This window comes from Actinoallomurus oryzae, assembly GCF_039541955.1.
Classification (GTDB): Bacteria; Actinomycetota; Actinomycetes; order Streptosporangiales; family Streptosporangiaceae; genus Actinoallomurus; species Actinoallomurus oryzae.
Map to the genome: position 1 here is coordinate 56,767 of NZ_BAABHF010000021.1, position 46,326 is coordinate 103,092.

Sequence of the window (46,326 nt, forward strand, 5' to 3'; positions counted from 1 at the left end):
TCGGAGCTGGTCAAGTCACCCGACCCGGCCGCGGCAGTACGTGAGCTGCTGAAGGAGCTGTCGTGAACGAGCGGAGCGAGCGAACCAAAAAGCACGCACGCCTGGTCACTCTTCCGACGAAGGAGGACTCGTGAAGGGGAACCCGGATGTGGTCGTCATCGGAGAGCCGTTGGTGGAGTTCTCCGCGGCCACGCCGTTGACCAGCGCGGATACGTTTCGCCTGTCGTTCTCCGGTGACGCGCTCAACGCCGCGGTCGCGGCCGCCGCGGCCGGGGCGCACGTCGCTCTGGTCACGCGGACCGGAGAGGACGAGTTCGGCGAACGCCTGATCGCCTTCGCCGCGGCGCACGGGATCGACACGCGCTGGATGTGGCGCGGGCCCGGCCATTCGGGCGCGTACGCCGTCGGTGCGGACCCGGTCGGCGAACGGGCCTTCGCGTACATGCGGTCGGGCAGCGCGGCGTCACGGCTGTCCCCGGCGGACGTGGCCGCCGCACCGGTGGCGACGGCCGGGGCGGTGCTGCTCTCCGGCATCACCGCGGCGCTGTCGGAGTCCTGCGCCGCCACCGTCGTGGCCGCGGCGGAGGAGGCCCGTGGCGCGGTGGTCTACGACCCGAACTTCCGCGGCCGGCTGACCACGCCGGAGGCGGCGCGGGAGATCCTGGCGAAGGTGGCTCCGCACGCCGCACTGATCACCCCGTCCTGCCCGGCGGACAGCGTGGCGCTGCTGGGTACCGCCGATCCGGGGGAGGCCGCCGAGGCCTGCCTGGGGCTGGGCGCGGAGGCGGCCGCGGTGACCCGTGGCGCGGACGGCGTGCACGTGGCGTCGGCGGCCGGCCGTACGACGGTGCCGGCCGTACCGGCCGAGGTGATCGTGGACGCGACGGGCGCGGGCGACGCGTTCGCCGGCGTGGTGACGGCCCTCCTGGCCACCAAGGCATCGCTGGTGGACGCGGTGAGAGCGGGCACCGCGGCGGCGTCGGTGTCGCTGGCGGGCCAGGGCGGCACCGGCCGGGTGGCGACGGCAGCGGAGATCGACGCCCTCCTGCGCGACTCGTAGGTCGTCGCCTGGAGAACCGAGTCAGCGCGTCCGTGGCGATGAGTGATCCGTCACGGACGCTTCGGTGACGGCCATCCCATCGACGGTGCGGGCGAGGTCCGTCGGGGCGTGGTCCAGAGGGGCGCCCAGCGCCAGGGAGACGTCGCGGGCGGCGGTGACGACCTCGTCGGCGAGGTGCTTGTCGTCCGGGTCGACCTCGAACGTCAGGCCCGAGATCGAGATGCCGCCCATCACCGTGCCCGTGTGGTCGAACACCGGGGCGCCGACGCAGCGGATGCCGGCCTCGTTCTCCTCGTCGTCGACCGCGTAGCCCCGGCGGCGTATCTCCGCCAGGTGGTCCAGCAGCGCTTGCGATTGGGTGATCGTGTGGTCGGTGCGGCGTCCGAGCCCGGTGCGGGAGGTGATCGAGGCGACCTCCCCGTCGCGCAGCTGGGCCAGGATCGCCTTGCCGATCGAGGTGGAGTGCAGCGGCATGCTCATGCCGACCCGTGAGGCCATCTGGTACGGGCGCAGGCCTTCGACCTTGCGTACGTAGACGGCCTCGTCGCCGCTGCGGACCGCGAAGTGCACGGTGAAGCCCGTACGGTCGCGCAGGCGCTGCAGGGCCGTGTCGGCGTGCTGCGCCGGGTCGAAGCGGCTCATCACCTTGCCGGCCAGTGTCAGGATGCGTGGGCCCGGTACGTACCCGCCGCTCCCGTCGGCGCGGGCGAAACCCCACCCGACGAGTGACTGCAGGATGCGGTGCACCGTCGACTTGGGCAGCCCCGTGCCGGTCGCGATGTCGGTCACCCGCCGGTGCTCGGCGAGTGCTTCGAGCACCATGAGCGCCTTGTCGATGGAACCGCCGCCGGTCGAGCTCACCACACGCTGAGCCTATCCCCGTGGCCGACCGCGAAACCGGGCAGCTCACCGGCGCGTACGGATCGCCGGGGCCGCCCCGGTCCCGCAGGCCGTGCGGTCTGCTCCGGCGAGCCGCCGGAGGTCAGCACCAGAAGGCCGTCATGCGCCAGCGGCCGTGGTCGCACTCGAGTTCGTACGTGCGCTCCGGGGTGTCGGAGGATCGGGCCCGCACCTGCCAGAGCTGGGTGTCGACGCCGTCCTGCGGGCGGCGGAAGGCGAGCATCTTGAGGAAGGTGATGACCTCGTAGTCACAGTCGTCCTGACGGAAGCAGGCCGGACTGTCGCCGCGAATCTTGACCTGGACCGGTTGATCGCACGTTCGCCGCTTCATGTCTCGATTGTATCGAACACAGGTTCGAACGGCACGCATCTCCAGCCTCAGTGCGAACAGGTTTCCCTGCCCGCCAGGGACGGCCGTAACCCGCCTTTGCCGAGACTTTGCTGGAACATGACTATGGAATGTTTCGTTACGGTGAAATCCGCCGTGACCAGCGGATTCATCCATTGCGTGACGGTGCGGATGGGCCTAGTCTCCCCCCAGCGCTCGCGGTCCACGCCTGTCTGCGGCGAGCGGTCGCGGCTGCCCGGAGGAGGCCGTGAGCGCCTCGTGGACGACACTCGAAGAGACCATTGCTTACGGAGGCGGCATGGCGACCACCACGACCGGTGCAGTCGGTTCGGGGAGACATCTGCGCCGAGATGTCGGATTTTGGGGACTCATGTTCGTGTCCCTGGGTTCGATCATCGGGTCGGGTTGGCTGCTCGGCGCGCTGACGGCGGCGAAGCTCGCCGGACCCGCGTCCCTGCTGTCCTGGGTGCTCGCCGCGATCATGCTGTCGCTGCTCGCCCTGGTGCACGCCGAGCTCGGCGCGGCCTACCCCGTCGCGGGCGGCACCGCGCGGTTCCCGGCCTTCGCCTTCGGGTCGCTGGCCGGTTTCGCGGCGGGGTGGATGGCCTGGCTTCAGGCGGTGTCACTCGCCCCGATCGAGGTCGAGGCGACGCTGTCGTACTCCGATCACATCAGCTGGGTCCACCGGAACTTCCCGCTGCTGCGCACCGACGGCACCCTCACCGGCACCGGGCTGATCGTCGCCAGCGTCTTCATGCTGATCTTCATCGTGATCAACGTCGTCGGCGTCAAGCTCCTGTCGGAGTCCAACTCGATCACGGTGATCTGGAAGACGGCGATCCCGCTGCTCACGATCGTCGTCCTGTTGCTGCTGACGTTCCACGCCGGCAACTTCTCGGCCGGCGGCGGGTTCGCGCCGTTCGGCGCGCACGGCGTCTTCGCCGCTCTACCCGCCGGTGTGGTCTTCGCCCTCCAGGGCTTCGAACAGGCGATCCAGCTCGCCGGTGAGGCCAAGAACCCGCAGCGGGACGTCTCCCGCGCGGTCATCACCGCCACCGCGATCGGCACGATCGTCTACATCCTGCTGGAGATCACCTTCATCGGCGCCCTCGACCCGGCCAACCTCGCGCACGGCTGGGCCAACCCGATCGGCAAGGGCGACTTCGGCCCGTACGCCACGCTCGCGACCGGAGCCGGCGTCGCCTGGCTGGCGTGGATGCTCTACGCCGACGCCGTGATCTCGCCGGCGGGCACCGGCCTGGTCTACATCGCGACCTCCTCCCGCCTGTCCTACGCCCTGGGCCGGGAGAAGGCGCTGCCCAGGCAGGTCGCCCAGGTCAGCAAGAAGGGCGTGCCGCTCGTCTCGATCATCATCGCGTTCGTCGTCGGCGAGCTCTGCTTCCTGCCGTTCCCGAGCTGGAGCAAGCTCGTCGCCCTGGTCACCGAGGCCACCGCGATCATGTACGCGTTCGCGCCGATCGCCATCACCGCGCTGCGCCTGCGCGACCCGGACCGGCCCCGGCCGTACCGCCTGCCCGCCTTCAAGGTGCTCGCGCCGGTCTCGTTCGTCGCGGCCAACCTCATCATCTACTGGTCGACCTTCCAGGCCGAGTGGAAGCTCGGAGTGGCGTCTCTCCTGGGCCTGGTCATCTTCGCGCTCAACCGGCTGAGGCTGCCCGCCGGCGAGCGCGTGCCGCTCAACGTGAAGTCCTCGTCCTGGATCTGGCCGTGGTTCGGCGTGATGGTCATCATCGGCGCCCTCGGCCGGTACGGCGGCAGCAACACGATCCCCAACTGGTGGGACGTCGTGATCGTCGGGGTCTGGGCGCTGGTCGTCTACTACGTCGCGGTGCGGCTCGCGGTCTCCGGCGCCGAGGTCAACGCCGCCGTGGAGGCGGAGGAGGCCGAACTCAGGTCGGCCCCCACCCTCAACCTCGCCGACTGACGGTGATGGCTGACCCGGCCGGGCGCAGCCGGGTCAGCAGGACCTCAGGACAGCAGCCGCAGCCGGACCGTGGTGGGCAGGTCGCGGAGCTGGCCGATGACGTCGGAGGTGTACTGGCTGCCGATGTCGGTGATCACGTACCCGAGGTCGCCGCGGGTGCCGAGCAGTTGGCCCTCGATGTTGACCTCGTGGTCGGCGAGCACGCTGTTGATCGTCGCCAGCACGCCGGGCGTGTTGCGGTGCAGGTGGGTCAGGCGGTGCCCGCCGTCCTGCGAGGTCAGCGAGACCGGCGGCAGGTTCACGCTGAGCGAGGTGTTGCCGGTGGAGACGAAGTCGTGCAGCTTGCCGGCCACGAACTGGCCGATGTCCTGCTGCGCCTCTTCGGTCGACCCGCCGATGTGCGGGGTCATGATCACGTTGGGCAGCCCGCGCAGCTCGGAGACGAACTCGTCGCCGCGCGCCCTGGGCTCGTTGGGGAACACGTCGATGGCCGCGCCCGCCAGGTGCCCGGACTCGATGTGGCTCCGCAGCGCCTGGTGGTCGACGACGAAGCCGCGCGAGAGGTTGAGGAACAGGCTGCCGGGGCGCATCCGCGCGAACTCGGCCTCGCCGAACAGGCCGCTGTTGCCCGGCCGGCCGTCGACGTGGAGCGTCACGACGTCGACCGTGGCGAGCAGCTCCTCCATGCTGGAGCAGCGGCGCGCGTTGCCCAGGGCGAGCTTGTCGGCGGTGTCGTAGAAGAACACGGACATGCCGAGGTTCTCGGCGAGCACCGAGAGCTGGCTGCCGATGTTGCCGTACCCGATGATGCCCAGGCGCCGCCCGCGTACCTCGTGGCTGCCCTCGGCGGACTTGTCCCACACGCCGGCGTGCATCCCGGTGTTCTTGTCGACGAGGCGGCGGGTCAGCGCGATGATCTCGGCGATGACCAGCTCGACCACGCTGCGGGTGTTGGAGAACGGGGCGTTGAAGACGGCGACGCCGCGCTCGGAGGCGGACGCCAGATCGATCTGGTTCGTGCCGATGCAGAACGCGCCGACCGCGAGCAGGTCGGGCGCGGCGGCCAGCACGGCGTCGGTGACGGTCGTCTTGGAGCGGATGCCGAGCAGCTCGACACCGGCGATGCGGGCGATCAGCTCGTCCTCGTCGAGCGCGCGAGCGACGGTCTCGACGGCGTAGCCGTTCTTCTCCAGCCCGGCGACCGCGTCGGGATGAATGTTCTCCAACAGCAGTGCGCGGCGGGGTGCACTAGCGGGGCTCACCTGGAAGATCCTCCTACCGGATTCGGTCGGTTTTCATGGTATGTGAGGCCGCCGCTCCGGTACGCCACCGCTGCGGTCAGCGCTTACGAGCGTACTGGGCGGGGGAGATGCCCAGCGTGCGGGTGAAGTCGCGGGTGAAATGGGACTGGTCGGCGTAGCCCAGTTCGGCGGCCAGCGCGGCCCAGTCGACGCCGGGTCCGGCCGCCGCCCGCTCGGCCGCCTCCTGCATCCGGTGCCGCCGGATCACCCATTTCGGGCCGACACCGACGTACTCGGCGAAGATCCGCTGGAGCCGCCGGGCCCCGATTCCCAGGGCCGCCGCCAGGTCGTCCACACGCAGCAGGGCGGGATCGGCGGCGATGCGGTCCACGATGGCGGCGACCTCGGCGATCATCGGGTCCGGCCGTTCCGGCAGGCGGGCCCGCAGCAGATCCTCGGCCATCGCGACGGCCCGGTCCCGGCCGGGCTCGGCGATGATCGCGTCCGCGGCGGCGCGCGCGGAGGGGCCGAAGATCTCCTCGACCGGTGTGAACCGGTCGGTGAGGCCGGACACCGGCCCGTCGAGGAAGGGCCGGAACCCGCCCGGCCGGAAGCAGACCCCGACGACACGCCCCTGGCCCGCGATCGTCTCGCTGAACACGTCGCGGACGACCCCGACGACCCGCGCCCTCCCTCCGGTCGTGAAGGTGAGGTTGACCGCCGGGCGGGTGAGGACCCGTTGCCGGTGGGGCTCGCGTTCCCGCAGGTCCCAGGTGAGGATCCAGAGGTAGTCGGCGACCGCCACCAGGTCCGGCGAGGGCGTCCGCCGCTCGATCGCGAAGCGTTCGAGCGCCGTGCGGCGCCGCAGGATGCCGCGCCCGCCGCCGTACGCCCCTTCGGCCATGGGAGCAGTGTCGCATTTGTTCAAGACCGGCCCGCCGGAGCGCCACTACGGTGGCGTACCTGGTCATCGCCGACCGTGAGATCGGAGGAGAGAGGTCATGGAGCTGCGGCCGCTGATGGTCCGTGCCGTCGAGACGGCGAACGCGGTGCTCCGGGGGATCGGGCCGGAGATGATGGACCGGCCCACACCGTGCCCGGAGTTCGACGTGCGCACCCTGCTCGGCCACCTGTCGGGCTGGATGACGGAACCCGCGCGCGGGGCGGCGCTCAAGCGGCCGAGCACCGGCGCCCCCGACGAGGACTTCCGGCCGGAGTCCGGCTGGGCGGAGCGCCTCACCGAACGGACCCGCGCGACCGCCGAGGCCTGGTCCGAGCCGGCCGCCTGGGAGGGCACCGCCACGCTGTCCGGAGAGATGCAGATGCCCGCCGAGACGATCGGCGGGCTGGTGTTCGCCGAGTTCCTGCTGCACGGCTGGGACCTGGCCAAGGCGACCGGCCAGGAGTACGCCCCCGACGACGACCTGGCCGAGGCGCTGTTCGGCCAGGTGTCGTCGATGGCGGACATGGGCCGCCGGTACGGGGCGTTCGGACCGGAGGTACCGGTTTCCGCGTCGGCCTCGCCCACCGACCGTGCGCTGGGTCTCGCCGGGCGTGACCCCGGCTGGCGGCCCTGAACGCGGACGGACGGGGTTCCCGGGCGGTCGCTCAGCCGCTCAGGCGCGCGAGCGGGCCTTGCGGGCGCGGCGCTTCGTGGCCTTGATCCGGCCGCCGGACTTGGCGTTCGTGGACTGGCGCTTGCCCGCGGCGTACGCGAGGGCGGCCGTCATGGCCAGGACGACGAGCGGCAGAATCGGACGGCGCGAACGCGAGAATCCCATCGTGGCACTCCTAGGTACGGTCACCGCTCCGAGCGGGCGGTGGTGGGTGTGATGAACCCGGTATGCCCGGACATCGGTCACGATCAGATCGTGCTCGCGTCAAGTTCTGGACCGTCGATGATCGAGCTGGTTTGACGTCCGTGCCGGCGTCGGGCGCCGGCACGGGCGCTCGCGCCGGGTCAGTGCTCGTCCCAGTGACCGCTGTGCGCGGCGTGCCGGTGCCCGTCGTGGATGTAGTCGACGTGGTCGCCGTGCGGGACGGCGACGTGCCCGCAGCCCTCCCGGTGCTGGTGCTCGTGGTGGTCGTGCTCGCTGTGGCCGCTGGGCTCGCACTCCTCGCAGTGCCCCTCGCGCATGGCGTCCAGGTGACCCTCGTGGGCGTAGTCGACGTGGTCGCCGTGCGGGACCGCCACGTGGCCGCAGTCCGGCCCGTGCGCGTGGCCGTCGTGGTGCGACATGGTTCCCCCTTGTTGTCCCCTATGACTGATATTCCCGAATTCACGCGAACGGACCCGCCGCACTAGGTTGATCATCGGTTCCGCGAGGGAAGGAGACCAGGGTGCGGGTGGGTCTGGCACTGAGCCAGTACGGGGCGTTCGCGCGGCGCGAGGCGGTCATCGAGGTGGCCCGGGCCGCCGAGGATCTCGGCTTCGACGGCCTGTGGACCGGCGACCGGATCCTCGACCCGGTGAACCCGCGCGACCGCTACCCCGGCACCGCCGACGGGCGGATGCCGGCCGAGTACACCACCTTCCTCGACCCGCTGACCGTGCTCACCGCCGCCGCCGCGGTCACCGAGCGCGTCCGGCTCGGCACCAGCACGCTGAACGCTCCCTGGTACTCCCCGGTGCTGCTCGCGCGGACCCTCACGAGCCTCGACGTGCTCAGCGAGGGCCGCCTCGACGTGGGCCTCGGCCTGGGCTGGTCCTCGGACGAGTACGCGGCGGCGGGCGTGCCGTGGGCCGGGCGCGGAGCGCGGCTGGAGGAGATCATCGACGTCCTGGAGCGGATCTGGGCGGACGACCCCGTCACGTACGAGAGCGGGTCCTTCTCCGTGCCGGCGTCGCGCATCGAGCCGAAGCCGGTCCAGCGCCCCCGCCCGCCGATCTACCTGGGCGGGTACTCTTCGGCGGCGCTCGACCGCATCGGCCGCCGCGCCGACGGCTGGCTGGCCGTGGGCGTGCCGCTCCCGGTGCTGACCCCGATGTGGGACGCCGTACGCCGCGTGGCCGAGGACGCCGGCCGCGACCCGGACTCGCTGCGGATGATGCTCCGCATGAACCCGCGGATCACCGACGAGCCGGCCGCCGCCGACCTCGTGCCGCGGGCCGGCACCATCGAGCAGATCGCCGAGTACGCCCGGTCGACCGGCGCGCACGAGGTCTTCGCCGACTTCCAGCAGACGACCGCGGACCTGCCACGGATGCTCGACCTCGCCGCGCGCTTCCGAGAGGCCATGGCCTGATCAGAGTTCCGCCGGGACGGGGTCGGGCGTGCGGCTCACCGGGAGCCCGGCCCGGCCCGCGAGCCGCCCGAACCGGATGGCGTCGCGTACGGCCGCACCGCCGGGGTCGTTGTTGAAGTAGACGTAGGCGTCGTCCGGCCACGCGTCGGCGATGCGCCCGGCCCAGGCGCGCAGCGCCTGGTCGCCGTAGCTCGGCCACGGCCTCGCCGCCCCCTCGTGGAACCGCACGTACCCCCAGCCGGCCGTCCGCCACAGCGGCGTGAGCGGCCGGCCGAGCCGGTCGGCCCAACAGAGGGCGGCGCCGCGCTTCGTCAGCAGGTCCCGTACCTCGTCGGTCCACCAGGAGTCGTGACGCGGCTCGACCGCGACCCGTACGCCCGCCGGGAACGCCCGCAGGCAGCGGTCGAGCCGCTCGGGCTCGGCCCGCAGCGTGGGCGGGAGCTGGACCAGGATCGGCCCGAGCCGGTCGCCGAGGCCGCGCACGGAGTTCATCAGGCGCGCGACGGGTTCCTCCGGGTCGACGAGCCGCTTGATGTGGGTGAGGTAGCGCGAGGCCTTGACCGCCATCACGAACCCCTCGGGAGTCCGGCCGCGCCACCGTTCGAACAGCTCAGGGGCGGGCAGCCGGTAGAAGGCGTTGTTGTTCTCCACCGTGCCGAACCCGGCGGCGTAGGTCTCCAGCCAGCGGTTCTGCGCCAGACCGGGCGGATACAGCAGCCCCCGCCAGTCCTTGTACTGCCAGCCGGACGTGCCAACGAGGATCGGCATGTCGCCTACATACCCGTGGCGGGCGAAGTACGCCCGCGGGTCTCTCAGAGACCGCCCGGGATCCCTGCCCCGGCCCTCCTGGCGGGCGGTCCGGGCTTCACGACCGGTCGCGGCCGATCCGCGCGACCAGACGCCGCAGGGCGTTCTCGGTGATGGCGAAGTGTTCGCCGGCGATCCCGGCGGCGCGTTCCGCGTCGCCGGCGAGCACCGCCTCGGCCAGGCCGCGGTGGTGCGGTCTGGCCTCTTCGTAGATCTCCCAGGTGTACGGCTCCTCCGACACTCCCAGGCTCACCTCCGACAGCAGGAGCTGGTGCAGACGTACGAGGCGTGCGTTGTGCGTCGCGCGGGCGATCACCAGGTGCAGCTCGGTGTCGTGGCGCCGGGCCTCGGCCGGGTTCGCCGACGCATCAAAGGCGGTCAGCGCCGCGCGGATGGCCGCGCGGTCGGCGTCGTCGGCGCGCTGGGCGGCGGTGCGGGCGATCAGGCTCTCGATCAACCGCCGGTAGTCGAACAGGGCCTCGAAGTCCTCCCACTGCGCGAGCAGCGCCTCCCGTACCGAGTTCTCGCTCGTCTCGGCCCATTCGGCGCGGACGAACGCGCCGCCGCCCCGGCCCCTTCGCACCTCGATCAGCCCGGCCTCGGCCAGCCGCCGCAGGGCGGCGCGTACGCTCTCGCGGCTCACCTCGAACAGGGCCGCCAGCTCGCGCTCGCTGGGGAGCCGGTCGCCCAGGCTGAACTCGCCGAGCGCGATGGCCGTCGACAGGCGGTGGGCGACCTGCTCCCCGGTCGTCGCGGCCCGTAGCGGGCCCAGCGATGGCGGTTCCTCGGCCAATGCGCACCCCGAAAGTTACCCACGTAAAGGTCTGGAATCTAGACCTTTACCCTCTTATGCTGCGTTGAACGTGATCCCCAACTCTAGGAGGGTCTGCCGGTGGACGAGGGATACGCCGACTTCCGCGGCTACCGGACGTGGTACCGCGTGACCGGGGACCCGCACGCGGACAAGGCGCCCCTCGTGGTCCTGCACGGCGGGCCCGGCTGCACGCACGACTATCTCGACTCCCTGACCGAGCTGGCCGGCACCGGACGGGCGGTCGTCCACTACGACCAACTCGGCAACGGCCGGTCCACGCACCTGCGCGACAAGGGCGCCGACTTCTGGACCGTCGAGCTGTTCGTGAAGGAGCTGGACAACCTCATCGCTCATCTGGGCATCGGTGACCGCTACCACGTGCTGGGCCAGTCGTGGGGCGGCATGCTCGGCGCCGAGCACGCCGTGACCAGGCCCGCTGGACTGCGGTCGCTGGTCATCGCGGACTCGCCGGCGTCGATGGAGCTGTGGCTCGCCGCGGCCGGCGAGCTGCGCGGACGGCTCCCGGCCGACGTGCAGGCGACGCTGCTCCGCCACGAGGAGGCCGGCACCACCGACTCGGAGGAGTACACCCGGGCCACCCGCGTCTTCTACGACCGCCACGTCTGCCGCATTCCCTGGCCCGAGGAGGTCGCGCGGACATTCGCGGCGATGGACGAGGACCCGACCGTCTACCACACGATGAACGGGCCGAGTGAGTTCCACGTGGTCGGGACGCTGAAGGACTGGACCATCATCGACCGGCTGGACCGCATCGCCGTGCCCACCCTGCTGATCTCCGGAGGGTATGACGAAGCCACTCCCGAGGTCGTCCGGCCGTACGCCGACGGCATCGCCGACGTCCGATGGCAGATCTTCGAAGATTCCAGCCACATGCCGCACGTGGAGGAGAAGGACGCCTGTCTCAAGGCCGTCGCCGCCTTCCTCGACCAGCACGACTGAGCCCGACGAGCCGCGCGAGCGGCACGACCGAGAGGCCCCCGCCCCATGTCCTCAGAGACCCTCCGCTCTTTCGGGTACGAGCAGGAGCTGAAACGCTCCCTCAGCCTGGCCGACCTGATGATCTACGGCCTGGTGTTCATGGTTCCGATCGCGCCGTTCGCCATCTTCGGCGTGGTCTTCAACGGCGCCAAGGGCATGGTGCCGCTCACGTACATCATCGGGCTCGTCGCGATGCTGTTCACCGCACTGAGCTACCGCGAGATGTCGCGGGCCTTCCCGATCGCGGGCTCGGTGTACTCCTACGCGGGCCGCGGCATCAACGACAAGGTCGGCTTCCTGGCCGGCTGGGCGATCCTGCTCGACTACCTGCTGGTCCCCACCCTGCTGTACGTCGTCAGCGCCGCGGCGCTGACCTCGCTGCTGCCGGGCGTGCCGCAATGGATCTGGATCGTGGCGTTCGTCCTGGTCAACACGGTCGTCAACTACCTCGGCATCGAGTCGACGGCGCGGCTCAACCGGCTGTTCCTGCTGCTGGAGATGATCGTGCTGGCGCTCTTCGTGGCATTCGGCATCGCGGCGGTCGCGGCGAACAAGAACGGCGCGCACTTCTCGTTCGATCCGCTGCTCAAGCCGCACCTCGTCACGCCCGGCCTGATCTTCGGGGCGCTGTCCATCGCGGTGCTGAGCTTCCTCGGCTTCGACGGCATCTCGACGCTGTCGGAGGAGGTCAAGGACGGCGACCGGCGGCTCGTCGGCCGGGCCACGGTGCTGTCGCTGTGCGCGGTGGCCTTGCTGTTCATCGTCCAGACGTACGTGGCGTGCCTGCTGGTGCCGCACCAGACCTCGTTCGCCGACGGCGACCCGACCAACACCGCGTTCTACGACATCGCCAAGACGGCGAGTGGCGCCTGGCTCAAGACGACCGTCGCGGTCGCCTCGGCGCTGGCCGCGGGCGTCGCCAACTCCCTCGTCGCGCAGGCCGCCACCTCGCGCCTGCTCTACAGCATGGCGCGCGACCGCAAGCTGCCCGCCTTCCTCGCGCACGTCCACCCCACGAGGAAGATCCCCGAGCGCGCCATCCTGTTCGTTTCGGGGCTGTCGCTGATTCTCGGGCTGACGTTCGTGGGTCAGGTGGACCTGCTGTCGTCGCTGGTCAACTTCGGCGCGCTGTTCTCCTTCCTGCTGCTGCACGTCTCCGTGTTCGTGCACTTCGTGCTCAGGAACAAGAGCCGCCGCTGGCACCTGCACCTGGTCGCCCCCGCCGTCGGCTTCTTGATCATCGGCTACGTCCTGGTCAACGCCGACACGCGCGCCAAGATCGGCGGGATCATCTGGCTGGCCGTCGGCGCGGTCCTGCTCGTCTTCTACCGGCTGACCGGCCGGGGCACCGAGCTCTCCCTGGAGGACTGACCATGCACATCAAGCGGACCGAGACGCACACCGCCTGGGACCGCACGCTGGCCCCGATCGCGACCGTTGCGCCCGGCGACGAGATCATCGTCGAGACCGCCGACGCGAGCGGCGGCCAGCTCACCGCCGGCTCGACCGCCGCCGACGTGCCCGGCCTGGACTTCACCCGCGTCAACCCGGTCACCGGCCCGTTCGCGGTCGAAGGCGCGCGGCCGGGCGACGCGCTCGTGGTCGACATCCTCGACGTGGAGGTCGGCTCCTGGGGCTGGACCGCCTGCATCCCGGGCTTCGGCCTGCTCGCCGAGGACTTTCCCGATCCCCACCTGCGTGTCTCCACCATCGCGGACGGCCGCGCCGAACTGCTGCCCGGCGTCTCGGTGCCGGTCGTGCCGATGATCGGCACCATCGGTGTGGCGCCGCCCGAGCCTGGACCGCATCCGATGGTGCCGCCGAGCCGTTGGGGCGGCAACCTCGACGTGCGCCACATCGGTCCCGGGGCGCAGCTCAGGCTACCGGTCGGCGTCGAGGGCGCGCTGCTCTCCCTCGGCGACGCGCACGCCGCGATGGGCGACGGCGAGGTGAGCGGCACGGGCGTGGAGACCGACGCGACCGTACGGCTGCGGATCGGCCTGCGCCGCGACGCGGCGCCGGGGACACCGGTCATCGAGACGCATCCGCGCACGCACCGCACCGGCGCGGCGCTCGCGACGACCGGCGTCGGGCCCGACCTCATGGCCGCGGCCGTGGAGGCCACCCGCGCGCTCGTGGCGGAGATCGCCGGCCGCACCGGGCTGGACCCGGCCGACGCGTACCTGCTGGCCAGCGTCGCCGCCGACTTGAAGATCTCTGAGGTCGTGGACGCGCCGAACTGGGTGGTGTCGGCGCATCTGGAGCTCGCCCACCTGGGCTGAGGGTTCAGCCGAGGTGGAGCGTCACCGACGCCTCCGTCTCCTCCTGGACCACGCTGTAGCCCTCGTCGCGCAGCTGGGAGGTGAACCGGTCGCGTGGCCCGCCGTCCGGCACCTCGACGCGTGCCCGCGCCGCCGGGGAGTAGCGCCGGCGGATGGTCGTCCCGTCGTACTGGTACAGCCCCCACTGCGCCCACGGCACGTCCGGCGCCGGGTCCTCGTGCTGCATCCAGGCCATCCAGACGTCGCCGTGGACGTACCAGCAGTGGATCGCGCCCTTCCGCCAGGCGCCCCGGTGACGGATCCAGACCCAGGGGTTCCGAGCCTCGACCCGATGAGAGCCGGACGGATAGTGATCAAGCTGACGGGCATCGTGCATGATCAGGCATTCTCGAACACAAGTTCGAATGATCGCAAGTTTACCCTGGTCAAGAATTGATCCGTGTCGTTCGACGGATCGAAGTGACGATCGGCGCGCGTCCTCCACGGTTCCACCGGTCTTTCGGAACGGCCGCGTCGAACCGGCGCGGCGACCGCGACAGGTGGGCCGAACGGGCGGCCGGCGTCGCGCCTACGGGCCCGTCACCCTGCCGTTCACCGCGAGGACGGCCGCCGCGCACGCGGCGCCGACCTCCTCGATCGTGGGCGCCGGAACGTCCTCACGCGCCGGTTCCGGACGCAGGTCGGCCGGCTCGCCGATCAGCGTGACGCCGCTGTCCAGCAGGTCGGCGACGTCCTCGGCGCTCCAGTCCGCGACGCACGACCGCCAGTGCGCCGGGATCGCGATGCGCGGCCCGCGCTCGGCGCGCGGCTGGAAACCGTCGGTCAGCACGGCCTCCCGCAGCCGCCGTGCCCGGTCCGGGGACCAGCCGGCCGACGCCAGCGCGGCGTTGAGCGAGGTCAGGACCACGGCCTCGGGCGCGGTCAGCCCGGTGTGCACGGGCCGACCGGCGTCGTCCGTACGGAACGTGAAACCGGGCACGCCGATCGCCTCGGCGAAGCGCGTCCACAGCAGTTCCGGCGGACGGCCGGGGCTGGTCACCACGCGCACGCGGGACTCGCCCACCTCGCGCGCCCAGCGCCGTACGAGACGGCCGATCGCGAACGCCCGCCACAGGTGCAGGCCGGCGTCTTCCTCGATCCGCGCCGCCGGCATGCGGCGCTGCTCTCCCAGCATGTCGAGGTACCGCTCGAACCCCAGGCGCCGGCCGTTGCGCACGTGCTGCTGCCACAGCGACGGCAGCGTCCGGCTCAGGCTCCGCGCGGTCACCACGATCTCGACATCGCCCACGGCCAGCCGGTCGAGCAGCGTGCGGATCGCCGGTGCGCGGATCACCGAGAGCGCCTCCGCGGACAGCAGCACCGTCCCCTTCGTGCGGGCGACCTGGCGTTCGAGGGTCTTCCACGCGCCCTTCTCCGCCGCGGCCCGCTGCTCGGACACCCAGGGGTACTCCGGCCCGAGCAGGCCGTAGGAGGCCCATTCGTGGTTCTCCGTACGGCGCCGTCGCCGGCCCGCGGGCGCCACCGGGTAGACGACGCCCGCCTCGGCCAGCTCCCTGGCGCCGCTCGCGATGAGCTCCTGGAGGTAGGTCGTGCCGGACTTCTGCAGGCCTATGTGCAAGATCAAGCGGGATGCCATCGGCCACCGTTCGCCGCAAAGGAATGGTCAAGGGATGGCAAACGACCCTAGACGTCGCGCGATCGGTCGCCGTTGCCGTGCCGGAATCACCGGGTGAACAGCTCGTGACCAGAACCGGACGCCGGGATGAGAGTTCGCTCGACGTCGTCCGCGTGTCTCCTGGTGAGAGAGAGGAGGCCGCCGATGATCCGTGAGAACCCGCCGGTACTGTTCCGCGCGGCCCACGTGCTCACGCTCGACGGACCGGAGGCGGAGGCGTTCGCCGTGGACGGCGACCGGATCCGCGCGGTCGGCGACCTGGCCGCGCTGCGCTCGCGCTTCCCCGGCGCCCGCGAGGTCGACCTCGGCGCGTCCACGGTCGTCCCCGGCCTGCACGACGCCCACGTCCACCTCGTGAACACCGCCGACGACCTGCTGCACCTGGACCTGTCGGCGGCGGCGGTGAGCGGGGTGGAGGACCTGCTGGACCGCGTCGGCGCGCGGGCGCGGACGACCGAGGCCGGGGCCTGGATCCGCGGCGGCCGGTACGACGACGCCAAGACCGGGCCGCTCACGCGCTGGGACCTGGACCGGGTCGCGCCGGCCAACCCGGTGATCGTCGTGCAGGTCGCCGGGCACTGGGGCGTCGTGAACTCCCGCGCGCTGGACGCGCTGGGCATCGGCGAGACCTCGCCGCCTCCGGCCGGCGGCCAGTACGGCCGCTCTCCGGACGGACGCCTGGACGGGCGGCTGATCGAACGCGCGCTGATGAACGTCGTCTATCCGGGGACGGCGCGAGGTGGTGCGGCGCTGCCCGCCGCCTCGCCGGAGGACCGCCTGCGCGGCCTGGAGCGCGCCGTCGGGCGATGGCACGCCGCGGGCCTCACCTCGATCTGCGACGCGCTGGTCGCGCCGTCGGACGTGGACCTGCTGCGGCGGGCGCGGGAACGTGGCCTGCTGACGCTGCGGGTCGGCATGCTGCTGTCCATCGACCACTACGACCGGGCGCGCGCCCTGGGCGTCGGGAGTGGCTTCGGCGACGACTTCCTGCGCTTCGTGGGGGTGAAGGCGTTCGCGGACGGCGCGGTCGGCGGCCGTACGTGCCTGCTGTCCGAGCCGTACGCCGACGGCGGCGGCCACGGCATGCAGACGACCTCCACGGAGGAGCTGTTCGAGGCGGTGGCGACGGTGCAGCGGGGCGGCGACCGGATCGGCGTGCACGCGAACGGCGACGCGGCGATCCGCCTGGTCCTGGACGCCTTCGCCGCCGCGCGGCGGGACTTCCCCCGGCCGGGCCTGCGGCACCGCGTCGAGCACTGCTCGGTCGTGGACGAGGAGATCCTCCTGCGGATGAAGGAGCTGGAGGCCATCGCCGTCCCCTTCGCGGGCTACGTCGCGTACCACGGGGACGCGCTGAACCGCTGGTACGGGCCGTCACGCACCGAGCGGATGTTCGCGCACCGGTCCTTCCTGGACGCGGGCGTGACCGTGGCGGGCTCCTCGGACCACCCGTGCGGCCCGTACGAGCCGCTGGTGGGCATCCAGTCGATGGTGACGCGGGAGGGCCTGGACGACGGGGCCCCGGTCGGCGTCTCGCAGCGGGTGAGCGTGGAGGAGGCGCTGCGCGTCTACACGATCGGCTCCGCCGAAGCGGACGGCGTGGCCTCCACCCGCGGACGCCTGGCGCCCGGGTACGCGGCCGACTTCGTGGTCCTGGGCGAGAACCCGCTGACCGCCGACCCACACGGCATCGCGTCCATCCCGGTACACGCCACGTACGTCGCAGGCCGATGCGTCCACGGCGGCGTTTGATGGCCGCGCTCGCGGTCAGCCGACGAGTTCCAGAGCGAGGGTCAGGCCGGCGGCGTGGCGTTCCTCGGGGGTGGTGTCGGTCTCCGGGAGGGCGAACATCGCGGCGTTGATCGAGGCCAGGGCCATCACGCACTTGAGCTGGGCGAGGGCCGGGGCGTCCCGGTCGGTCAGCAGGCGGACCATCGTGCGCATCCGCTCCGAGAGCTCGCCGCCCACGGTCAGCTCGCGCATCGAGCGTACGTCCTGGAGCAGCCGCCGCATGCCCGGCGGGCTGTCGTGCGCCAGGCGGGCGTAGCGCTGCACCAGTTCCCTGCGGGTCTCCGGGGTGCGGGGCCGTTCACGGAACCAGGCGATGATCGCGTCGATGTCGGCGATGAGGCCGTCGAAGAGGCTGACGACGATGTCCTCTTTGCTGTTGAAGTGGTAGTAGAGCGCCGCCTTCGTCACGTGGAGACGCTCGGCGATCTGCCGCAGCGAGGTCTTCTCGTAGCCGTGCTCGGCGAACAACTCCAGAGCGGTTGCCTGGATCCGCTCGCGAGTGTCGCTCCGGCGCTCGCCCATCGCCCGCCTCACCTGCCTTACTTGACGCCCGGTTAGTTGGTAGCTTACCGTACGGCAAGTAAGATTGCTATTTGGTGGAACGGGGTACCTCATGTCGTTTCGGGGAGGGGTGGACCAATGACGGCCACGGACACAGCGGAGATGGCTCCGCCGGGTACGGCGGCACCCCCGAGGAGCACGCGATCGATCTACATCGCGATGGTCGGCCTCATGCTCGGCATGTTCCTGGCCATGCTCGACAACCTCATCGTCGGCACGGCCCTGCCGACCATCGTCGGGGACCTCGGCGGCCTCGCCCATCTCTCCTGGGTCGTCACGGCCTACGCGCTCGCCACGGCGGCGGCGACGCCCATCTGGGGCAAGCTCGGTGACCTGTACGGCCGCAAGGGCATGTTCATGTCCGCGATCGTGGTGTTCCTGGCGGGCTCGGCGCTCTCAGGCCTGTCGCAGAACATGGACGAGCTCATCGGGTTCCGCGCGCTGCAGGGCCTGGGCGCCGGCGGTCTGATGGTCGGCGCGATGGCGATCATCGGTGACCTGGTCCCGCCGCGCGAACGTGGCCGCTTCCAGGCGCTGATCGGCGGCATGATGCCGGTGGCGTTCGTCGGCGGCCCGCTGCTCGGCGGATTCCTGACCGACCACCTCAGCTGGCGCTGGGCGTTCTACGTGAACCTGCCGCTGGGCGCCGCCGCGCTGCTGGTGACCGGCCTGGGCATGCGTCTGCACACCCAGCACATCAAGGCCAAGATCGACTTCATCGGGGCGTTCCTGCTGACCGTCGGCGTCGTGGCGCTCACCCTCGTCGCGAGCTGGGGCGGCACGGAGTACCCCTGGGCCTCCTGGCAGATCATCGGGCTCGCGGTCATCGCCGTCGTCGGGCTGGTGCTCTTCGTGTACGCCGAGAGCAGGGTGTCGGAGCCGATCCTGCCGCCGCGCCTGTTCCGCAGCCGCAACTTCACCGTCGCGCAGATCCTCAGCTTCCTGGTCGGCGCCGCGATGTTCGGCGCGGTCAACTTCCTCCCGCAGTACATGCAGTACGTCCGGGGCGCCTCGGCCACGGCGAGCGGCCTGCTGCTCCTGCCGCTGATGTTCGGCATGCTCGTCGTGATGCTGACCACCGGCCAGCTCATCACCCGCAACGGCCGCTACCGGATCTACCCGATCATCGGTGGCGCGATCCTGACCGTCGGCATGCTCATCCTCCTCCTGCTGAAGGTGGACACCACCACGGCGGCGAGCTCCGCGCTGACCGTCGGGGTCGGCCTGGGCATGGGCTTCATCATGCAGAACACGATGCTCGTCACCCAGAACAGCGTCGAACTGCGTGACATGGGCGCGGCCAGCGGCTCGGTCACCCTCTTCCGTACGATCGGCGGCTCGCTCGGCGTCGCGCTGCTCGGTTCGATCTACACGAACCGCCTTGAGCACACCCTGACCGATCAGCTCGGCTCCAAGTCCGGCGGCTCGCTGACCGCCGGCGGTGTCAACCTGTCTCCCGCGGCCCTGCACAAGCTGCCGCAGATGGTGCAGGACGCGTTCAACCTGGGCGTTACGAACGGCGTGCACGGAGTGGTCGTCGGCGGGGCCGTGCTGGCGTTCGCCGGGTTCCTGGTCGCCTGGCTGATCCGCGAGGTGCCGCTGCGCGGAAGCGGCCCGGCGGCCGCCCCCGCCGCCCCGGCGGCTCCGGCCGCCGCCTCGGCCGCGCCCGCGGCTCCGGTCGCGCCGGGTGCTCCGGTCGCCTCGGCGGCCGGGCCCGTGCCGGGCGCACACGCTCGGGGCGGGGGCCGTCACGCGGCCCCGGCGACCGGCAGCGTGATCCACGGTTTCGTCGGCAGCCCCGACGGCGTCCCGTCGACCCGGGCGGTGCTCACGCTGATCGACATCCAGGGCCGCCAGCTCGGCCGCACCTCCGCGGGAGCGGACGGCCGGTACGAGCTGGCCACGCCGGGGGCGGGGACGTACGTCCTGGTCGCGTCGGCCGAAGGCCACGAGCCGCAGGCGAGCACGCTGGTGGTCGGCAACCGGCCGGTGGAGTTCGACCCGGTCCTGGAGGGTTCGGCCGGGCTGACCGGCCTGGTCCGCGACGCGAACGGCGAGCCGGTCGCGGACGCCCGGGTGGTCGTGGCCGACCTGCACGGCGAGGTCATGGCGACCGGCACCACGGGCGCCGACGGCGGATACTCCTTCTCCGGGCTGCCCTCCGGCACCTACACGCTGGCGGTCAGCGCGGCGGCGCACCGCCCGGCCGCGGTCCCGGTCGAGCTGGACGGCGCGCGCACCCACAAGGAGATCGAACTGCCGGCGGGCGCCCGCATCGGCGGCACGGTCCAGGCGGAGGGCCGCGGCCCGCTGTCCGACGCCCGGGTCACGCTGGTGGACGCGCAGGGCAACGTCGTGGCCGTCACGACCACCGGCCCGGACGGCACGTACACCTTCGGCGACCTGTCCAGCGGTCAGTACACGGTCACGGCCTCCGGCTACCCACCGGTCGCCTCCGCCGTGGTGCTGAACGGCAAGGACGAGGAGGCGCACGACGTCTACCTGAGCCACGAGCCGACCGTCTGACCCGGACGCATCCGGCCTGACTCACGGGCGACCGCCGTCGACGGCGGTCGCCCGTCGCGTTTCAGGAAAGGTCGAACCGGTCGCGCGCCCGGACCGGCTGTTCCTCGTCGGTCGAGAGGAGCAGACGGAGTCCACTGCGTCCCGGACGGGAGGTGGGTGCTCGGTCAGGGGGCGACGGCCTGGGCGACGCACTCGCGCAGGAGGGCCCGGCGGCGGTCGTGGTCGGTGGCGGGCTCGTCCGCGGTGGCGGTGTAGAAGGCGCTGGCCGGGGACCAGGCGCAGGCCATGGCGATGACCAGGGCGACCAGGTCGAGGGGGTCGCCCTGACGGAGCCGTCCGGCGGCCTGGGCGGCGGCGATGGCGGTGAGTTTCGGTTCGTCGTCGGGGGTGTCGGTGAGGCGTCCTGCCGGACGTCGTTCCAGCCGCAGCCAGGCCATGAGGCGGACGAGTTCGGGATGGCGCAGGTTCTCGTCGTACATCCCCACGGCCCAGCCGGGCAGGTCGTCGGCGTCGAACGCGACGGCACTCATGAGCCGGTCGGCGTGGTCGGCGATCACCGCGTCGAACAAGCCGTCCTTACTGCCGAAGTAGCCGTACACCTGGGCTTTGTTGGTGCGGGCGGTGGCGGTGATGCGGTCGATCCTGGCGCCGGCGATCCCCCGCTGTGCGAACTCCTCGGTGGCCGCGTCCAGAATCCGGCGCCTGGTCGCGGCGCCCTTCGGCGTGGTCGGCAGTTCGGGCATGACCGCAGCTTAACAGACAGACTAGTTGGTTTGCTTCACGTCCGAGCGCGCTCTACGCTGAAAAACAGACCGAATAGTCTGTTTGGAGGCTTCCATGCGTACCACCACCGGCTGGATGACCGCTGAGGGCACCACCGCGCTGCGGCGCGTCCGGCTCGAGCGCCGCGACCTGCGCGACGACGACCTCGCGGTCCGCGTCGACTACTGCGGCGTGTGCCACAGCGACCTGCACCGGATCGGCGGCCTTCTCGGCGAGGGCGCTCTGGTCCCCGGCCACGAGTTCACCGGTACGGTCACCGCCGTCGGCGCCGCGGTGACCGCGTTCTCGGTGGGCGACCGGGTCGCGGTCGGGACCGTCGTCGACTCGTGCGGGGTCTGCGAGATGTGCCGGATCGGACAGGAGAACTACTGCTACGAGGGCCCCGTCACCACCTACGGCGGGACCGACCGCGTCGACGGCACCAGGACCCAGGGCGGCTACAGCCGCGAGTACGTGGTGCGCGACCGGTTCGCCTACCACCTGCCGGACGGGCTCGGCCAGGCCGCCGCCGCCCCGCTGATGTGTGCCGGGATCACCGTCTGGGAGCCCCTGCGCGCGGCCGGGATCGGGCCCGGGAGCAGCGTCGCGGTGGCCGGCCTCGGCGGGCTGGGGCACCTGGGGGTGAAGCTGGCCGCCGAGCTGGGCGCCGAGGTCACCGTCCTCAGCCGCACGCCCGCCAAAGTCGGCGACGCCCACAAGCTCGGAGCGGCCGAAACCCTCGTGACCACCGACGACCGGCAGACTCGGCGGGCGCGCGGCCGGTTCGACCTCATCCTGGACGCCATCCCCGTCGCGCACGACCTGTCCCCGCTGCTGCGCATGGCGGCCCTGGACGGCACCCTCGCCCTGCTCGGCTATCCCCTGGAGCAGGCGGTCCGGATCCTCGACCTGGTCCAGGGCCGCAAGAGGCTGACCTCCTCGGGCACCGGCGGCCGCCGCCGCACCGCCGAGCTGCTGGACTTCTGCGCCGACCACGCCATCGCGGCCGACGTCGAGGTACTGCCCTCGGCGCGCGTCCAGGAGGCGCTCGACCGCCTCGGCCGCGGCGATGTCCGCTACCGCTTCGTGCTCGACCTGTCCGACCTCGACCGGCCCGCCGACTCATGAATCCCGGCCGCATGACAGGCCCGGCCGAGACGGGAGGCCTTGCGGGCGGCGCTGCGCGGCGCGAACGAGGTGCTCCAGATCGGCCTGGGGCGGCGGCCCCGGCTGCTCGACCCCGTCTCAGGGCTGGATGTTCTCCAGGTCCTCGAGCAGGCCGGGGTGCGTCGGCTGCCACCCGAGGACGTCACGGGTGTGGGCACTGGACGCCGGCTGGTCCATCGCGAAGATCGGGCCGAACGGGCCGAAGGTCTCCTCCGGCACCGCCTCGACCGGCAGGCCCAGTCGCCGTCCGACGACCGTCGCGATGTCTCGCACCGCGTCGCCCTCGTCGGCGACGGCGTGCCAGCACGTGCCGGGCGGTGCCGACTCGAGGGCCAGCCGGAACAGGACCGCTGCGTCGAGGGCGTGCACGGCCGGCCAGCGCTGGGTGCCGTCGCCCGGGTAGCCGGCCACTCCGGAGCGGCGCGCCGCCTCGGTCAGCAGGCCGGCGAATCCGCCCCTGCCCTCGTTGTGAACCGTGCGCGGCATGCGGACCGCCGTGGCGCGGACACCGCGCGAGGCCAGCTCCAGCAGGGCGTTGACCGAGCGGCCTCGACCACCCACCGGTCCGTCGGTCGGCAGCGGATCGGCTTCGGTGGAGGGGCGGCCCGGTACCCAGGGCGTGCCCGAGACGGTGACGATCGGGCGGTCGCTTCCGGTGAGTTCCTCGCCCAGCGCGGCGAGGGCGGCGCCCTCCTGGGCGACGCCCTGCGCGAGCGCGTCCGGATCGCCGTAGTCGCGGCTGAAGGCGAGGCTGATCACGCCGTCGGTCTGCGCGGCGCCGGCGCGCAGGACGTCGAGGTCCGCGATCTCTCCTCGCAGCGCCTCCGCGCCGGCGTCCTTGAGGGCCAGCGCGGAGGCGTCCGAGCGGGCCAGTGCGAGAACGGTGTGGCCGTTGCGGAGTAGTTCGGCGACGACGGCGGAGCCGATGGTGCCGGTACCGCCGGTGACGAAGACGTGCATGAGGCTCTCCCGAAGTGATGGGACTCTTGTCCCATCACCGTAACAGGCTGACGGGACTCTTGTCCCATCACCTATGATGGCGACATGGCTCGATGGCAACCGGGGGCGAAGCAGCGACTCGTCGTCGCGGCCGTCGACCTGTTCGCCGAGCAGGGGTACGACGCCACCACGGTGGCGCAGATCGCCGAGCGCGCCGGAGTCACCAAGAGCACCTTCTTCCGGCACTTCTCCGACAAGCGTGAACTCCTGGTCGCCGGCCAGGAGACCCTGAGCAGGCTGCTCGCGGAAGGGATCACCGAGGCGCCGGCGAGCGCCAGCCCGCTCGAAGCGGTCGCAGCCGGCCTCGATCGCGCGTCGAGCTCAATGGGGCCGGCGAACCGCGAGCTCGGCCCCCGCCTCAAGGCGGCCGTGGCGGCCAGCACCGAACTCCAAGAGCGGGACGCCCTCAAAAGCGTCGGTCTCGCCGCCGCCATGACAGCCGCGCTCCTCGCCCGCGGCGTCCCTGACCCGACCGCGCATCTCGCGGCCGAGCTGGGGGTCCTCGCGTTCAAGCGAGGCTTCGCCCAGTGGTCCGACGGTGATCGTGATGACGGCAAAGGGCTCGCCCAGCACGCGCTGGCCGCCCTGGACGACCTGCGTGCGGCGACCGCGTCACTGGGCTGATCGGGGAGCCGATCTGTTCCGGCCGCTGGCGCACATTTCGCCCTCGTGATCTTCTGGTTTGCCGGGAGTCACGGTGAAGGTCATACGAAGCGGCGATTGTGAACGCGCCGGTTCCCTCGGATAGTCAGGCGAGTTGACTTCCTCCCTCTCGTGAGCGAGGGGGATTCCTACGGCTCGCGCCGTGGGGTTTCCTGCTTCTGTACCGACGGCTTCGACCGGGAGGAGTCCCGCCCGAGGTCTTACCGCGGCTCCACAGGCCGACACCGCCGGCCCGGCGGCCAGAATGTTCTTCGCCGCGTTCACGTCCCGATCGTGGGTCGTGCCGCAGCCGCACGTCCAGGTGCGGACGTTGAGGGGCATCGCCTCGGCCACGGTTCCGCAGGCCGAGCACAGTTTGGAGGAGGGGAACCAGCGATCGACCACGATCACCTCGCGGCCATACCATCGCGCTTTGTACTCGAGCATGCTGCGGAACTCGCTCCATGCGGCATCGGAGATGGCGCGGGCCAGATGGCCGTTTTTCAGCATGTTCTTGACGGTCAGGTCCTCGATCACGATCGTTTGGTTCTCACGAACGAGTCGAGTGGTGAGCTTGTGCAGGGCATCACGACGTCGGTCGGCGATCCGCGTGTGGATCCGGGCGACCTTACGCCGGGCCTTGGCCCGGTTGGAACCATCCCCTTTGGCCTTGCGGGACAGTTCCCGCTGCGCCTTGGCCAGACGCTTGCGGTCCCGGCGTTCATGCCGGGGATTGGTGACCTTCTCCCCGGTGGACAACGTCAGCAGATGCTCCAGCCCGGCATCCACCCCGACCGCGTCACCGCCCGCCGGGAGCGGCCGCACGTCGGGGTCTTCGCACAGCAGGGACACGAACCAGCGCCCCGCCGAATCCTGAGACACCGTCACCGTCGAAGGCTTCACGCCCTGCGGAAGAGGCCTCGACCAGACGATGTTCAACGGCTCTGCCATCTTGGCGAGGGTGAGTGTCCCCTCCCGGAACCGGAAGGCGCTAGCGCTGTACTCGGCGGACTTGCGGGACTTCTTCTTCGCCTTGAACCGTGGGTACCTGGCCCGTCCGGCGAAGAAGTTCGTGAACGCGGTCTGCAGATGCCGCAGCACCTGCTGCAGCGGAACGCTGGACACCTCGCTCAGGAACGCCAGTTCCTCGGTCTTCTTCCAGGCCGTCAGCATCGCGGAGGTGGCGTTGTAGCCGAGGCGTTCCCGCCGCGACTTCCAGGCCTCGGTGCGGGCCTCCAGCGCCAGGTTGTAGACCTTCCGCACGCACCCGAACGTGCGCAACAGCTCCGCCGCCTGCGCATCGGTGGGATAGAAGCGGTACTTGAAAGCACGCTTCACACGGGGGGCGGTCACAGAACGCAAACTATCGCGTCAGAGTGTGACCGTCTGTGGGTTTTCCGGCGCTGGACGCCGGATCGCCGTGACGGCGACCCGGCTATCCACGCCCTCCCTGCTCCGCAGGGGTCCGATTCCCTCCCCGCCCTGAAGCTGAAGGGCGGGGTTTCCTCGGAGGATTCAGATGACCGCCACGTACGTCGTGTCCGCCCTCGCCGAGCCCGTGGAAATTCTGGTCGACCGCTGGGGTGTGCCCCACATCTACGCGCGCTCGCCCGATGACGTGTTCGTCGCGCAGGGCTTCAACGCCGCGCGGGACCGGCTGTTCCAGATCGACCTGTGGCGGCGGCGCGGCCTCGGGCTGCTCTCGGAGGTCTTCGGCGCCGAGTACGTCGAGCAGGACCGCGCCGCCCGCCTCTTCCTCTACCGCGGTGACATGGCCGCCGAGTGGCCCGCGTACGGGCCGGGCACCGAGCGGGTGACCCGCGCGTTCGTCGCGGGGATCAACGCCTTCGTCGCCCTGTGCCGGGACCGCCGCGAGCACCTGCCGCCCGAGTTCACCGACCATCTCCCCGCGTACTGGGCGCCCGAGGACGTGGCGCGGATCCGCAGCCACGGCCTGTTCGCCAACCTCGGGGACGAGGTCGCGCGGGCGCTCACCCTGCGCGATCACGGCCCCGACGTGGAGGACCTGCGCCGCGTACGGGAGCCGGCGGGCCCGCTGCGCGTGCCCGAGGGGCTCGACCTTTCCGTCATCCCGGACGACGTGCTGCGCGTGTACCGGCTGGCGACGGGCGCGTCCCGCGCCGGGCTCGACGGCAGCAACAACTGGGTGATCGGCCCGTCCCGTACGGCCTCGGGGCGCCCGCTGCTCGCCAACGACCCGCACCGCGCCGTCACGCTGCCGTCGCTGCGCTACATCGCCCACCTGTTCGCCCCCGGCATCGACGTCATCGGCGCGGGCGAGCCCGCGCTGCCCGGCATCTCCATCGGGCACAACGGGCGGATCGCCTTCGGGCTGACGATCTTCCCCATCGACCAGGAGGACCTGTACGTCTACGAGACCAACGACCGCCACGAGTACCGCTACCAGGGCCGCTGGGAGCCGATGGAGCGGGTGCGCGAGACGGTCCCGGTGCGCGACGGCGACCCCGTACCGGTCGAGCTGTGGTTCACCCGGCACGGGCCGGTCATCCACGAGGGCGACGGGACCGCGTTCGCCGTACGCGCGGCCTGGCTGGAGCCGGGCATGGCGCCCTACCTCGGCAGCATGGACTACATGCGGGCGAGCGACCCGGAGGAGTTCGTCGCCGCGATGCGCCGCTGGGGCGCGCCGGGGGAGAACCAGGTGTACGCCGCGCCGGACGGCACGATCGGCTGGCGCCCCGCCGGCCGCGTGCCCCGGCGGTCGGGCTGGGACGGCACGCTGCCCGTCCCCGGCGACGGCCGGTACGAGTGGGACGGCTTCGCCGACGTGGACGAGCTGCCGTCCGTACGGGATCCCGAGCAGGGCTGGTGGGCCACCGCCAACCAGCGCAACGTGCCCGACGGCCACCCGGTCCTGGTGACCCGCGACTGGTACGCGCCGTTCCGGTACGAGCGCATCCGCGAGGTGCTCGCCGCGCGCACCGGCTGGACGGTCGAGGACTGCCTGCGACTCCAGACCGACTACGTCAGCCTGCCGGCGCGGCTGATCCAGCCGCTGCTGGACGGCCTGCGCGACGACGACCCGAAGGTCACGGCCGCCCTGGAGACGCTGCGGGGATGGGACGCGACGCTGTCGGCCGGTTCGGGCGCGGCGGCGCTGTTCGAGGTCTGGTACCGCCGCCACCTGCGGCCGGCCCTGCTCGAAGCGGCGCTGTCCCGGCTGGTCCCGGCGGACCGCCGCGCCGACGCGCTCGCCCGCGTCCTGCCCGCCGAGGACGAGGCAGCCGACCCACGCGTGGACCTGGACCTGCTGCTGTCACCCGGCGACCGCCTCGGCCCGCCCGGCACCCGCGAGCGGCTCATCCTGGCCACGCTCGCGGACGCGGTGGCCGACGTCGAGCGGCTCCTGGGCACGGACCAGGCCGGCTGGGCGTGGGGACGGCTGCACCGGGCCGAGCCTGCGCATCTCATCGAGGACCGCGGCGTCGGTTCGCAGCCGCGCGGCGGCAGCGGGGACACGGTCGGCGCCACCCCGTACACCCCCGACTTCCGCCAGTCGGGCGGCGCGACGTTCCGCCTGGTCGTGGACGTCGGCGCCTGGGACGCGTCGGTGGCGATGAACTCCCCGGGCCAGTCCGGCGTTCCGGACAGCCCGCACCACCACGACCTGTTCGGGAGCTGGGCCGCCGACGAGGCGTTCCCGCTGCTCTACAGCCGCGAAGCGGTCGAGCGCAACCTCGGCGACCGCATCATCCTGCGACCATCACCGGAGGACCGGTGACCGCCGCCCGCCCGCTGCTCTTCCTCGACGTCGACGGACCCCTGATCCCGTTCGGGGGCGGACCGGGGCGGAGCCGGGAACTCCCGGATGCCTCCGGAAACCCGCTCCTGGCCAGGCTCGACCCCGAGCACGGACGGCGGCTGCTGGCCCTGCCGTGCGACCTGGTGTGGGCCACGACCTGGATGGAGGACGCGAACACCGAGGTCGCTCCGCGGATCGGCCTGCCCGAACTCCCGGTGCTGGACTGGCCCGAGTCGGCCGAGGACGACGGCCGGCTGCACTGGAAGACGCGGGCTCTGGTCGAGCGGGCCGCCGGACGCTCTTTCGTCTGGGTCGATGACGAGATCGGTGCGATGGACCGCGCCTGGGTGGCGGCACACCACCGGGCCCCGGCTCTTCTTCATCGCGTCGACCACCGTCTCGGCCTCACCGGCGAGGACTTCGATGCCATCGCCCGATGGCTGACGCTCGAAGGGGAGGGCGCGTGCCCGGACTGGCGGAGCTGACCTACACGACGCTCGGCGGTGTGGTCGGTGCCGCCGCGTCCGGCTACCTGACCCGGCATCACGAGCGGCGCCAGCTCCGTGCGGCGGTGATGCAGCGGCTGCACGCGGTCGTCGAGGTCACCGCCGGGGTCCGTGACGTCGAGCTCGGCCGGCCGCCGGTGTCCCGTACCGCCGACGGGCGGCGGCGCCTGACCGACGTGCTCGGCGTCCGGGCGGTGCTCGGGGACGGCACCGACGCCGAACACGCGCAGCGGGAGGCGTTCGCCGGACTCACCGTCGCGGCACTCGCCGCAGGCGTCCCGCGGCGCGTCACCGACTTCGCGGCCGGATCCTGCGAGCGGACGCTCGAGTGCACCGTGATCGCGCTGGCCGACCGCCGTGTCGGCGGCGTGCTCGGCGACGACGCCGAGGAGCTCGTTCGGCGCGCCGACGAGTACCAGCGGTCGGCGGTCGGCCTGCTTCTGCACCGGCTGTGGCACCCGTGGCGGGCGCGGCCGGTCACCCGGCGCCGGATCCGTGACCTGCGGGTCGACGTGGGCGTTCTCGACCGGCACCAGCAGGCCGCACGGGAGGTGCTCACGCGGACCGAGCACGTCGAGCGGTTGTCCGCCGGTCTCGAACGCGGCCCGGTCGCGCCGTCCCGCACCGCGGAGGGCGGTGCGGCGTAGGCGGGGCTCAGCGGCTCCAGGCGGTGGCACCGGCGATCAGCGAGTCCGCCACGGTGTCGCGTACCTCGGCGTCCGACGGCATCGGGAGGCCGCGTGCGTCGGACACGCGGCGCAGGGACGTCATGGTCACGTCGTGCAGGCCGCAGACCGTGAAACGGTCGAAGGCGCTCATGTCCGGGTCGACGTTGAGCGCGAAGCCGTGGCTGGTGACGCCCTGGCGGATCCGCATGCCGATCGAAGCGATCTTGTGATGGTCGGGGGTCCAGACGCCGGCCAGGCTGCCGGCGCCCGGCGGAGTGTCGCGGCGGAGCGCGGGGAAGCCCAGCCGGCCCAGCGCGTCGACGAGGCCGTTCTCCATCCAGCGGACGATGTCGACCGGCCCGTGCCGGCCGATGTGCGCCACGAGGTAGCCGACGAGCTGCCCGGGGCCGTGGTAGGTCGCGAACCCGCCCCGGTCCACCTCGACCGTGCGGATCCCCAGGTCGGCGGGGAGGTCAGCGGTGGCCGTGCGCGGGCCGTACGTCACGATCGGCGGATGGCTCAGCAGGAACAGCCGGTCTCCGGCGAGACCCTCACGGCGCTCCTTCACCCATCCCGCCATCCGCACCCGCGCGTCCTCGTAATCGACCTCACCGAGGTCGACGCGTTCGAGCATGATCATCCTCCGGCGAGCTTGATGAACACCCGTCAGTATCGTCCGTGCTCAGGCATGGCGGGACGGGGGATCGATCCGGCGCAGGCCGCGCTCGGTGGCGGCGAGCACGCCGACGCCGTGACGGGAGGCCAGGGCGTTCACCATGCCGGTGGTGTGGTCCCGGCCCGCGGGCCGGCCGGTCTCGGCGTCCAGCCACACGACACCCGAGTCCAGGCCGACGGCCAGCCGGGAGCCGTCGGGAGTGAAGCACAGCGAGGCCGAGGCGGCTTCTCCCGGGGCACCGGCGATGTCGTCGTCGATCTGCCGATGCCAGGTGAGTTCGCCGGAGTGCGTCGAGACGGTGGCGACGAAGCCGCGATGGGCGCCCGGCGCGTGGCGGCCGTAGTCGGGGCGGACCCACGTCGCGAACCTGCGCCCGTCCGGGGTGAACGCGACGTCGGTGACGATCTCGGAGCGTCTCCCGGTGGGAAGCTCCTCCTCACGCTTGTAGCGGCGCCGGAGGTTCCCGTCGTCATCGACGTCGAGCACGGTCAGCCACCAGGTGCCCTGCATGGAGTTGCCCACCGCGAGCGGGGTCCCGCCGGGCGCGAACCGCGGCACCACGCTCCAGTCGCCGAAGCCCGCCACCTCGCAGACCGCCTCACCGCGGCCGACGTCGATCAGGCGCACACACTCACACGAGGGGACCACCAGATGGCGCCCGTCGGGGGACGGCACCGGCGTGCCGTACAGGTCGTCCGGGAGCGCCTCCGGGGGGATCTGGTGAACTCGCCGTAGGTCGGCCCAGTCCCGCAACCACACCGAGTCGCCGTCGGAGAAGGCCGGCGCGGGGCCCGCGCCGTACGGCCCCCGGACGGGCTTGCGCCCGCCCGTCCGGATGACCTCGACCGGCTCGATCGCCGGTGCCAGCCGCCACCGTACGAGCACCGTGCCGGAGAACATGGTGGTCAGCGCCTCCGGTCGATCCGGATGGACCGCGACCCGTCCCTGCGGGCCCACCGCGGCCTCGGCCGGAGTGAGTTCCACCGGGCGCCCGGACGCCTCGACCATGGCGATCAATCGTTGCCGCAGCCCGCGCGGGCCGTCCTCGCCGAGCAGGTCCGACGGCAGGGCGCCGAAGCGGTCGCGCAGCCCCGGGTCGGCGCCGCGTTCGAGCAGCAGCTCGGCCACCGGCACCCAGTCCTCATCGGCGGCGGCCCGCCGGGCGGCGTTGTGCAACGGCGTGCTCGGCCCACCGGTCCGCTGCGGAGCACCGGCCTCGACCAGCAGCCGTGCGATGCTCGGGTCGCCGGCCAGGTCCAGCGGCGTACCGCCGTTCGAATCGAGTGCGGCGGTGTCGGCGCCCGCGGCCAGGAAGGCCCGCACCACGTCCACGCGGTCTTTCTCGACCGCGACGTGCAACGGCGTCTGGCCGAAGAGGTACCGCGCCACCAGCCCACGCGGCCCGGCGGCGGCGAGGAGCTCCGCCACCTCGCCACTGGCCGCCCAGTGCAGCGCCCCGTCCCCGTCCTTCCGTACGGCGAGCGGATCCGCGCCGCGTTCGAGCAGCAGCCGGACCATCGGCGCGGAGTCGGCTCGCCACGTGGCCGCGATCAGCGGGGTGATGCCCATCCAGCCCCGGACGTTCACCGACTCCGGCTCGGCGTTCAGCAACTCCGCCAGCCGGTCCAGATCCCCGGCCTCCGCCGCTTCGATGATCGGGTGATCGTTCCGCAAGACACTCCTCACCGAAGCCGACGACCACCCGCAATCTATCGATGGATCAGCGGGCGTACGCGGCGGCGAGGGCGTGGAAGACCTCCTTCGGCTCCCACCGGATCTCGTCCAGGAACTTCACCACCCCGTACGAGGCGAGGTCGAGGTCCTCGCGCGGGTCCGGGCGGTGCGGCAGGCCGTACCCGGCGAAGGTGAACCAGAAGGCGGCGTCGACGCCCTCCTGCTCGAAGATCTCCCGTAGTTCCCGCAGGTAGGTGACCTGCTCGGACTCGTCTCGCACGTAGTCGCCGTCGATGCGGGAGGACGTGCGGTCGGCGATCATCCAGCCGGTGCCGCCGCGGGCGGCCGCGCCGCGGTACGCGCAGCAGCCGAACTCCGTGACCACGACCGGCTTGCCGCAGGCGAACCGCCGGCGCAGGTCGGCGCGGAACCCGGCGGCGTTCGACTCGTCCCGGTAGGCGTCGACGGAGACGATGTCGAACGGCGCCCAGTCGACGTCCTCCCACAGGCCCGACGCGTAGGTGACCTTCCCGCCGAACCGCCGCCGTACGGCGCCGGCCGCCTCGGCGAGGAAGTCGTTGACCTTCCGCGCGATGCCGGGGAAGGCGGCCACGACCTCCGGGGCGCCCGACATGACGCCGTGGATCCGCTGGTAGACGTCCTCGCCGGGCAGGAAGCCCGCCGCGAACAGGCTCAGCTCGCAACCGGTGACGAAGACGACCTCCGCGCCCCCGTGCCGCAGGTCCTCCGCGTGCCCGGCGCACTTCTCGAAGAGACGCAGCATCGGCTCGGGCGCCTGGTCGCAGGGGAACGGCGAGAACCAGACCTCCAGCCCGGCCTCGGCCGCGTACCGCCCGGCGACGGCCAGCCGCTCCGGATCGTCGCCGGTGACGCGTACGGCCTCGCAGTGGAGACGGTCGGCGATGACACGCATCTCCCGCCGTACGGTCTCGTCGTCGAACCGCTCACGTGACAGCCGGCCTCCCGGGCGGAACCCGGTGTCGTAGGTGATGCCTCCACGCATGAGTGCTCTCTCTCGTGTCGCTTGCGTACGACCAGCGTGGTCGAGCCCTCGGGCGTCCGGCAGATCGGTGTGTCCACGATTCGTAGGTACAAGTGTCCTAATTCGCAAATTTTTGGGTATCAGGTCGGCGTCCCTGACCAACGACCTTTGACGACTGTTTGCAGCCGACTGGTTGAAGCCGACGCCGAGCCGGCCGGGCGTCGACCGCCTCACCAGCGGACGTAGCCCCCTTGGAGGTAGTTCATGAGAGTCACCACCGCCGTGGTCCTCATCTGGCTCATCATCGGCGCCATCGCCGCCGGTCAGCGGCACTATTACAGCCACGGTCCGAGCAACTGCTCCCAGGCCGGCACGCTCCTCGTCACGATCGTCGCGGGCCCGCTCAACTACGTCGGAGTGAACCCGAAGATCTCCTGCAAGACGCCCGAACCCAGCAAGTGACCGTGGCCCTCCGTCGAGGCGAGGGCGGCGACCGCGCTCGGCCGCCCTCGCCTGACGGCGAAGCACCCGCTCGTCATCGGGTCAGGTCCCACAGCCGGACGCTCCGGTCCTCGGCGCCCGTGGCCAGCGAGCGGCCGTCCGGGCTGAACGCGAGCGCGTCGATCCGGCCCTTGTGCCCCACCAGAACGCCGAGCCGGGTGTTGGTGGCGATGCCGTTCAGGGTGACCTTGTGGTCCTGGCCACCGCTCGCGAGAGTGCGGCCGTCCGGGCTGATCGCGACGGCGTCCACGACCCCCTTGTGACCGGTGAACACGCCCATGCCGAGGTGGGTCCGTACGTTCCAGAGCAGGACCTTCTCATCCTCCCCGCCGCTGGCCAGCATCCGCCCGTCGTGGCTGAAGGCGATCGCGCGCACCGGCGCGGTGTGGCCGTTGAGCACCGCGGCCTGCGTCCACGACGCGGTGTTCCACAGGCGTACGGTACGGTCCAGCCCGCCCGCCGCCAGCAGGGTGCCGTCCGGGCTGAACCGCACCGAGGTCACCGCGTCGCGGTCATCGCGGAGCACGCGTACGGTCCGGCGCGACCGCAGGTCCCAGACGCGGACGGTGTGGTCCCGGGAGCCGCTGGCCAGATAGCGTCCGTCGGGGCTGAAGTCGACCGACCAGACCTCGGAGCGGTGACCGGACAGCACGGCGACCTGCCGGCCGGAGGACAGGTCCCACAGGCGTACCGTCCGGTCGTCGCCGGCCGTGGCCAGCAGCCGGCCGTCGCGGCTGAACCGCACGCCCTCGATCGGCGCCGTGTGGCCCGGTAACTGCGCCAGCTCGACACGCCGCGCCACGTCCCACAGGCGGACCGTGTGGTCCGACCCGGCGCAGGCGAGCGTCCTGCCGTCCGGGCTGAACGCCACCGAGAAGATGTTCGTGTCCGACTTCAGCCGCGTGGACGGGAAGTGGATGCCGATGTGCACGACCGGCGGCGCGGGTGCGGCCGCCGGCGCTCGGCGCGGGGAATGCCGGGGCAGCCAGATCGCGGCGGCGGTGCTCAGCGTGATCGCGAGGAGCAGGGCCAGCAGGAGCGGCGTACGCGGGCGGCGGCGCGGTGTCGTCTCCTGCTCCTCCTCCTCTGGCGGGGGCGGCGGCGCGGCGGGTTCGCGAGCGCCGCCGGCGAGGCGGGTCAGGTGCGCCGCGAGGACGTCGGCGGGCATGCGCATGCCGGGTTCTTTGGCGAGCAGGCCGGCGATGACGGGGGCCAGCGGCCCGGCCCGGCCCGGCGCCGGCGGGTCGGTGGTCAGCAGGGAGACGAGGACGGTGGCGACCGTCTCCCCGTCGAACGGCGGCTGCCCCTCGACCGCCGCGTACATCGTCGCGCCCAGCGACCACAGGTCCGACGCCGGCGTGGCGTCCGCGCCGCGCGCCTGCTCGGGCGCCATGTAGGACGGTGTGCCGAGCATGGCACCGGTCTCGGTGAGGACGGTGCCGCCGTCGAGCGAGGCGACCCCGAAGTCGGTGAGGACCGTACGGTCGCCGTCCAGGATGACGTTGCTCGGCTTGACGTCACGGTGCACGACCCCGGCGGCGTGTGCCGCGCGTAACGCGGTCAGGATCTGCGCGCCGATCTCCGCCACCCGCGCCGGCGGCAGCGGCCCGTCCTCCTTGAGCACCCGCGCGAGCGTACGGCCGCGGACCAGCTCCATGACGATCCACGGGCGGCCGTCGTCACGGACGACCTCGTGCACGGTGACGATGCCGGGATGGCTCAGGCGCGCGGCGGCACGCGCCTCACGGAGGGTGCGCGCCCGCAGCGCCACGACCTGCTCGTCGTCCAGACCGGCCGGGAGCCGGATCTCCTTGACGGCCACGTCGCGGCCGAGTGACTCGTCGTGCGCCCGCCAGACGACCCCGATGGCGCCTTCCCCGAGGACCTCGATCAGCCGGTACTTCCCACCGACGAGTCGCTCACTCCCCATCGTCACGCTCCGAGCGTAACCGGACGCGAAGCGTGCATCACGGAATCATCTGTTTTAGGTCGCGGGACCGCACCGCGATCAGGCGTTCGTCTATCTGATGACCAGGTGGGACTTCTCGGAGAGCCGGCAGCGGACCCTGTGCTTGCACAGTTGCACCTGCGTCACGGTCGCGCCACCGGAGTTCGCGTTGATGACGGTCTGGGCTCCGCGGATGAAGTTGGGGCTGTTGAACGGAGCGGAGACTCTGTTGTGGCTGCCATTACCGTTGTGCTGGTGGCCGCCTCCCTGGTACACGGCGGGTGCCACGGCGAGGCGCCGGATCGACGCCTGAGCCTCGGTCGCGGTCGTCAGGCAGCCCACGGCCGGAAGCAGAAAGACCATGGCGTAGAGCGCACCGCGCTCGCGGCGACCGAGCATTCTTCCTCCTGAGGGCGTGAGTGCGCTGCCGGTGATGGCGGTAGTACCCGCCGGCCGCCGGTGGCCACCCCCTTTGTACTCACCTATTACGAATGACGTTCCTGAGCATTTACTTGTGCGTCGTAGGCCTCCTGGGCGGCGCCGACCTCCTCGATGTGCCTTTCCGCCCAGTCCTTGATGGCCCGCATCACGGGCAGCAGGCTGACGCCGAGCGGCGTGAGTTCGTAGTCGACCCGTACCGGGACCGAGGGGGTGACCGTACGGGAGACCAGGCCGTCGCGTTCGAGTGTCCGCAGGGTTTGGGTGAGCATCTTCTGGCTGACGCCGGCGATGGTGCGGGACAGGTCGCTGTAGCGCTGCGGGCCGTCGGCGAGCGCGTTGAGGAGGAGGCTCACCCACTTGTCGCTGATCCGGTCGAGCAGCCGCCGGGCCGGGCACGTCGCGAGGTAGGCGTCGTAGGCGACACGTGCGTCCTGGCGTCGCTGGGCGGCCGTGCGGGTCGTCATGGCTCTCCTCCGCGTACGGTACGCACCTCCAAGTGCGTACTTTCTGGCAGAGAGTAGCTCTCCCTAGGGTCGTTCCAAAGCCTTCTTTCGAACGTGGGGAGATCTCATGCGGGCGGTCGTCATTCGCGGTTTCGGCGGGCCGGAGGAACTGCGGCTCATCGACGTGCCGGTTCCGGTCCCGGCGCGGGGCCAGGTGTTGATCCGGGTCGAGGCCGCGACGGTCAACGCGGTTGACGTGGCCACCCGTTCGGGCGCGCTCACCGAGGCGGGCCTGCTGCCGGGCCTGGTGCCGCCGCGCGAGGCGATCGGCATCGGCTGGGACGTGGCCGGCGTCGTCGAGCGGACCGGGCCGGGCGTCACCGGCCTGGCCCCGGGGGACCGGGTGATCGGCCTCTCCGACCGGCTCGATGTGCCGCTCGGCACGCAGGCCGACCATGTCGTCCTGGACGCGGACACCGTCGCCGCCGCGCCCGCCGGTGCGGCGCCCGTCGAGGCCGCGACGTTGCCGCTGAACGGGCTCACCGCGGTGCAGGCGCTCGACCGGCTCGACCTGGCCCGCGGCGGCACGCTGCTGGTCACCGGCGCCGCCGGGGCCGTCGGAGGGTACGCGGTGCAACTCGCCGCCGCGCGCGGCCTCCAGGTGACGGCGGTCGCCGGCCCCGCCGATGAGGCGCTGGTACGGGAACTGGGCGCGGCGGAGTTCGTCCCGCGCACCGCGCGTCTGGGTGAGGCGGTCCGCACGCTGGTACCCGGCGGGGTGGACGCGGCGCTGGACGCCGCGTCGGTCGGCGTGGCCGCGCTCGACGCGGTGCGGTCGGGCGGGGCGTTCGCCGCGGTGGTCGGCGGTGCGGCGCCGGCGCCGCTGCGCGGCATACGGGTCTTCAACCACTGGATCCACGCCGACGGCGCTCGCCTGCGCGACCTGGCCGGCCTGGTCGAGGCGGGCGCGCTCACACTGCGAGTCGCCGGAACTCTGCCCTTGGCACAGGTCGCGGAGGCCCACCGTCGCCTGGAGAAGGGCGGTCTACGAGGCCGCCTCGTACTGACGCCGTGACCACCCAGGGGGGAGTCTCCCTGGGACCCCCGCTGTGGCTCCGCGCCCACGAAGCCTCAACGTCCCTTCCTGTGCGCAAAGGAGGTACGCCCAAGCCGTTCCCGGGGGCTGTTCGATCCGCACGCTACCGCGACGCGCGGTCTGAGGCGGTCAGAGATCGTGGTGCCAGTCGTTGCAGCGCATGAAATGGCCCTTGGGGAACTCGAATTCGTGCTCACCGGCGAACGTGAACCCGGCCTTGCGGCAGATCGCGTTGGACGCCGGGTTGTCGACGGACGGGTACGCGTGGAGACGGCGGTGGCGCTTCTCCGCGCGGGCCCGGTCGACGATCGCCGTGGCGGCGGCTCCGGCGATGCCGCGTCCCTGGTGTTCCGGCAGGACGTTCCACCCTGTCTCGTACACCGGCTCGCCCTGCCACTCGCGCTCCCAGTAGCCGATCGTGCCGACCGTGACGCCGTCGGGCAGGACCACGGTGAACATCCGGCCGGAACCCGGCGCGCCGAGGTCGAGGTAACGCTTGTGGCGCTCCAGGACCTTCTCCTCGGTCTCCGGGCCGCCCAGATGGGCCCAGATCTCCGGGGTGTTGAGCCGCCGCAGCAGATCCAGGTCGTCATCGGCCCACGGCTCGAGCGCTATCTCGATCATTGTCCTCACCTCAGGCCGCAGTCTGCCGTGGCCCTCTGACACTTCACCGACGATCACCAGGGGACGGTCCGGCCGAAGCGGTCGAGGAACTGCAGGCCAGGGGTCCCCTGCTGGGAGAGTATGACGTTCACCAGGTCGGGGATGCTGTCCTGGATGCTGAAGGGTGCGTCCGGGCCGCCCAGGTCCGTACGGATCCATCCGGGCGCCATGGCCAGCATCGTGCGTGAGGATCGGGGCTGCCGGGCCGCGAAGCTCCGCATGAACATGTTCAGCGCCGCCTTGCTGCCGCGGTAGACCTCTCGCAGTCCGGTCTCGTTGTTGCCGATGCTGCCCTGCCCGGACGACATCACGCCGATGATGCCCGTGGCCGGGACGAGATCCTGGAGCGACTCGATGACGCGCATCGGGCTCAGCGCGTTCGTGACCATGACGTCCGTGAACTCCTCGGTCGTCACGTCCCCGATCCTGATGTGCTCGTCGGCCGTGGTGACTCCGGCGTTGACGAACAGCATCTCGAGCGTCCTGCCTGCCAGGCGGTCGCGTAGCGCGGCGATCTGCGCCGGCTCGTTGATGTCCAGGGTCTCGATCTCCACCCGGCCGCCGGCGGTCTCGGCCAGATCGTGGAGCTTGGTTCGCGACGTGCCCGGTCGGACCGTGCCGATGACGTTCCAGCCCTTCTTCAGGAGCTCTTCCGCAATGGCGTGCCCCAAACCGCGCCCCGCGGCGACGATCAAGGCGGTGGGGGCCGAATCGGGAGTAGGCCCGTGGCCTGGTCTTTCGCTGGTTCCATGGTGACTCATGGCGGCGATGCTAGGATTTAGAGCGTGCTCGAAGTCAAACCGGCAGTAGTCAAACCGGCAGAAGTCAAACCGGCGTCCGGGGCCACCGGACGGAAGGCGCGGCCCACCGCCGTGCCCGCGGAAGGCGTGACCATCGCCGAGGCGGCCCGCCGCACCGGGGTGAGCGTGCACACGCTGCGGTACTACGAGCGCGCCGGCCTGGTCGTCACGCCGGTCGACCGTACGAGCGGCGGTCGCCGCAGGTACCGCGAGCTCGACCTCAAGTGGATCGTCATCTGCACCAAGCTGCGCGCGACCGGCATGCCCATCAGGGGCATCCGCCGGTACGCCGAACTGGTCGCCGCCGGGCCGGGCAACGAGGAAGAACGCCTCGCGCTCCTGGAAGCCCACCGCGCCGAGGTCCTGGCCAGGCTCGGAGAGATCCAGGAGAACCTGAAGATGATCGACCACAAGATCGAGGTCTACCGGGGCAGCCTCGCCGCCGGTGAGGCCGACCGGCTCTGGGCGCCCGCCATCACCGGTGCGGCCGAGAGCTGAGACCGTCACAGCTCGCGGCGCATGCAGACGCGTGGCCAGCGGTCCAGCCCGTACGCGGCCTCCCGTCGGCGGATCTCCCGGAGACCGGGTGTCAGTGTCACGTCGTTCAGGCGCCGGAATCCGCATCTCTCGTAGTACGGCGCGTTCCACGGCACCTCGGCGAACGTCGTGAGCGTCAGCGCCGGCAGGCCGCCGGCCGTCGCGACGTCCGCGACGTGGTCGAGGAGGGACCGGCCGACGCCGCGTCGCGCCGCGGCCGGGTGCACCGAGACCTGTTCGATGTGCATCGCCCCGTCCATGACCTCGGCGATCAGGTACGCGACGGGCCGGTCGGCGTCGTCCGCCGCGACCCACGCACGCCCCTCCCGCCGGTAGCCCGCGAGGACGTCGACCGGGAGCGGCTCGTCGTCGGCGATCTCGGGCATGCCGATGTCGCGGAACCACTTCCCGGCCGCGCGCTCGATCGCCCGCAGGACCGGCAACTCCTCGTCACGTACCGCACGGATGCGCATGCGGGTCATCGGATACCTCCGCGCCTGGAGAACAACGAGGCCAAGCCCACCGAACGCCAGATGGAGATCCTCGACGACCGCTGGGACACCGGAGGCCACTTCACCACACTGCTCTTCTACGCCCAACGCGGTCACGAGCCGAACTGGTTCAGGCAGCACCTGGGTGTCGAGTCCGAGGCATTAGTCATCAAGGTTTACGAAGCCCTAGCGGTGCCCGGTTTGCTCCAGCTCCCCGAGTATGCGCGTGCGCTGATAGCAGAGTCTGGCGCTGTTAACGTCGATGAGCGTGTAGCTGAGCGAATGTCGCGGCAGGCGCTCCTGACTCGCGAGCCTCCGCCCCTGCTGTGGGCATTGCTCACTGAGAACGTCCTCGACTGGCCGGTCGGAGGGCCCCAGGTGATGCGGAAGCAACTCGCCTACCTGCTTGAGGTCTCGGAGCTTCCGAACGTCGGGATCCGTGTTGTGCCGAGAGTCGCAGGTGCTCATTACGGCATGAACGGCAGTTTCAAAGTGATGACTGGACCTGCCGGGGATGTCGCCTATACCGAATCGCCAGGCGGAGGGCGACTCGTCCCGTCTCCGACGGAGGTGCAAAGGTACGTCATGCGATATGACCGTATTGGGCAGAAGGCGTTGCCTGTTGATCAGTCGCGCGACCTGATCGAGCACGTCATGGAGGCGATGAGTGAGCATCTCCGTCTGGCGAAAGAGCAGTCGTAGCGGTAATGAAGGTGACTGTGTTGAGGTCGCTGTCACCGAGAGGGGCGAGTCATCGTGAGCATGCCCGAGTGGCGGAAGAGCACCCGCAGCGGCAACCAGGAGGGTGACTGTGTCGAGGTCGCCGTGATGGAGAGCGGCGAGTGAACCGTCGATAGTGTGGGGCGCCGGCCGGTTGGGGCCGTTGGTGAACGGGCACGGCGCCTTCTCCGCAGTCCGCGCGTCACCTTTGGAAGTACGAGCCGTTATTCGCTCCGGCGGGCCTTGGTGCCTCGAAGCGCGTGACCGGAGGAGTCGATGCTGGGATGACGGCAGGGCGACCGATGCCCACACAGGACGACGTGCTCGGGTACTTCAACTCGCTGTCGAACTGGGGACGCTGGGGCGACGACGACGAACTCGGCACTCTGAACCACATCACCGACGACGTCCGGCTGGCGGCGGCGCGGGCCGTGCGCCACGGCAGGAGCGTGTCGTGCGCGTGGGAGGTCGCCGTACCGGAAGACATGGAGCGGTCGACGACGACGTGCCCGTGCGCCGCCGACATGCCGGGTGCCGAGCACATGCCGGCGCCCGGATTCCGCAACGACCGGCGCTGGGGCTTTTCGAACGAGCGGCTCGGCATCCTGTTCCACGGCAACACCATCACCCACGTCGATTCGCCGTGCCACATCTTCTGGGACGGCACGATGTACAACGGACGGTCGCACTCGATGGTCGACGCCGCGACGGGATCGGCGTGGGCGGCCGTCACGGCGGCGGCGAACGGGATCATCACGCGTGGTGTCCTGCTGGACGTCGCGCGGGTCCGCGACGTGCCGTGGTTGGAACCGGGGCAGGGCGTGTTTCCCGACGATCTCGAGGAGGCCGAGCGCCGCCAGGGTGTGCGGGTGCGATCCGGCGATGCGGTACTCCTGCGGACCGGCTATGGCCGCGCAAGGCACGAGGCCGGTGAGGCCGGCGGGTTCACGCAGGCCGGCTGGCACGCGTCCTGCCTGCCGTGGCTGCACGAACGGGAGGTCGCGCTGATCGGCGCTGACACCCCCCAGGACGTTCAGCCGTCGGGGTACGAAGACGTGTTGATGCCGGTTCACGCCGTGAGCCTCGTTGCGATGGGTCTGTGGCTGCTCGACAACTGCGACCTGGAGGCGTGCGCGACGACGGCCGCCGAACTCGGCCAGTGGGACTTCCATCTCGCAGTCGCGCCGGTCCGCTTCGCCGGTACGTCCGGCAGCCCGGTCAACCCGATCGCCACATTCTGACCACGGGACTCGCGCCCGACAGCGCCGGCACCCTCCACCGTCGGGCCCGCGTCCACCAACGCGCGGCGGGGATGCTTCGCCGGCCGGCCTCCGAGCATTGCTCATGTGCAGAAGCACGCCTCCCTGACCAGGGAGAAAGCATTTCTGGTGTGGGTTTCAGTGGTCGCGGAGTTCTCGCAGGATCGTCGCGCGGCGGGATGCGCCGTCGGTCCAGGGTAGGTCGCCGGTGATCGGGCGCAGGGCCTCGTAGGCGGCTCCCCGGGAGTCCCACCACAGTGCGCCGCGCAGCGCTCCCGCCAGCGCCCACAACCGCATGAGCCGGTTCCTCTCGTCTTCGGTCATCCGGTGTTGTGCGGCGGGATCGTTGAGCGAGCCGCCGGCGCGGCGCGCGTCCGTCAGCCAGCCGCGGACGCGGTGTCCCAGGTCGGAGTCGGCGGGCACGTCCACCTTTTCTCCGCGTTCGGCCGCTGACAGGGCTTCGGCCACGTCCGGGAAATGTGCGACGTCGAGCAGCTCGGCGAGGCGACGGACCTCCCGGACGATGATGGGCCGTCGCAGTGAGGAGGGGGCGGCGTCCAGGGCGTCGGCGAACTCCTCCTGCGTCGGGCGGTAGACGGCCGGGGGCTCGGCCGCGGTGAACCAGGGTTCGATGTGCGCGCTCGGCAGTGGGCCGTCGGGGAGGTCGGGCAGTGTCCCGATGATCTGACCGACCAGACGCAGCGCCGCGACGTGCGGGTGCATCAGGGGATCACGGTCGTCATTCGCCTCGAGATCCACGCCCGCGGCCCGCATCTGCGGAAGGAACCGGTCGAGTTCGGTTCCCCACCGGTACGCCGCGGTGCCGCCGGTGAACGCGGTCCGCAGCGTGCCCTCCTCACTGAAGGCGAAGTGGTCCTCGGCGTAGTCGTGGCGGAGCACCGACACCGCTTCGGTCCCTCGTGACATCGCGTTCAGCAGCCGGACATCGGATCCGTGAAACCCGTCCGGCTCGATGATGACGGTCCATTCGCCAAGGCTCAGCGCCTGCGCGATCGTGGGATATCCGGCGTCGTAAGACCTCGTCTCCTCCCGCGCGTCCGCCGTGGTGCGGGGCCGCATCGTGTCCTTTAATCCGCCCATGCGCAGCAGGGCCTCGGTCTCGTCGATGTCCCGGACGAACGTGAGGCAGTAGATCTCGCCCAGCATCTCTTCGTATCGGTCGAAATGACGTGCTGACATTCCTGGCATCCTTCATCGGGTCGATCGGGACGTCGCCTCGGCCAGTTCGGCGAGGACTTCGGAGGCGGTGACCGGGTCGAGGTCGCCGAAGGGCAGTCCGGTGCGTCGTGGCGTCCAGTAGCCGTCCTCAGGAAGATCGTCGAGCCGGATCTCTTCCAGCTTCTGGTCGGCGCTGTCCTCCACGCGGCCGATGACGATTCCGTGGTCCAGTTTGATGTTGACGTACCGGCCGCCGGGGACCTCGCGGAAGACGCAGAACTGGATTCCGGCGTCCATGGGCGAGCTGCGCCGCCAGCCGCGTCGTTCGAGTGCGAGTACGGCCTCGGGCGGGACGGTGACGCCCTCGAACCGCTCCAGCCGCCGGCCGGCGCGCTCGGCGTCGGTCAGGGTGCGCACCTCGCGGCCGAGCTGCGGGAACGGCTGGAGGATCTCGTAGTCGGCGAACAGCGTCGACCACGCCTTCAGCGCATCGCCCAGCTCCAGCGGGTGCGCGATGCCGACGCGCGCCGACTCGGGCAGCGTCAGCACGTCGTCGTCGACGTCGGCGAACGTCCGGTCCTCGGCCGCGCGGAAGGCGGTCGTCTTGCCGCCGTCCTCGCTCACCCACACCAGCCGCCGCGCGATGTGCCAGATCAGCGGATGCTCCACGATCAGGCGGCGGAACTCCTCGGCCGTCCAGCGGCGCCGGGCCACCATCGCCGACTCCAGCCGGCGGATCTGGTCGGTGGCGACCGTCCGCACGTCCTTCTTCAGCGTCGCGAACCGCTTGTACGCGGCGGGCGCCAGCTCCGGGTCGTCCTTGACGCCCGGCTTGGGCAGGGCCTTGCGGCGGGTGCCGTCCTCGTCGGCGACGTACGGCTTGAGCTCCTCGTCGAAGCCGACGAGGAAGCGGCGCGGCCCGTAGTCGAGCACGAGTCCGCCGTCGGCGTCCAGGCCGAAGTCGGGGACCAGCCGGTCGCCCAACTGCTCCGCCGTCAGGCCCAGCCCCTCGGCGACCTCCTCGATCTTCTCCTGTGCGCGGGCCTTCAGCCCCTTGAACTTCACCTTCTGCGCGATGCCGTGCAGGTGCATCAGCGCCACGTCCGTGCCGATCGCCGCCAGGACGTCCAGGCCCGCGACCGCCTTGGCGTGGCCGCCTTCCCCGGGCCACTTACGGATGAGCGGCGTCAGCCGGCGTACGGTGTCGTCGTCGCCGAGCCAGCCCAGCTGCGCCAGCGCCCATGCGTCCGCCGACGGCGCGTCGTTGCGGCGCCACTCCTCGAACAGCGCCCATGCGAACGCGGCCAGCGACCCGGCGTCGCAGGCCTCCTTGACGAGCCCGACGCCCGCGTACACCTCGCCGGCCTTGGACATGGCCAGCATCGTCAGCAGGTGGCGGACGGCGTCGGCCGGGAGCGCGTCGTCCCGGCCGCGGAGCCGGATCTGCGGCAGCGACCGCACGTCGGCCCACTCGCCGACCGCCGGTAGGCGTTTCGGCAGCAGTTCCAGCGGATCGATCGCGAGCATCGCCCGCAGGGCGTCCGCCGCCTCATCGCCGTGTGCGCGCGCCGTCGCCTCGACGGCCTTCTCGGCTCCGTGCCGTCCGGCCAGCAGGCGCAGCGCGGCCTCGGCCTCCCGGCGCGCGGCGGCGGGCCTGCCCAGCGCGGCCGGCACCAGCACCGGCACCGCGTCCACGCCATGCCGCTCGAACCAGGCGAGCGCGAGCTTGCGGCGTTTCGGCTTGGCCAGACCCGCGGCCATCACCCGCGCGACACCGGCGTCCAGGAACGGCAGCGCCCGATCGGCCAGACCCGCCGGGTCCTCCTCCGCCATGCGCCGCGCGACCGGCAGCGCGTCGACGCCGAACCGGGCCACGACCGGGCGCAGCCAGATCTCGGCCTCCCACAGCTGCGGGCGCCAGTCGGCCAGCAACGGGCGGACCTTCTCCACGGGGCCGTACGTGAGGACGCCGAAGCCGTACCCGTAGGCCTTACCGGCGCGGAACTCCTCGATCAGCTCGTCCCAGTCGTCGCTGGCCGGGACCCGGTGCCGCCCGTCGGTCTTCGCCCACTGCTCCTGCTCGCCGGGCTCCCAGCGCATCGCGGGCTCGGCGGGCGGAGTGAGCCCGTTGACGACGACCGGCTCGGCCGCCCTGGCGGTGCGCAGCCACGGTGGGTCGGCCAGCGGTCGCGGCAGCGCGTCGGCCGGTGCGTCCGGCAGCCGCTTCTCGTCGTCCGGTGAGCCGATCCGGGCCCGCAGCGCGGGCGGCAGCCCGGCCACGAGTTCTTCGTGGGTCCGTGCGTGCGCGGCCAGCAGGTCGGCGACATGCGGCGCGTCGGAGGCCGCCGCCAGCAGCCGCAGGGCCCGGGCGGGGAAGCGCGTCATCGCGGTGAGCAGGGCCGGCCGTACGTACTTCTGCTCGGCGCGGTCGACCAGGGCCTGGAAGGCCTCGTCGCCGGGCACGATCGCGAGCGTCTCCAGGATCAGCCGGCGAAGGTCCGCGACGTAGGCGTCGGCGTCGAAGGCTCTGACGAGCAGCGGCGTGGCGGCCGTGCCCACACCGTCCAGCATGGTGACCAGGCAGGAGCGGTTCCACGAGTAAGGCTGGACGACCCCGTGCGGGGCGATCAGCTCGACGTGGCGCGACGATCCCAGCGAGCAGTACAGCATCCACCAGAAGTCGCCGTCGTGCCTGGTGTCGGGCGGAGCGGCGCAGCACTCCTCCACCCAGTCGTGCCGCGACGGCACCAGGAAGGAGACCACCGTCCGCTGCGACGCGGTGCGGCGACACCGCGCCAGGCCGTCGAGGGCCTCCTCGTATTCACGGTCGTCGGCGACGGCCAGCAGACCCCGCAGCCGCACACCGGCCTTCACCGTCGGCGTCGTGGCGACCGGCGAGGCATATCCGAGCGTGCTTCGGTCCCGGATGAGCCTGAGGCCGGAAGAACCCCACTGGATCTGGCTGAACTCGGCGAACGCGCAGGCGGCGAAGGGCAGCCCGTGCTCGGTCACCCACGCGTCCGCCAGCGGCGCGAACTTCTCCATCGTGAAGTCGTACGGCCTGTCACAGGCCAGCAGCGCGGCGGCCACGGCCGCACTCAGCGGACTCGCGCCGCCGGAGAGGTAGTCCCGTACGGCCTCGGCCAGCTCCGGCTCGTCACCGGCCCGCTCGGTGAGCGGCCGGGCGGCATCCAGCCGCTGGAGCTGTTCGCGCAGGTCCGCGGCTGCGGAGCGATCGACCTTGATCGCCGGCCCCGGCCGTCCGCCGCGCCGCGGATACAGCCGGCGCCGCCACGACTCCGGAATGTCCAGGGCGTTCTCGTCCACTACCGCATGGTTGTCTCCCACGGCGCCCGACCATAGAACAGACGTACGACAAGGGCCGCCTGAATGATCATGAATGAGAGCTGAACGACGTCGGAGCGGTGCCGCGCAGCGCGTCCTCCATCGACGCCCGCCAGATCGGGCCGACGTTCGCGCCGAAGACGCCGGGGCTCGGGTCGCCGAACGGCGCGGCAGGGTCGCCGAACCAGACGGCCGCCGCCAGGTCGGGCGTGTAGCCCGCGAACGCCGCGCACGCGAACCCCTCACAGGTGCCGGTCTTGGCCGCCGCCGGGCGGCCGATGCCCAGGCCCCGGCCCGTGCCCTTGGTGAGCACGCCCTGGAGAATCCGCGTCACCTCGTCGGCGACGCCGGTGTCCACGGCTCTGCGGCATCCGGCCCCGGGCACGTTGATCTTCTTGCCGGTGGAGTCGGTGACGCCGGTGATGGCGATCGGCGCGCAGTACCGGCCGTGGGCGGCGAAGCCGGCGTACGCGGCGGCGAGATGGGTGACGTCGATGTCGCCGGTGCCCAGCACCTGGGCCGGCACCTGTTGCAGGGGCCGGCCGTTCGCCTGCTTCATGCCGAACCTCTGCGCCATGCGGACCGAGTCGCACAGGCCCACGCGCTGTTCGAGGTAGGCGTAGTAGGTGTTGAGCGACTCCCAGGTGCCGGTCGCCAGGTCGGCCGACGACGCCTTGGACAACTCGGCGTTGCGCACCGACCAGGGCTCGAAATGGTTTCCCTTGCAGTCGGTGTAGCCGCTGACCGTAGTGCTGTTCGGCGCGGGCAGGGTGGTGCCGACGCTGTAGCCCTTGTCGAGGGCGGCGGCGAGGGTGAAGATCTTGAA

General features: G+C 71.5%; 47 protein-coding genes and 1 pseudogene (1 of these 48 only partly in view). 22 read left to right on the forward strand and 26 right to left on the reverse strand.

Going from position 1 to position 46,326, the window contains the following annotated elements; translation table 11 throughout:
• A protein-coding gene (locus ABEA10_RS18590; protein ID WP_345465290.1) for a bifunctional 4-hydroxy-2-oxoglutarate aldolase/2-dehydro-3-deoxy-phosphogluconate aldolase crosses the window boundary here: on the forward strand, positions 1-66 show its 3' end. The gene continues 534 nt to the left of window position 1, outside the view; the window shows 66 of its 600 coding nt (coding positions 535-600); its start codon lies beyond the left edge, outside the window; it ends in the stop codon at positions 64-66.
• A gap of 64 nt (positions 67-130) precedes the next feature.
• Complete coding sequence (locus ABEA10_RS18595) at positions 131-1,060, forward strand: sugar kinase (protein ID WP_345465292.1); 930 nt, start codon at positions 131-133, stop codon at positions 1,058-1,060.
• A gap of 21 nt (positions 1,061-1,081) precedes the next feature.
• On the opposite strand, the gene ABEA10_RS18600 is transcribed toward ABEA10_RS18595, so the two are convergent.
• Together ABEA10_RS18600 and ABEA10_RS18605 are read right to left on the reverse strand one after the other, a co-directional pair.
• Positions 1,082-1,924: an IclR family transcriptional regulator gene (locus ABEA10_RS18600; protein ID WP_345465294.1), complete on the reverse strand. Its 843-nt coding sequence runs from the start codon at positions 1,922-1,924 to the stop codon at positions 1,082-1,084.
• Positions 1,925-2,042: 118 nt separating this feature from the next.
• A complete protein-coding gene (locus tag ABEA10_RS18605; RefSeq protein WP_329253397.1) occupies positions 2,043-2,291 on the reverse strand; it encodes a hypothetical protein in 249 nt (82 codons plus the stop codon).
• Between the two features lie 316 nt (positions 2,292-2,607).
• On the opposite strand from ABEA10_RS18605, the gene ABEA10_RS18610 reads away from it, so the two are divergent.
• A complete protein-coding gene (locus ABEA10_RS18610; RefSeq protein ID WP_345465297.1) occupies positions 2,608-4,254 on the forward strand; it encodes an APC family permease in 1,647 nt (548 codons plus the stop codon).
• A 44-nt stretch (positions 4,255-4,298) separates the two neighbouring features.
• On the opposite strand, the gene serA is transcribed toward ABEA10_RS18610, so the two are convergent.
• Together serA and ABEA10_RS18620 are read right to left on the reverse strand one after the other, a co-directional pair.
• Positions 4,299-5,516: a phosphoglycerate dehydrogenase gene (serA, locus tag ABEA10_RS18615; protein WP_345465299.1), complete on the reverse strand. Its 1,218-nt coding sequence runs from the start codon at positions 5,514-5,516 to the stop codon at positions 4,299-4,301.
• 76 nt (positions 5,517-5,592) lie between these two features.
• Complete coding sequence (locus ABEA10_RS18620; RefSeq protein WP_345465301.1) at positions 5,593-6,399, reverse strand: helix-turn-helix domain-containing protein; 807 nt, start codon at positions 6,397-6,399, stop codon at positions 5,593-5,595.
• 97 nt (positions 6,400-6,496) lie between these two features.
• Here ABEA10_RS18620 and ABEA10_RS18625 point away from each other — a divergent pair, with 97 nt between their 5' ends.
• Complete coding sequence (locus tag ABEA10_RS18625) at positions 6,497-7,072, forward strand: TIGR03086 family metal-binding protein (protein ID WP_345465303.1); 576 nt, start codon at positions 6,497-6,499, stop codon at positions 7,070-7,072.
• 39 nt (positions 7,073-7,111) lie between these two features.
• Here the strand turns inward: ABEA10_RS18625 and ABEA10_RS18630 are convergent, their stop codons facing one another.
• The gene (locus ABEA10_RS18630) at positions 7,112-7,276 is read right to left on the reverse strand and encodes a hypothetical protein (protein ID WP_345465305.1); all 165 of its coding nucleotides are present in this window, start codon (positions 7,274-7,276) and stop codon (positions 7,112-7,114) included.
• Between the two features lie 179 nt (positions 7,277-7,455).
• Positions 7,456-7,734 carry a hypothetical protein gene (locus tag ABEA10_RS18635; RefSeq protein WP_345465307.1) on the reverse strand — a complete coding sequence of 93 codons (279 nt, stop codon included), beginning with the start codon at positions 7,732-7,734 and terminating at the stop codon, positions 7,456-7,458.
• 107 nt (positions 7,735-7,841) lie between these two features.
• Here ABEA10_RS18635 and ABEA10_RS18640 point away from each other — a divergent pair, with 107 nt between their 5' ends.
• Positions 7,842-8,741 carry a TIGR03619 family F420-dependent LLM class oxidoreductase gene (locus ABEA10_RS18640; RefSeq protein ID WP_345465309.1) on the forward strand — a complete coding sequence of 300 codons (900 nt, stop codon included), beginning with the start codon at positions 7,842-7,844 and terminating at the stop codon, positions 8,739-8,741.
• Here ABEA10_RS18640 and ABEA10_RS18645 read toward each other — a convergent pair whose 3' ends face one another.
• Entirely contained in the window at positions 8,742-9,509 is a 768-nt protein-coding gene (locus ABEA10_RS18645; RefSeq protein ID WP_345465311.1) for a DUF72 domain-containing protein, read from the reverse strand.
• A gap of 97 nt (positions 9,510-9,606) precedes the next feature.
• Positions 9,607-10,341 carry a FadR/GntR family transcriptional regulator gene (locus ABEA10_RS18650; protein ID WP_345465312.1) on the reverse strand — a complete coding sequence of 245 codons (735 nt, stop codon included), beginning with the start codon at positions 10,339-10,341 and terminating at the stop codon, positions 9,607-9,609.
• A gap of 99 nt (positions 10,342-10,440) precedes the next feature.
• Here ABEA10_RS18650 and ABEA10_RS18655 point away from each other — a divergent pair, with 99 nt between their 5' ends.
• The 3 genes from ABEA10_RS18655 to ABEA10_RS18665 are packed head-to-tail and all read left to right on the forward strand — an operon-like array spanning position 10,441 to position 13,643.
• Complete coding sequence (locus ABEA10_RS18655; protein ID WP_345465314.1) at positions 10,441-11,322, forward strand: proline iminopeptidase-family hydrolase; 882 nt, start codon at positions 10,441-10,443, stop codon at positions 11,320-11,322.
• 45 nt (positions 11,323-11,367) lie between these two features.
• On the forward strand, positions 11,368-12,732 hold the full coding sequence (locus ABEA10_RS18660) for an APC family permease (RefSeq protein WP_345465316.1): 1,365 nt from the start codon (positions 11,368-11,370) through the stop codon (positions 12,730-12,732).
• A 2-nt stretch (positions 12,733-12,734) separates the two neighbouring features.
• A complete protein-coding gene (locus ABEA10_RS18665) occupies positions 12,735-13,643 on the forward strand; it encodes an acetamidase/formamidase family protein (RefSeq protein WP_345465318.1) in 909 nt (302 codons plus the stop codon).
• Between the two features lie 4 nt (positions 13,644-13,647).
• Here ABEA10_RS18665 and ABEA10_RS18670 read toward each other — a convergent pair whose 3' ends face one another.
• Both ABEA10_RS18670 and ABEA10_RS18675 read right to left on the reverse strand, forming a co-directional pair.
• Positions 13,648-14,019, reverse strand: a complete 372-nt coding sequence (locus ABEA10_RS18670) for a hypothetical protein (RefSeq protein WP_345465320.1) — start codon at positions 14,017-14,019, stop codon at positions 13,648-13,650.
• A 192-nt stretch (positions 14,020-14,211) separates the two neighbouring features.
• Positions 14,212-15,267, reverse strand: coding sequence for a hypothetical protein (locus ABEA10_RS18675; protein ID WP_345465322.1), 1,056 nt, complete (start codon positions 15,265-15,267; stop codon positions 14,212-14,214).
• 195 nt (positions 15,268-15,462) lie between these two features.
• Here ABEA10_RS18675 and ABEA10_RS18680 point away from each other — a divergent pair, with 195 nt between their 5' ends.
• Positions 15,463-17,070 (forward strand): amidohydrolase, encoded by a 1,608-nt coding sequence (locus ABEA10_RS18680; protein ID WP_345465324.1) that lies wholly within the window; start codon positions 15,463-15,465, stop codon positions 17,068-17,070.
• A 15-nt stretch (positions 17,071-17,085) separates the two neighbouring features.
• On the opposite strand, the gene ABEA10_RS18685 is transcribed toward ABEA10_RS18680, so the two are convergent.
• Positions 17,086-17,631: a TetR/AcrR family transcriptional regulator gene (locus ABEA10_RS18685; protein ID WP_345465326.1), complete on the reverse strand. Its 546-nt coding sequence runs from the start codon at positions 17,629-17,631 to the stop codon at positions 17,086-17,088.
• A gap of 117 nt (positions 17,632-17,748) precedes the next feature.
• Between ABEA10_RS18685 and ABEA10_RS18690 the strand changes: the two genes are divergently transcribed.
• Entirely contained in the window at positions 17,749-20,196 is a 2,448-nt protein-coding gene (locus ABEA10_RS18690; RefSeq protein WP_345465328.1) for an MFS transporter, read from the forward strand.
• Positions 20,197-20,360: 164 nt separating this feature from the next.
• On the opposite strand, the gene ABEA10_RS18695 is transcribed toward ABEA10_RS18690, so the two are convergent.
• A complete protein-coding gene (locus ABEA10_RS18695; RefSeq protein ID WP_345465330.1) occupies positions 20,361-20,939 on the reverse strand; it encodes a TetR/AcrR family transcriptional regulator in 579 nt (192 codons plus the stop codon).
• 94 nt (positions 20,940-21,033) lie between these two features.
• Between ABEA10_RS18695 and ABEA10_RS18700 the strand changes: the two genes are divergently transcribed.
• The gene (locus tag ABEA10_RS18700) at positions 21,034-22,086 is read left to right on the forward strand and encodes an NAD(P)-dependent alcohol dehydrogenase (protein ID WP_345465332.1); all 1,053 of its coding nucleotides are present in this window, start codon (positions 21,034-21,036) and stop codon (positions 22,084-22,086) included.
• Positions 22,087-22,203: 117 nt separating this feature from the next.
• On the opposite strand, the gene ABEA10_RS18705 is transcribed toward ABEA10_RS18700, so the two are convergent.
• The gene (locus tag ABEA10_RS18705) at positions 22,204-23,085 is read right to left on the reverse strand and encodes an SDR family oxidoreductase (RefSeq protein ID WP_345465334.1); all 882 of its coding nucleotides are present in this window, start codon (positions 23,083-23,085) and stop codon (positions 22,204-22,206) included.
• An 84-nt stretch (positions 23,086-23,169) separates the two neighbouring features.
• Here ABEA10_RS18705 and ABEA10_RS18710 point away from each other — a divergent pair, with 84 nt between their 5' ends.
• A complete protein-coding gene (locus tag ABEA10_RS18710) occupies positions 23,170-23,748 on the forward strand; it encodes a TetR/AcrR family transcriptional regulator (RefSeq protein WP_345465336.1) in 579 nt (192 codons plus the stop codon).
• Between the two features lie 167 nt (positions 23,749-23,915).
• Here the strand turns inward: ABEA10_RS18710 and ABEA10_RS18715 are convergent.
• Positions 23,916-25,119 (reverse strand): annotated as a pseudogene (locus ABEA10_RS18715) (RNA-guided endonuclease InsQ/TnpB family protein).
• A 166-nt stretch (positions 25,120-25,285) separates the two neighbouring features.
• Here ABEA10_RS18715 and ABEA10_RS18720 point away from each other — a divergent pair.
• Genes ABEA10_RS18720 through ABEA10_RS18730 form a run of 3 tightly spaced genes read left to right on the forward strand, consistent with a single transcriptional unit; the run spans position 25,286 to position 28,703 of the window.
• On the forward strand, positions 25,286-27,529 hold the full coding sequence (locus tag ABEA10_RS18720; protein WP_345465340.1) for a penicillin acylase family protein: 2,244 nt from the start codon (positions 25,286-25,288) through the stop codon (positions 27,527-27,529).
• The gene (locus ABEA10_RS18725; protein WP_345465342.1) at positions 27,526-28,035 is read left to right on the forward strand and encodes an HAD domain-containing protein; all 510 of its coding nucleotides are present in this window, start codon (positions 27,526-27,528) and stop codon (positions 28,033-28,035) included. The genes ABEA10_RS18720 and ABEA10_RS18725 overlap by 4 nt, the downstream gene beginning before the upstream one ends.
• Positions 28,014-28,703, forward strand: coding sequence for a hypothetical protein (locus ABEA10_RS18730; protein ID WP_345465344.1), 690 nt, complete (start codon positions 28,014-28,016; stop codon positions 28,701-28,703). The genes ABEA10_RS18725 and ABEA10_RS18730 overlap by 22 nt, the downstream gene beginning before the upstream one ends.
• A gap of 7 nt (positions 28,704-28,710) precedes the next feature.
• Here the strand turns inward: ABEA10_RS18730 and lipB are convergent, their stop codons facing one another.
• From lipB to ABEA10_RS18745, 3 genes are read right to left on the reverse strand one after another with little or no spacing between them, the layout of a single operon-like run.
• Complete coding sequence (gene lipB / locus ABEA10_RS18735; RefSeq protein WP_345465346.1) at positions 28,711-29,358, reverse strand: lipoyl(octanoyl) transferase LipB; 648 nt, start codon at positions 29,356-29,358, stop codon at positions 28,711-28,713.
• A gap of 48 nt (positions 29,359-29,406) precedes the next feature.
• Entirely contained in the window at positions 29,407-31,074 is a 1,668-nt protein-coding gene (locus ABEA10_RS18740; protein WP_345465348.1) for an ankyrin repeat domain-containing protein, read from the reverse strand.
• Between the two features lie 46 nt (positions 31,075-31,120).
• Positions 31,121-32,098, reverse strand: coding sequence for a glycoside hydrolase family 113 protein (locus tag ABEA10_RS18745; protein WP_345465350.1), 978 nt, complete (start codon positions 32,096-32,098; stop codon positions 31,121-31,123).
• A 243-nt stretch (positions 32,099-32,341) separates the two neighbouring features.
• On the opposite strand from ABEA10_RS18745, the gene ABEA10_RS18750 reads away from it, so the two are divergent.
• The gene (locus ABEA10_RS18750) at positions 32,342-32,539 is read left to right on the forward strand and encodes a hypothetical protein (protein ID WP_329253483.1); all 198 of its coding nucleotides are present in this window, start codon (positions 32,342-32,344) and stop codon (positions 32,537-32,539) included.
• 73 nt (positions 32,540-32,612) lie between these two features.
• On the opposite strand, the gene ABEA10_RS18755 is transcribed toward ABEA10_RS18750, so the two are convergent.
• From ABEA10_RS18755 to ABEA10_RS18765, 3 genes are all read right to left on the reverse strand, one after another.
• Entirely contained in the window at positions 32,613-34,508 is a 1,896-nt protein-coding gene (locus tag ABEA10_RS18755) for a WD40 repeat domain-containing serine/threonine protein kinase (protein ID WP_345465374.1), read from the reverse strand.
• 90 nt (positions 34,509-34,598) lie between these two features.
• Positions 34,599-34,925: a hypothetical protein gene (locus tag ABEA10_RS18760; protein ID WP_345465353.1), complete on the reverse strand. Its 327-nt coding sequence runs from the start codon at positions 34,923-34,925 to the stop codon at positions 34,599-34,601.
• Between the two features lie 86 nt (positions 34,926-35,011).
• Positions 35,012-35,431 carry a winged helix-turn-helix transcriptional regulator gene (locus ABEA10_RS18765; RefSeq protein ID WP_345465355.1) on the reverse strand — a complete coding sequence of 140 codons (420 nt, stop codon included), beginning with the start codon at positions 35,429-35,431 and terminating at the stop codon, positions 35,012-35,014.
• A gap of 106 nt (positions 35,432-35,537) precedes the next feature.
• On the opposite strand from ABEA10_RS18765, the gene ABEA10_RS18770 reads away from it, so the two are divergent.
• Positions 35,538-36,485, forward strand: a complete 948-nt coding sequence (locus ABEA10_RS18770; RefSeq protein ID WP_345465357.1) for an NADP-dependent oxidoreductase — start codon at positions 35,538-35,540, stop codon at positions 36,483-36,485.
• Between the two features lie 150 nt (positions 36,486-36,635).
• Here the strand turns inward: ABEA10_RS18770 and ABEA10_RS18775 are convergent, their stop codons facing one another.
• Positions 36,636-37,130 (reverse strand): GNAT family N-acetyltransferase, encoded by a 495-nt coding sequence (locus ABEA10_RS18775; protein ID WP_345465359.1) that lies wholly within the window; start codon positions 37,128-37,130, stop codon positions 36,636-36,638.
• Positions 37,131-37,183: 53 nt separating this feature from the next.
• Positions 37,184-37,930: an SDR family oxidoreductase gene (locus tag ABEA10_RS18780; RefSeq protein WP_425550919.1), complete on the reverse strand. Its 747-nt coding sequence runs from the start codon at positions 37,928-37,930 to the stop codon at positions 37,184-37,186.
• Between the two features lie 24 nt (positions 37,931-37,954).
• Here ABEA10_RS18780 and ABEA10_RS18785 point away from each other — a divergent pair, with 24 nt between their 5' ends.
• On the forward strand, positions 37,955-38,467 hold the full coding sequence (locus ABEA10_RS18785; protein ID WP_345465361.1) for a MerR family transcriptional regulator: 513 nt from the start codon (positions 37,955-37,957) through the stop codon (positions 38,465-38,467).
• Between the two features lie 5 nt (positions 38,468-38,472).
• Here ABEA10_RS18785 and ABEA10_RS18790 read toward each other — a convergent pair whose 3' ends face one another.
• Positions 38,473-38,979 (reverse strand): GNAT family N-acetyltransferase, encoded by a 507-nt coding sequence (locus tag ABEA10_RS18790; protein WP_345465362.1) that lies wholly within the window; start codon positions 38,977-38,979, stop codon positions 38,473-38,475.
• A gap of 60 nt (positions 38,980-39,039) precedes the next feature.
• Between ABEA10_RS18790 and ABEA10_RS18795 the strand changes: the two genes are divergently transcribed.
• The 4 genes from ABEA10_RS18795 (at position 39,040) to ABEA10_RS18805 (ending at position 40,958) form a co-directional block, all read left to right on the forward strand.
• The gene (locus ABEA10_RS18795; RefSeq protein WP_345465364.1) at positions 39,040-39,699 is read left to right on the forward strand and encodes a DUF5753 domain-containing protein; all 660 of its coding nucleotides are present in this window, start codon (positions 39,040-39,042) and stop codon (positions 39,697-39,699) included.
• Positions 39,665-39,757 carry a DUF397 domain-containing protein gene (locus tag ABEA10_RS51155; protein WP_425550920.1) on the forward strand — a complete coding sequence of 31 codons (93 nt, stop codon included), beginning with the start codon at positions 39,665-39,667 and terminating at the stop codon, positions 39,755-39,757. Before ABEA10_RS18795 ends, ABEA10_RS51155 begins: the two co-directional genes overlap by 35 nt.
• A 2-nt stretch (positions 39,758-39,759) precedes the next feature.
• Positions 39,760-39,843: a DUF397 domain-containing protein gene (locus ABEA10_RS18800; RefSeq protein WP_345465378.1), complete on the forward strand. Its 84-nt coding sequence runs from the start codon at positions 39,760-39,762 to the stop codon at positions 39,841-39,843.
• A 158-nt stretch (positions 39,844-40,001) separates the two neighbouring features.
• Positions 40,002-40,958, forward strand: a complete 957-nt coding sequence (locus tag ABEA10_RS18805; RefSeq protein WP_345465366.1) for a cyclase family protein — start codon at positions 40,002-40,004, stop codon at positions 40,956-40,958.
• Between the two features lie 156 nt (positions 40,959-41,114).
• Here ABEA10_RS18805 and ABEA10_RS18810 read toward each other — a convergent pair whose 3' ends face one another.
• The 3 genes from ABEA10_RS18810 to ABEA10_RS18820 form a co-directional block, all read right to left on the reverse strand.
• Entirely contained in the window at positions 41,115-42,176 is a 1,062-nt protein-coding gene (locus tag ABEA10_RS18810) for a DUF6461 domain-containing protein (RefSeq protein WP_345465368.1), read from the reverse strand.
• A 12-nt stretch (positions 42,177-42,188) separates the two neighbouring features.
• Positions 42,189-45,503 (reverse strand): DUF4132 domain-containing protein, encoded by a 3,315-nt coding sequence (locus tag ABEA10_RS18815; RefSeq protein WP_345465370.1) that lies wholly within the window; start codon positions 45,501-45,503, stop codon positions 42,189-42,191.
• 46 nt (positions 45,504-45,549) lie between these two features.
• Positions 45,550-46,326, reverse strand: a 777-nt coding sequence (locus ABEA10_RS18820; RefSeq protein ID WP_345465372.1) for a penicillin-binding transpeptidase domain-containing protein, incomplete at its 5' end; no start/stop codon positions are given.

What these genes read in the sequence shown, in the direction of transcription:
- ABEA10_RS18610 (WP_345465297.1), top strand. Translation starts at nt 2,608, where the DNA reads ATGGCGACCACCACGACCGGTGCAGTCGGTTCGGGGAGACATCTGCGC.
- ABEA10_RS18605 (WP_329253397.1), bottom strand. Translation starts at nt 2,291, where the DNA reads ATGAAGCGGCGAACGTGCGATCAACCGGTCCAGGTCAAGATTCGCGGC.
- ABEA10_RS18805 (WP_345465366.1), top strand. Translation starts at nt 40,002, where the DNA reads ATGACGGCAGGGCGACCGATGCCCACACAGGACGACGTGCTCGGGTAC.
- ABEA10_RS18695 (WP_345465330.1), bottom strand. Translation starts at nt 20,939, where the DNA reads ATGCCCGAACTGCCGACCACGCCGAAGGGCGCCGCGACCAGGCGCCGG.
- ABEA10_RS18800 (WP_345465378.1), top strand. Translation starts at nt 39,760, where the DNA reads ATGCCCGAGTGGCGGAAGAGCACCCGCAGCGGCAACCAGGAGGGTGAC.
- ABEA10_RS18680 (WP_345465324.1), top strand. Translation starts at nt 15,463, where the DNA reads ATGATCCGTGAGAACCCGCCGGTACTGTTCCGCGCGGCCCACGTGCTC.
- ABEA10_RS18770 (WP_345465357.1), top strand. Translation starts at nt 35,538, where the DNA reads ATGCGGGCGGTCGTCATTCGCGGTTTCGGCGGGCCGGAGGAACTGCGG.
- ABEA10_RS18705 (WP_345465334.1), bottom strand. Translation starts at nt 23,085, where the DNA reads ATGCACGTCTTCGTCACCGGCGGTACCGGCACCATCGGCTCCGCCGTC.
- ABEA10_RS18795 (WP_345465364.1), top strand. Translation starts at nt 39,040, where the DNA reads ATGGAGATCCTCGACGACCGCTGGGACACCGGAGGCCACTTCACCACA.
- ABEA10_RS18750 (WP_329253483.1), top strand. Translation starts at nt 32,342, where the DNA reads ATGAGAGTCACCACCGCCGTGGTCCTCATCTGGCTCATCATCGGCGCC.
- ABEA10_RS18665 (WP_345465318.1), top strand. Translation starts at nt 12,735, where the DNA reads ATGCACATCAAGCGGACCGAGACGCACACCGCCTGGGACCGCACGCTG.
- ABEA10_RS18775 (WP_345465359.1), bottom strand. Translation starts at nt 37,130, where the DNA reads ATGATCGAGATAGCGCTCGAGCCGTGGGCCGATGACGACCTGGATCTG.
- ABEA10_RS18660 (WP_345465316.1), top strand. Translation starts at nt 11,368, where the DNA reads ATGTCCTCAGAGACCCTCCGCTCTTTCGGGTACGAGCAGGAGCTGAAA.
- ABEA10_RS18630 (WP_345465305.1), bottom strand. Translation starts at nt 7,276, where the DNA reads ATGGGATTCTCGCGTTCGCGCCGTCCGATTCTGCCGCTCGTCGTCCTG.
- ABEA10_RS18720 (WP_345465340.1), top strand. Translation starts at nt 25,286, where the DNA reads ATGACCGCCACGTACGTCGTGTCCGCCCTCGCCGAGCCCGTGGAAATT.
- ABEA10_RS18690 (WP_345465328.1), top strand. Translation starts at nt 17,749, where the DNA reads ATGACGGCCACGGACACAGCGGAGATGGCTCCGCCGGGTACGGCGGCA.
- ABEA10_RS18790 (WP_345465362.1), bottom strand. Translation starts at nt 38,979, where the DNA reads ATGCGCATCCGTGCGGTACGTGACGAGGAGTTGCCGGTCCTGCGGGCG.
- ABEA10_RS18670 (WP_345465320.1), bottom strand. Translation starts at nt 14,019, where the DNA reads ATGCACGATGCCCGTCAGCTTGATCACTATCCGTCCGGCTCTCATCGG.
- ABEA10_RS18760 (WP_345465353.1), bottom strand. Translation starts at nt 34,925, where the DNA reads ATGCTCGGTCGCCGCGAGCGCGGTGCGCTCTACGCCATGGTCTTTCTG.
- lipB (WP_345465346.1), bottom strand. Translation starts at nt 29,358, where the DNA reads ATGCTCGAACGCGTCGACCTCGGTGAGGTCGATTACGAGGACGCGCGG.
- ABEA10_RS18755 (WP_345465374.1), bottom strand. Translation starts at nt 34,508, where the DNA reads ATGGGGAGTGAGCGACTCGTCGGTGGGAAGTACCGGCTGATCGAGGTC.
- ABEA10_RS18745 (WP_345465350.1), bottom strand. Translation starts at nt 32,098, where the DNA reads ATGCGTGGAGGCATCACCTACGACACCGGGTTCCGCCCGGGAGGCCGG.
- ABEA10_RS18765 (WP_345465355.1), bottom strand. Translation starts at nt 35,431, where the DNA reads ATGACGACCCGCACGGCCGCCCAGCGACGCCAGGACGCACGTGTCGCC.
- ABEA10_RS18635 (WP_345465307.1), bottom strand. Translation starts at nt 7,734, where the DNA reads ATGTCGCACCACGACGGCCACGCGCACGGGCCGGACTGCGGCCACGTG.
- ABEA10_RS18710 (WP_345465336.1), top strand. Translation starts at nt 23,170, where the DNA reads ATGGCTCGATGGCAACCGGGGGCGAAGCAGCGACTCGTCGTCGCGGCC.
- ABEA10_RS18685 (WP_345465326.1), bottom strand. Translation starts at nt 17,631, where the DNA reads ATGGGCGAGCGCCGGAGCGACACTCGCGAGCGGATCCAGGCAACCGCT.
- ABEA10_RS18780 (WP_425550919.1), bottom strand. Translation starts at nt 37,930, where the DNA reads ATGAGTCACCATGGAACCAGCGAAAGACCAGGCCACGGGCCTACTCCC.
- ABEA10_RS18700 (WP_345465332.1), top strand. Translation starts at nt 21,034, where the DNA reads ATGCGTACCACCACCGGCTGGATGACCGCTGAGGGCACCACCGCGCTG.
- ABEA10_RS18620 (WP_345465301.1), bottom strand. Translation starts at nt 6,399, where the DNA reads ATGGCCGAAGGGGCGTACGGCGGCGGGCGCGGCATCCTGCGGCGCCGC.
- ABEA10_RS18645 (WP_345465311.1), bottom strand. Translation starts at nt 9,509, where the DNA reads ATGCCGATCCTCGTTGGCACGTCCGGCTGGCAGTACAAGGACTGGCGG.
- ABEA10_RS18625 (WP_345465303.1), top strand. Translation starts at nt 6,497, where the DNA reads ATGGAGCTGCGGCCGCTGATGGTCCGTGCCGTCGAGACGGCGAACGCG.
- ABEA10_RS18810 (WP_345465368.1), bottom strand. Translation starts at nt 42,176, where the DNA reads ATGTCAGCACGTCATTTCGACCGATACGAAGAGATGCTGGGCGAGATC.